At 61.8% G+C, this 57,671-nt stretch carries 49 protein-coding genes (1 of these 49 only partly in view); 14 read left to right on the top strand and 35 right to left on the bottom strand.

Annotated elements, in window-relative coordinates:
• The 3 genes in view from ACQKP2_RS04515 to ACQKP2_RS04505 are tightly spaced (at most 10 nt apart) and all read right to left on the bottom strand, a layout consistent with a single transcriptional unit that may run on beyond the window.
• On the bottom strand, window positions 1-974 hold the 5' portion of the coding sequence (locus ACQKP2_RS04515; RefSeq protein WP_427574693.1) for an AMP-binding protein. The gene continues 631 nt to the left of window position 1, outside the view; only the first 974 of its 1,605 coding nucleotides appear in the window; the start codon lies at window positions 972-974; its stop codon lies beyond the left edge, outside the window.
• A complete protein-coding gene (locus ACQKP2_RS04510) occupies window positions 971-2,215 on the bottom strand; it encodes a thiolase family protein (protein WP_427574691.1) in 1,245 nt (414 codons plus the stop codon). The genes ACQKP2_RS04515 and ACQKP2_RS04510 overlap by 4 nt, the downstream gene beginning before the upstream one ends.
• A gap of 10 nt (window positions 2,216-2,225) precedes the next feature.
• Window positions 2,226-3,458 carry an acyl-CoA dehydrogenase family protein gene (locus tag ACQKP2_RS04505; protein ID WP_427574690.1) on the bottom strand — a complete coding sequence of 411 codons (1,233 nt, stop codon included), beginning with the start codon at window positions 3,456-3,458 and terminating at the stop codon, window positions 2,226-2,228.
• A 181-nt stretch (window positions 3,459-3,639) separates the two neighbouring features.
• On the opposite strand from ACQKP2_RS04505, the gene ACQKP2_RS04500 reads away from it, so the two are divergent.
• Entirely contained in the window at window positions 3,640-6,267 is a 2,628-nt protein-coding gene (locus ACQKP2_RS04500) for a LuxR C-terminal-related transcriptional regulator (protein WP_427574688.1), read from the top strand.
• Between the two features lie 283 nt (window positions 6,268-6,550).
• Here the strand turns inward: ACQKP2_RS04500 and ACQKP2_RS04495 are convergent, their stop codons facing one another.
• Window positions 6,551-7,285, bottom strand: coding sequence for a FadR/GntR family transcriptional regulator (locus ACQKP2_RS04495; protein ID WP_427574686.1), 735 nt, complete (start codon window positions 7,283-7,285; stop codon window positions 6,551-6,553).
• Between the two features lie 252 nt (window positions 7,286-7,537).
• Between ACQKP2_RS04495 and ACQKP2_RS04490 the strand changes: the two genes are divergently transcribed.
• Window positions 7,538-8,644 (top strand): mandelate racemase/muconate lactonizing enzyme family protein, encoded by a 1,107-nt coding sequence (locus ACQKP2_RS04490; RefSeq protein ID WP_427574685.1) that lies wholly within the window; start codon window positions 7,538-7,540, stop codon window positions 8,642-8,644.
• Window positions 8,645-8,749: 105 nt separating this feature from the next.
• Window positions 8,750-9,691: an AEC family transporter gene (locus ACQKP2_RS04485; protein ID WP_427574683.1), complete on the top strand. Its 942-nt coding sequence runs from the start codon at window positions 8,750-8,752 to the stop codon at window positions 9,689-9,691.
• Between the two features lie 115 nt (window positions 9,692-9,806).
• Here ACQKP2_RS04485 and ydiJ read toward each other — a convergent pair whose 3' ends face one another.
• The 6 genes from ydiJ to ACQKP2_RS04455 form a co-directional block, all read right to left on the bottom strand.
• Window positions 9,807-12,839, bottom strand: a complete 3,033-nt coding sequence (gene ydiJ, locus ACQKP2_RS04480; RefSeq protein WP_427574681.1) for a D-2-hydroxyglutarate dehydrogenase YdiJ — start codon at window positions 12,837-12,839, stop codon at window positions 9,807-9,809.
• A gap of 105 nt (window positions 12,840-12,944) precedes the next feature.
• Entirely contained in the window at window positions 12,945-13,661 is a 717-nt protein-coding gene (locus ACQKP2_RS04475) for an ABC transporter ATP-binding protein (RefSeq protein ID WP_427574680.1), read from the bottom strand.
• Between the two features lie 2 nt (window positions 13,662-13,663).
• Window positions 13,664-14,437, bottom strand: coding sequence for an ABC transporter ATP-binding protein (locus tag ACQKP2_RS04470; RefSeq protein WP_427574678.1), 774 nt, complete (start codon window positions 14,435-14,437; stop codon window positions 13,664-13,666).
• On the bottom strand, window positions 14,434-15,678 hold the full coding sequence (locus tag ACQKP2_RS04465; RefSeq protein WP_427574676.1) for an ABC transporter permease subunit: 1,245 nt from the start codon (window positions 15,676-15,678) through the stop codon (window positions 14,434-14,436). Before ACQKP2_RS04465 ends, ACQKP2_RS04470 begins: the two co-directional genes overlap by 4 nt.
• 12 nt (window positions 15,679-15,690) lie before the next feature.
• Window positions 15,691-16,629: a branched-chain amino acid ABC transporter permease gene (locus tag ACQKP2_RS04460; RefSeq protein WP_427574675.1), complete on the bottom strand. Its 939-nt coding sequence runs from the start codon at window positions 16,627-16,629 to the stop codon at window positions 15,691-15,693.
• A 143-nt stretch (window positions 16,630-16,772) separates the two neighbouring features.
• Entirely contained in the window at window positions 16,773-17,921 is a 1,149-nt protein-coding gene (locus ACQKP2_RS04455) for a branched-chain amino acid ABC transporter substrate-binding protein (RefSeq protein ID WP_427574673.1), read from the bottom strand.
• A 445-nt stretch (window positions 17,922-18,366) separates the two neighbouring features.
• Here ACQKP2_RS04455 and ACQKP2_RS04450 point away from each other — a divergent pair, with 445 nt between their 5' ends.
• Window positions 18,367-19,092, top strand: coding sequence for a FadR/GntR family transcriptional regulator (locus ACQKP2_RS04450; RefSeq protein WP_427574671.1), 726 nt, complete (start codon window positions 18,367-18,369; stop codon window positions 19,090-19,092).
• Between the two features lie 24 nt (window positions 19,093-19,116).
• On the opposite strand, the gene ACQKP2_RS04445 is transcribed toward ACQKP2_RS04450, so the two are convergent.
• The 9 genes from ACQKP2_RS04445 to ACQKP2_RS04405 all read right to left on the bottom strand — a co-directional run bounded on the left by ACQKP2_RS04445 (window position 19,117) and on the right by ACQKP2_RS04405 (window position 31,072).
• A complete protein-coding gene (locus ACQKP2_RS04445) occupies window positions 19,117-20,568 on the bottom strand; it encodes an NAD-dependent succinate-semialdehyde dehydrogenase (RefSeq protein ID WP_427574670.1) in 1,452 nt (483 codons plus the stop codon).
• A 68-nt stretch (window positions 20,569-20,636) separates the two neighbouring features.
• On the bottom strand, window positions 20,637-22,325 hold the full coding sequence (locus tag ACQKP2_RS04440; protein WP_427574668.1) for a thiamine pyrophosphate-binding protein: 1,689 nt from the start codon (window positions 22,323-22,325) through the stop codon (window positions 20,637-20,639).
• A gap of 25 nt (window positions 22,326-22,350) precedes the next feature.
• On the bottom strand, window positions 22,351-23,547 hold the full coding sequence (locus tag ACQKP2_RS04435; RefSeq protein ID WP_427574666.1) for an NAD(P)/FAD-dependent oxidoreductase: 1,197 nt from the start codon (window positions 23,545-23,547) through the stop codon (window positions 22,351-22,353).
• A 32-nt stretch (window positions 23,548-23,579) separates the two neighbouring features.
• On the bottom strand, window positions 23,580-24,392 hold the full coding sequence (locus tag ACQKP2_RS04430; RefSeq protein ID WP_427574665.1) for an NAD-dependent epimerase/dehydratase family protein: 813 nt from the start codon (window positions 24,390-24,392) through the stop codon (window positions 23,580-23,582).
• A gap of 35 nt (window positions 24,393-24,427) precedes the next feature.
• The gene (locus ACQKP2_RS04425) at window positions 24,428-25,630 is read right to left on the bottom strand and encodes a pyridoxal phosphate-dependent aminotransferase (protein ID WP_427574663.1); all 1,203 of its coding nucleotides are present in this window, start codon (window positions 25,628-25,630) and stop codon (window positions 24,428-24,430) included.
• The gene (locus tag ACQKP2_RS04420; protein ID WP_427574661.1) at window positions 25,630-27,297 is read right to left on the bottom strand and encodes a hydantoinase B/oxoprolinase family protein; all 1,668 of its coding nucleotides are present in this window, start codon (window positions 27,295-27,297) and stop codon (window positions 25,630-25,632) included. The genes ACQKP2_RS04425 and ACQKP2_RS04420 overlap by 1 nt, the downstream gene beginning before the upstream one ends.
• A 29-nt stretch (window positions 27,298-27,326) precedes the next feature.
• Window positions 27,327-29,402 carry a hydantoinase/oxoprolinase family protein gene (locus tag ACQKP2_RS04415; RefSeq protein WP_427574659.1) on the bottom strand — a complete coding sequence of 692 codons (2,076 nt, stop codon included), beginning with the start codon at window positions 29,400-29,402 and terminating at the stop codon, window positions 27,327-27,329.
• Between the two features lie 169 nt (window positions 29,403-29,571).
• Window positions 29,572-30,330: an SDR family oxidoreductase gene (locus ACQKP2_RS04410; RefSeq protein ID WP_427574658.1), complete on the bottom strand. Its 759-nt coding sequence runs from the start codon at window positions 30,328-30,330 to the stop codon at window positions 29,572-29,574.
• Complete coding sequence (locus tag ACQKP2_RS04405; RefSeq protein ID WP_427574656.1) at window positions 30,323-31,072, bottom strand: SDR family NAD(P)-dependent oxidoreductase; 750 nt, start codon at window positions 31,070-31,072, stop codon at window positions 30,323-30,325. Before ACQKP2_RS04405 ends, ACQKP2_RS04410 begins: the two co-directional genes overlap by 8 nt.
• A gap of 115 nt (window positions 31,073-31,187) precedes the next feature.
• On the opposite strand from ACQKP2_RS04405, the gene ACQKP2_RS04400 reads away from it, so the two are divergent.
• From ACQKP2_RS04400 to ACQKP2_RS04355, 10 genes are all read left to right on the top strand, one after another.
• On the top strand, window positions 31,188-31,802 hold the full coding sequence (locus ACQKP2_RS04400) for a TetR/AcrR family transcriptional regulator (protein WP_427574654.1): 615 nt from the start codon (window positions 31,188-31,190) through the stop codon (window positions 31,800-31,802).
• Window positions 31,803-31,807: 5 nt separating this feature from the next.
• Window positions 31,808-33,031, top strand: coding sequence for a DUF3422 domain-containing protein (locus tag ACQKP2_RS04395; RefSeq protein WP_427574652.1), 1,224 nt, complete (start codon window positions 31,808-31,810; stop codon window positions 33,029-33,031).
• A 299-nt stretch (window positions 33,032-33,330) separates the two neighbouring features.
• Window positions 33,331-34,107, top strand: coding sequence for an ABC transporter substrate-binding protein (locus tag ACQKP2_RS04390; protein WP_427574651.1), 777 nt, complete (start codon window positions 33,331-33,333; stop codon window positions 34,105-34,107).
• Window positions 34,108-34,198: 91 nt separating this feature from the next.
• Entirely contained in the window at window positions 34,199-34,888 is a 690-nt protein-coding gene (locus ACQKP2_RS04385; protein ID WP_427574649.1) for an ABC transporter permease, read from the top strand.
• A 14-nt stretch (window positions 34,889-34,902) separates the two neighbouring features.
• On the top strand, window positions 34,903-35,601 hold the full coding sequence (locus tag ACQKP2_RS04380) for an ABC transporter permease (RefSeq protein ID WP_427574647.1): 699 nt from the start codon (window positions 34,903-34,905) through the stop codon (window positions 35,599-35,601).
• Window positions 35,602-35,609: 8 nt separating this feature from the next.
• Window positions 35,610-36,722, top strand: coding sequence for a succinylglutamate desuccinylase/aspartoacylase family protein (locus ACQKP2_RS04375; protein ID WP_427574645.1), 1,113 nt, complete (start codon window positions 35,610-35,612; stop codon window positions 36,720-36,722).
• Window positions 36,723-36,740: 18 nt separating this feature from the next.
• Window positions 36,741-37,505 (top strand): ABC transporter ATP-binding protein, encoded by a 765-nt coding sequence (locus tag ACQKP2_RS04370; protein WP_427574643.1) that lies wholly within the window; start codon window positions 36,741-36,743, stop codon window positions 37,503-37,505.
• 115 nt (window positions 37,506-37,620) lie between these two features.
• On the top strand, window positions 37,621-38,529 hold the full coding sequence (locus ACQKP2_RS04365; RefSeq protein ID WP_427574642.1) for a MurR/RpiR family transcriptional regulator: 909 nt from the start codon (window positions 37,621-37,623) through the stop codon (window positions 38,527-38,529).
• Between the two features lie 198 nt (window positions 38,530-38,727).
• Window positions 38,728-39,663: an alpha/beta fold hydrolase gene (locus tag ACQKP2_RS04360; RefSeq protein ID WP_427574640.1), complete on the top strand. Its 936-nt coding sequence runs from the start codon at window positions 38,728-38,730 to the stop codon at window positions 39,661-39,663.
• Window positions 39,664-39,779: 116 nt separating this feature from the next.
• The gene (locus tag ACQKP2_RS04355) at window positions 39,780-39,938 is read left to right on the top strand and encodes a DUF2986 domain-containing protein (RefSeq protein ID WP_427574639.1); all 159 of its coding nucleotides are present in this window, start codon (window positions 39,780-39,782) and stop codon (window positions 39,936-39,938) included.
• A gap of 330 nt (window positions 39,939-40,268) precedes the next feature.
• Here ACQKP2_RS04355 and ACQKP2_RS04350 read toward each other — a convergent pair whose 3' ends face one another.
• From ACQKP2_RS04350 to ACQKP2_RS04275, 16 genes are all read right to left on the bottom strand, one after another.
• A complete protein-coding gene (locus ACQKP2_RS04350; RefSeq protein ID WP_427574638.1) occupies window positions 40,269-41,309 on the bottom strand; it encodes a Rieske 2Fe-2S domain-containing protein in 1,041 nt (346 codons plus the stop codon).
• Window positions 41,310-41,488: 179 nt separating this feature from the next.
• Window positions 41,489-42,865 carry a DUF1329 domain-containing protein gene (locus ACQKP2_RS04345; protein ID WP_427574636.1) on the bottom strand — a complete coding sequence of 459 codons (1,377 nt, stop codon included), beginning with the start codon at window positions 42,863-42,865 and terminating at the stop codon, window positions 41,489-41,491.
• A 104-nt stretch (window positions 42,866-42,969) separates the two neighbouring features.
• Window positions 42,970-44,172, bottom strand: coding sequence for a helix-turn-helix transcriptional regulator (locus ACQKP2_RS04340; protein ID WP_427574634.1), 1,203 nt, complete (start codon window positions 44,170-44,172; stop codon window positions 42,970-42,972).
• Window positions 44,173-44,248: 76 nt separating this feature from the next.
• A complete protein-coding gene (locus ACQKP2_RS04335; RefSeq protein WP_427574633.1) occupies window positions 44,249-45,457 on the bottom strand; it encodes an acetyl-CoA C-acyltransferase in 1,209 nt (402 codons plus the stop codon).
• A gap of 7 nt (window positions 45,458-45,464) precedes the next feature.
• The gene (locus ACQKP2_RS04330; protein WP_427574632.1) at window positions 45,465-45,935 is read right to left on the bottom strand and encodes a MaoC family dehydratase; all 471 of its coding nucleotides are present in this window, start codon (window positions 45,933-45,935) and stop codon (window positions 45,465-45,467) included.
• Between the two features lie 10 nt (window positions 45,936-45,945).
• A complete protein-coding gene (locus ACQKP2_RS04325) occupies window positions 45,946-46,731 on the bottom strand; it encodes an SDR family oxidoreductase (protein ID WP_427574631.1) in 786 nt (261 codons plus the stop codon).
• Between the two features lie 610 nt (window positions 46,732-47,341).
• Window positions 47,342-48,220, bottom strand: a complete 879-nt coding sequence (locus ACQKP2_RS04320) for an SDR family oxidoreductase (protein WP_427574629.1) — start codon at window positions 48,218-48,220, stop codon at window positions 47,342-47,344.
• A gap of 57 nt (window positions 48,221-48,277) precedes the next feature.
• Window positions 48,278-49,429: an acetyl-CoA C-acetyltransferase gene (locus ACQKP2_RS04315; protein ID WP_427574628.1), complete on the bottom strand. Its 1,152-nt coding sequence runs from the start codon at window positions 49,427-49,429 to the stop codon at window positions 48,278-48,280.
• Between the two features lie 3 nt (window positions 49,430-49,432).
• The gene (locus ACQKP2_RS04310) at window positions 49,433-50,491 is read right to left on the bottom strand and encodes an acyl-CoA dehydrogenase family protein (protein WP_427574627.1); all 1,059 of its coding nucleotides are present in this window, start codon (window positions 50,489-50,491) and stop codon (window positions 49,433-49,435) included.
• Window positions 50,492-50,501: 10 nt separating this feature from the next.
• Window positions 50,502-51,665 carry an acyl-CoA dehydrogenase family protein gene (locus ACQKP2_RS04305; protein WP_427574625.1) on the bottom strand — a complete coding sequence of 388 codons (1,164 nt, stop codon included), beginning with the start codon at window positions 51,663-51,665 and terminating at the stop codon, window positions 50,502-50,504.
• Window positions 51,666-51,674: 9 nt separating this feature from the next.
• The gene (locus ACQKP2_RS04300) at window positions 51,675-52,427 is read right to left on the bottom strand and encodes an enoyl-CoA hydratase family protein (RefSeq protein ID WP_427574624.1); all 753 of its coding nucleotides are present in this window, start codon (window positions 52,425-52,427) and stop codon (window positions 51,675-51,677) included.
• A complete protein-coding gene (locus ACQKP2_RS04295) occupies window positions 52,424-53,536 on the bottom strand; it encodes an NAD(P)H-dependent flavin oxidoreductase (RefSeq protein ID WP_427574622.1) in 1,113 nt (370 codons plus the stop codon). The genes ACQKP2_RS04300 and ACQKP2_RS04295 overlap by 4 nt, the downstream gene beginning before the upstream one ends.
• Window positions 53,533-54,441, bottom strand: coding sequence for an enoyl-CoA hydratase (locus tag ACQKP2_RS04290; protein WP_427574620.1), 909 nt, complete (start codon window positions 54,439-54,441; stop codon window positions 53,533-53,535). Before ACQKP2_RS04290 ends, ACQKP2_RS04295 begins: the two co-directional genes overlap by 4 nt.
• Before the next feature lie 16 nt (window positions 54,442-54,457).
• On the bottom strand, window positions 54,458-55,255 hold the full coding sequence (locus ACQKP2_RS04285) for a CoA-transferase subunit beta (RefSeq protein WP_427574619.1): 798 nt from the start codon (window positions 55,253-55,255) through the stop codon (window positions 54,458-54,460).
• Between the two features lie 12 nt (window positions 55,256-55,267).
• Window positions 55,268-56,143, bottom strand: a complete 876-nt coding sequence (locus ACQKP2_RS04280) for a CoA transferase subunit A (protein WP_427574617.1) — start codon at window positions 56,141-56,143, stop codon at window positions 55,268-55,270.
• A 12-nt stretch (window positions 56,144-56,155) separates the two neighbouring features.
• Window positions 56,156-57,046 (bottom strand): VOC family protein, encoded by an 891-nt coding sequence (locus tag ACQKP2_RS04275; protein WP_427574615.1) that lies wholly within the window; start codon window positions 57,044-57,046, stop codon window positions 56,156-56,158.
• Window positions 57,047-57,671 lie beyond the last annotated feature (625 nt).

Below are 57,671 nucleotides of genomic sequence, written 5' to 3'. Positions count from 1 at the left end.
GCCGCACCGTAAAACTCCAGCATCTGCACACCGAAGCGCTGCTCGAAGTCACTCCAGATTGCCTTGGGCATGCCGGCGGAAATCACGAAACGAACCGGGTTGTCGGCATCATCCGCACGCTTTGGCTCGGCATACAGCGCGGTGGTCATGCCCCCGAGCAAGGTGAAGCTGGTGCAGCCGAAACGCCGGGTAATGTCCCAGAGCCTGGACTTGGTGAAACGACGGGACAGGACACAGGACAACCCCAGTGCCAACGACGCGCCGAGCGTGACCAACTGGGCGTTGGCGTGTGTCAGCGACAGCCCCGAATACGGCTTGTCATCGGTGCGATAGCCGAAGACACGATCGGTGATCAGCGCGGTTTCGCAATAGCGCTTGTGCGTCATGACGATCCCTTTCGGGTCGCCTGTGGTGCCGGAGGTGAAGATCAACTGCATGGGCGAGTCAGCGCCCAGCTCCGCCAACGGGTGCTCCTCGTCCCCGATCGGCAGTGCATCGGCATACCGGGTCACGCCCGGTGCATCCAGCACGCCCGGATCGCATTCATCGGTCGGCAATCCGACGATCCACCGCGTGTGCTGCAACTGATCGCGCACCGCCAACAGGTTGCCCAGCGCATAGTCGGCGGCAATCACGCCCTTGCACTGTGCGTTGTCGAGGAAGAACGCCAGTTTGTCGCCCTTGGCGCGTGGGTCGATCGGCACGAACACGGTACCGGTGATCGCCGCTGCCACCATCGCATCGACAAATTGCACGTGGTTGGCCATCAGCAGCGCGAAGCAATCGCCCGGCTGTAAACCGAGTCGGGTCAGGCCCCAGGCCAGGCGATGGCCGTTGCACCACAGTTCGCGGTACGTGCGGGTCTCGACCGGGCTCTTGTTGCCGTTTTCAACGGTAAGCACCTCGACGTCCGGTTTGCTCAAGGCGCGGTTGCCGATCAGGCCGGCAAAGTTCAAATCGCTATGGACACTCATTTCAAGTCTTCCCGTACCAGCAAACTCACCACTGTCGCAGCCGCGTCCAGACCGATCGCACCGCCGCCGTTATGGGCCAGGCCGATGCGCGCGCCCTGTACTTGCCGGTCACCGGCACGCCCTTGCAATTGCTCGGTCAGTTCGACGATTTGCGCGCAACCGCTGGCGCCGACCGGATGGCCTTTGCGCAACAGGCCGCCGGACGTGTTGACCGGGATCCGGCCACCCAGGCGGGTCGCGCCGCTTTCCAGCAGGTGGATGCCTTCGCCCGGCAGGCAGAGGCCGAGGTACTCGTAGGCCATCAGCTCCGAGGGCGCCGAAGCATCGTGAAGCTCGACGCAGGACAGATCGCTCGGGCCGATGCCCGATGCTTCGTAAACCTGCCGCGCCGCCAGGGCACCGACACTGTCACCCGGTTGATCGAAGTCCCAGCCGGACACCAGGGCGGAGGCTGCGACCCGCACCGGATTTTTCAGGCCCAGCTCACGCGCCTTGCGCTCGCTGACCACAATGACGGCTGCCGCGCCATCACCAATCGGCGAACACATGGGCAATGTCAGCGGATCGACGATTGCGCGGGCCGCCAGCACCTGCTCGACACTCAGCACCTCGCGAAACTGCGCACGTGCATTGAGGCTGCCATGGAAGGAATTCTTGGCGGCGATCATGGCGAAGTGCTCGGCGGTGGAGCCGTACTGCTTCATGTGTTTCTTGGCCATCATCGCGTAGATGTCCATGAACACCGATCGCGTGCTGCCCGCGCCTTCGGCGACGAACGGCTCGCCTGCCGCTTCAGCCAGTTTCTTGATGACATTCACCGCGCCATCGGGGTCTTCCACATCCACGGCGCTGGAGAACGCCCCCAGACTGCGGGCCTTGTCTTCGTGGAAGAGCTTTTCATAGCCGCACACCAGGGCGATGTCGTAGTAACCGGCGCTGACCATGGCGCAGGCTTGTTGAAACGCGGTGGAGGACGACGCGCAGGCGTTTTCCACGTTGATCACCGGGATCTTGCCGATGCCCATGCCACGCAGGACCACCTCGCCACGAATCATTTCCTGACCGGTGACCACGCCCGCCGCGGCGTTGCCCATCCACGCCGCCTGCAGCTGCGCCTTGTCCAGGCCGGCATCATTGAGCGCGAGCTGGATCGCCTGCCCCGCCAGGCTCTTGAGTGTCTTGTCCAGGTGCTTGCCGAACGGCACCATGCCGACCCCGGCGATATATGCATTCATCTTCATGCCAGGTTCCTCATAGCCTCGAAACCAGGGTGCCGCCCTTGATGGCGAGCATCTCGTTGCAACCGTCCTCGATCATCGAGGCACGGGCATCGCGCAACAGCTTTTCGACCGGATACTCGCGAGTCACGCCGTTGCCCCCGAACATCTGGATGGCTTGCGAAGCCACGTCGAAAGCGGTCTGGGTCGCGGTGATTTTCGCGGCGATAGAACCTTGCAGGGCCGGTTGCGGCGCGACATGGTTGAAGTAGATGGCGCGACGAGCCAGGGCACGGGAGGCCTCGACCCGGGTAAACATGTGGAACAGGCGATGGCGCACGTTCTGGTGCTGAATGATCGGCACGCCGCCCTGCTTGCGCTGATGCGCATAATCATGGGCATGCTCGTAGGCGGCCCGGGCCGTGCCCGTCCAGATCACCCCCATCAGGCCATTGGCCTCGGTCAGAATGCCCTGCTCGGCCTTGATGTAGTCTTCGGGGCCGGCGACCAGGTGATCCAGCGGCAGGCTGACATTGTCGAAATACAGCTCGCCTTGCGGCAGCGCGCGCTGGCCCATCTTGTCCAGCGGAGTGCCACGGCTGACCCCTTCGCTGTCCAGCGGCACCAGCACCACGCAACGCTTGTCGGTACCCGAACCGTCGTCGTAACCGCAGAACAGGATGCAGGTCTGGGCAATCGGGCCGTTGGAGACCCAGGCAGACTTCTGCCCGTTGATGACGATCCGCTCGCCCTGGATTCGGGCGTAGCAATTGAGCCGGCCATGGCTCACGCCGGGGTGGCGGGTATGGCCGCTGCTGTCGAGCATGTCCGAGCCATGATCGGGCTCGGTAATGCCCCAGCAACCGATGGGCTGGGCGGCATAACGTTCGATCAGGTCGTGACGGCCCATCAGATTGAGCACGATGCTGGGGATCATGGACGCCCCGAGCATCACGGCCAGGCCGCCATCGCCGTAGCCCAGTTCCTCGAACACCAGGCACATCAGGCGCGCCTGATCGGTGGGTGGCAAGGCCAGCATGTCGGCCAGCGTAATGCCCAGCTTGGAGAACTCCTCGAACACCTGCCACAGGGGCGAATCGGCGGCGATCACCTCGCCTGGCGTCATGTGATCCAATCGTTGGCCGATGGGGCGCATCACCTTGTTGGCGAAGCGCCGGGCGCTGAGCTGCATCGATGTTTCCAGCTCGTTGAGATCCGCATCAAGGCCTGTAGGCTCGAGCTCGGTGCGAAAGGCATACCCGGTCATTCTTGTTTTCTCCGGTCAGTGGCGGTGTGCAGTCACACCCGATGGTGTGGCTGTCGCGTTTGAGACGAGTTAGATACTATTCGCCGAACTTTGAGGGATTGACCCCCTCGATGGGGGATGACCGATGAATCCAGCAGCACCTATAAAAACAACAACCTCGCCCCTGCTGGCGACCAAGCTGATGCCGCCTCGCCGAGGCCGTGGCACCCTGCCCCGACCGCGCCTGGAGCACATGATCGAGCAGATCGCCGAGGCCAGCCTGACCGTGCTCAAGGCTCCACCGGGATTCGGCAAAAGCACACTGGCCAGCGCCTGGGCACAAGCGGCGCTGACGCGCGGCGCGCAGGTTGCCTGGTTGACGCTCGACGAAGCGGATGACAGCCCCGAACGCATGCTGTTGCACGTGGCCGCCGCCATTGCACGAAGCCAGGCGGGAGCCACCGAGCAGTCGCCGCTCAAGGATTTCGCGCTGCTGCCCGCCGAGCACCTGAGCACGCTGCTGCTCAATGACCTCGGACGCCGGGAACAGGACTGCTTCCTGTTTGTCGACGACTACCACTGCGCGCCCCCCGAAGCCTTCGCCGCCGCTTTCGACCAACTGATCCGCTACGCGCCGGATAACCTGCATCTGGTGTTCTGCGGCCGCAACGATCTGCCGCCGAGTCTCTATGCCCATCTTTACAGCGACGCTTGCCTGGAAGTGGATGCCAGTCAGTTGCGCTTTGACCTGGACGAAACCCGCGATCTGTTGCTGCGCTCCGGCCTGACTGACATCGATGCGGGCGAACTGCTTGACCTGCACCAGTCCACTCAGGGCTGGATCGCGGCCTTGCGCGCCAGTCTCCTGTCGATCCGCCAACGTCCCGGCGGCAGCGCCCGATTGCCCAAGAGCATTTCGGGCTTGCTCGATGAACTGCTCAAGCACTTGCCCGCGGCATTGGTCGAACAACTCGGCCGACTGGCCTGCGTCGACAAGTTCAACGCCGAACTGACGGCCCGCCTCACCGGCCACCCCGACGCCCGTGCCTTGATCGACGAACTGGACCGCTTGCAGTTGTTTCTCAACGGCCTGGACGACACGGGCGACTGGTTCAGCTTTCACCCGTTGTTCCGCGAGCACCTGAATCGGCGCCTGCAACCGCGGCAACTGAGCGATACCCTGGGTGTGGCCGCGCGCTGGTTCGCCGACCAGAATCTATGGGCAGACGCCGTACGCAGTGCACTGGCTGCCGGCGACAACGAGAGTGCCCAGCAATGGATTGCCCACTGTGCGATGGACCTGGTTGAACAAGGGGACTTCATGGTGCTGCTGGACTGGCAACGCCAGTTGCGCGATCACCTGCTGCAGAGCCCGCCGCAATTGAAACTGGCAATGGCCTGGGCTTCGGGCCTGGCGATGACACACAGCAACTCGTTTCACCTGCTCAGTGAAGTCGAGGCGGAACTCGCCACGTTAGGCCGTCTGCAAGAGAGCGATGCACTGTATTGGGAATGCCAGGCGCTGCACGCGATGCTCAAGGCCCTGAGCGATGACGGCGAGGCCGGCGGACAGCTTGCCCTTCGCTGCTTGCCGCACCTGGGCAATCGCCCGTGGATCTGCAACACCTTGCTCAACGTGGTGTGTTTCAGCCATCTGTGCGCCAGTCGCTGGGAAGCGTTTTACAGCCTCCCGCCGGTGATTTGCGAACCGCTGGAACGTAGCCGCTATCTGTTCAACAAGATCTATCGCCTGAGCCTGGTGGGATTTGGCGAGACCCTTCAGGGGCGTTTTTCACAAGCGGCGGTCATTCTGGAAGAGGCCCTGCGCCTGACCGCCCCGGCCAGCGGCCAGGGGCATTCGGTGCTGCGTGCCCTGCCCGCCAGTTTCCTCGCCGCCGTTCGTTATATGCAGGGACGTATGGACGAAGCGGCACAACTGAGCTTGGAGAATCTGGAGACCGCCAAGCTCGGCGGTTTCCTCGATTGCATCGCCAGCGCCTACGTGACGGCCAGCCGCCTGAGCAGCAGCCATGCCAGCCATCAGGGTGCCCGCTACTTTCTGGAAGACGGCGAACGCCTGGCGCAACATCGCCAATGGCCACGCCTGCAGGCCTTTCTGCTGCTGGAGCGCACGCGGTACAGCCTGATCGATCACAAACAGCATGAAGCGCTGGCCTGCGCCCAGCAGCTGGAACAATTGCTGGCCGATCATTCGTTGCTGGCGCAAGACGATTTCACCGATTACCACTACCTGTCCACACTGGCGGCACTGTGGTGTGAAACGGCCGAGTATTGCAGACCGGTGGATTTGACCCAGGCGCAAAGGCTCTGCCAGTGGGCAGCCGCGCACAACCAACGGCTCAAGCAGACCCGCCTGGCCGCCAGCCTGGCCCTGGTTTACTGGAAACGTCAGCAAAAAGAGAGCGCCGTGACGTATCTGCTCGAGGCCTGCCAACTGGTCGAGCACAGCGGCGCCTACCGCCTGCTGATGGACCTGCCTGCCGCCGACGGCTTGCAGCAACTCATCCAGCACGCCCTGCAAGACAAGCGCTTGAGCCAGGCCCGGCTTGCGCAGTTGCAACGCCTGCTGCCCGACACCGGCGATACAACGCAACAACCCGGCCAGGCCCGCACGGCCATCGCGTTGACGAGCAAGGAGCGCCATGTGCTGGAAATGGTCTCCCAGGGTAAATCCAACAAGGAAATGGCCAAGCTGCTGGGTATTACCCCTGAAACCATCAAGAGCCATATGAAGAACATCTTCAGCAAACTGCAGGTGGACAGCCGTGCGCAAGCTGCCGTGATCGCCAAGGCCAGTGGTTTGATTTAGGCAAGACATTCGGGACAACGACGCACCGCCGTCAGGCATCCAGTAACGGTCGGTTTTTATTCCGGGTAACTGGCATGGTTGAACTGGCTATCGTGAATCACGAGCCCATGTGGGAGCTGGCTCGCCAGCGAAAGCGGCCTTGAGTCAAGCAGTGCCTTTGAAAACGCCATCGCCGGCAAGCCGGCTCCCACAGGTTTTGTGTCGTCCACAAAATGAAGGTGGGTCACGATAAAGCATTTATCGTGAGGGCCAGCGGGTGCCCTTGTAGTACAACGAAACAACATCAGAAGAACTTGATCTCATAGCCGAATCGCGATGCCGCGCTGACGATATGCTGCCCCATGATCTGGCGCGCCGCCGAAGCATCGCGATCGATGAACGCCTGCACCAGCTCCTCATGTTCCCCGCGCGCCGCATGGGGAATGTTGCTGTACAGCGGACCTCGCCGTGCAAAGGTCATGGTGATCAATGCCCGCATCGGCTCCAGCACCGTGCGAATCATCGTCTCCAGATAGTCGTTGCCTGACGCTGCGGCGACAGCCCGATGAAAGTCCAGGTCGGCGTTGACAGTGTCCAGGGTCGGTTCGCCTTCGTAGTGCATTCGCAAGACGGCTTCCTGAATCGTTTTCAGCTTGCGGGGCGTCATGTTCGAGGCGGTCAGTGCGGCGGCCTGGCTTTCCAGCACGGCCCGCACCTCGAACATGTTGCGAATCGTATTGTCACCGTCCAGCAACGGCGCCGACTCGCGCTGGGGTAACGGTTCCGACGATTGCGTCACCTGCGAGACGAATACGCCCACGCCCTGTCGCGACTGGATCAACCCCTGCGCCCGCAGCGTCGCGATGCCCTCGCGCACGACATTCCGGCTGACACCGAAGTTTTGCGACAGAAACTGTTCGGTCGGCAAGCGATCTCCGGGGCGCAGTCGTCCGGAGGCAATCTCGTCGCTCAACGAACGGGCAATGTGCTCTGCAAGATGCGGTCGCCGTGCCACGGGTTGCACATTCATTTCACTCATGCTGATCACTCCTCCCACTTGTCTACTTAATCTACAGCAGAAGACTTGTTCACGTCAGTAACAACTGAAATTCCTCAATCACATCAATAATAAAAACGTTATTTATCAACTAGTTGAACAGATTATTGATCAAGCTACCAACGAACCCCAAGTTGTTCAGTTGAAGGACAACAGGACGTCATGTACGGTCATTTTCAACCTGACGCGGAAAATCCCCGCGCCACCGTTGCAACCTGCTTGAGGCGCCTCTTTATGAAAATTGCCAACATTGAAACCATCCCGCTTCGAATTCCATTCACGACAGGTGGACGGTCGGCCGGCGGGGTCTGGGGCCCCAAAGACCTGCAGATGGTCGATTCCCTCGTGGTTAAAGTCACCACCGATGACGGCATCGTCGGCTGGGGTGAAACCTTCGGCTTCACCGCGATTCCGGCGGTCAAAGTCGTGATCGACACCATCCTGGCGCCGGAACTGATCGGCAAGGACGTCTCGTGGCGCGAGAAACTGCAGGGCGATCTGCAGAAGAAATTCCACGTCTTCGGTCGTAGCGGCGCCTTCATTTATGGCCTGTCGGCGATTGATATCGCGCTGTGGGATATCGCCGGCAAAGCGGCCGGCAAACCGATCTACCAACTGCTGGGCGGCGGCGAAGCCACGTCGCTTGCGGCCTATGCCAGCCTGATCCGCTATGCCGACCCGGAACTCATGCGCATCAATGTGCAGCGCGCGGTCAACAGCGGCTTCAAGCATCTCAAGCTGCATGAAGTGGACATCGAGGTCATCCGCGCCGCGTGCGAAGCCGCAGGGCCCGGCGTGGAAATCACTCTCGACGTCAACGCCCCGTGGACGGTGCGCGAAGCGCTCGACATGACCGAGAAACTTCGCCCGTTGAACCTGCGCTGGATCGAAGAACCGGTGTGGCCACCAGAAGATTATTCAGGCCTGGCAAGGGTGCGCAGGCAAGGCGGCATTCCGGTCGCGGCCGGCGAGAACGCATCGACGCTCATGGACTTCCAGCACCTGCTTGAAGCCGGCGCGGTCGACTTCGTGCAGCCCAGCCCGGCCAAAATGGGCGGCATCACCGAACTGCAAAAGGTCTACGCGCTGGCCAACGCCCACGGCGTCACCGTGATGGTCCACGCCTTCTACGACGGCCCTGGCCTCTTGGCCGCGGTGCACGGCAGTGCGGCCCTGGGCGGCGCGAAGTCGCTGGTCGAATGGCGCTATTTCGATCTCGAAGCACAACTCTACGGCGACGCCATCATTCCGCGTAATGGCCGCATCGACGTACCCCAAGGGCCGGGGCTCGGCATCGAGCCGGATCAGGACGTCATCCTGGACTACCGCATCAAAATCTGACCGCACACCTATCAACGCAGATCGAAACCGACACGGCAGTCGTCGTGTCGACCTCGATCGACCATGGCGAAATTCCTGACAAGAACAAGTACGAGGATTGAGAACATGTTGGACAGAATCGTAGGACCCATTTTGCCCGTTGCCTTCGTGATCGCGCTGGGCTTCATTGCCGGCAAGCGCGGACGACTCACCCAATCGGACAGCCTGTTGATCAGCCGGTTGGTACTTGGCTGGATCTTCCCGGCGCTGCTGTTTGTCGGTATGGCGGGCACGCCCCGCGAGCAACTGCTGGACTTCAAATTCGTCCTGGCCACGTTCATCGGCATCATGGGTATGTACACGATTGCGCTGGTGATCGGCTGGTGGCGCCATCGCGATCTGAAGGTTGCGACGCTCAAGGGATTCGTCAACGGCTATCCCGACGCCGCCTTCATGGGCATCCCCATTCTGGCCACGATGTACGGACCGGGCAGCATCTATTCGGTGCTGGTACTGAACCTCGTGGCGAGCCTGGTGATGATCCCGCTGACCACCATGCTGCTCACCATCGCGGACGGAAAAGGCAATGGCGCCCAGGCGTTCGTGTCCAGCCTGACGGGGGCCGTGCGGCGCCCGCTGATGTGGGCACCGGCCCTGGGCATTGTCATCTCCCTGCTTCAGGTCAAGTTGCCGCCCATTGCTGCGGAGTCACTCACTCTCCTGGGCAAGGCCACGCCTGGCGTATCGCTGATGTGCCTGGGCCTGATCATGTCGTCGGAGAAGCTGAAAATGTCCGGCGAAGTGTGGACCAACCTTGGGCTCAAGCTGTTCATTCACCCTGCGTTGATGTTCGCCGCCACCGTTGTGCTGGGCGTCTATGGGCTTAACGCACAACAGATGATCCTGCTTTGCGCACTGCCGTCGGCGACGATCCCGGCGATGTTCGCCAACCAGACCGGCGCCTACCAGAGTGAAGCGGCGACATCCATCCTGGTCAGTACCGTGTTGTCGATCGTGACGTTTTCCGCTGCGATTTACCTGATCGATGGAGGGCTTGCTGCCGCCTGAGCATGTCCCGTCAATGGAGGCAAGGCGTGGAACGAGGCATTCGTGCCGAAGCACCACGCCCGGGACTGCGCCGATACCCGATCAGCCTGGCCGGCTCGCTCAAGAGGACGCCCTCTCAATTCCGGCGATACAACGCCAACAGGACTTCCAGTGGATGCCGTAGCTCTCGGCCGTCGAGGCGCTTGACCTGGCTGCGGCATGAATAGCCGGTAGCCAGTGGCTCTCCAGGTAAATCCTCAGCCACCATTTTCTGCCATGACTGATTGAATATGGTGCGGGACGTTGCCTGGTTTCGAGTCTCATGGCCGTAGGTTCCGGACATGCCGCAGCATCCTGTTGCTTCAATCGCCAACTCCAGGTTTGCGCGCTCAAAGACTTCAACCCATTGCCTACTGCTGGCGGGTGCGTTGGTTTTTTCGGTGCAATGCGCCAGTAGTCGATAGCTTCTGCGTTCGGCGCCTTGCGGCATTGGCGGGGCACAATCGAGCAACCATTCCTGAAGCAAATCAACGGCTGGCACCTTCGACTGGCCGGGCACCTTTTGATACTCCTGGCGATACACGAGGGTCATGGCCGGGTCCAGGCCCACCAGGCGCACGCCCGACTCACTCAGTGCCTGTAACTGACGCGTATTACGCAAGGCAGCCTTGTTGAACGCGGCAAGAAAACCTTGCACATGGAGTGGCTTGCCGTTCGGGCTGAACGGTGCAATGAAAACCCGATACCCCATTCGCGAGGCCAGTTCGATAAACGAAGCCAGTAAAGGCGTCTCGAAATACCGCGTGAATGCATCCTGAACGACGACAACACTGCGACTGATTTCAACGGGACTCAGCGCTGCCAATCGCTGTGGCGTAGCAGGCTCGACACGCCAACGCTTCAGAACAGCGTGCAAATCGAAGCGACTGAGCAGCGGACTGTCGACCATGCCTACTTTTTCCGCCAGCACACGCTTGAGCAATGGCGCGCCCATCAATGTGTTGTAAAGGCCGGGAATCCTGGCGAACCAGGGAATGCTGAACTCCAGCGAACCGATCAGGTAGTCACGCAATGGTCGCAGGTAGCGCCCGTGATAAAGCTCCAGGAAACGCGAGCGAAACTCGGGGACATTGACCTTGATCGGGCACTGGCCTGCGCAGGATTTGCAGGCGAGGCAACCCGCCATGGCGTCATAGACTTCGTGGGAAAAGTCGCTGGCTCCCAAGCGCCGGGCCCGACTGTTGCGCCAACGCTGTGGCAGGGTCTTGAGAAAGTGGCGGTTTTGCAATGACGCGGAAAGCACATCGACACCTGCGTTTCCTTGCAGGCGCAGCCATTCCCGTATCAGCGACGCTCGCCCTTTCGGCGAGTGCTGGCGCTGCCGCGTGGCCTTCCACGACGGGCACATGGCATCGTCCGGATCAAAGTTGTAGCAAGCGCCATTGCCGTTGCAATGCACCGCAGAGTCGTAGCTGCGCCAGACCCGCTCGTCAATCTGTCGATCAAGGTCGCCACGCATGATGGCCTCGTCGATTTTGATCAATGACTCGGCACTGCCCAGCGGCGTGGCAATTTTCCCGGGGTTCAATTGATTGTGCGGATCGAAGGCAGACTTCACCGCCTGCAAGGCGGGATAAAGCTCACCAAAAAATGCCGGGGCATACTCGGAGCGAATGCCTTTGCCGTGCTCTCCCCAAAGCAGGCCGCCATAGCGCTGCGTGAGTCTGGCCACGCCATCGGAAATCGGACGAACCAGGGCTGCCTGCCGCGGATCCTTCATGTCCAGCGCCGGACGCACATGCAGCACTCCGGCGTCGACGTGCCCGAACATCCCGTACTGCAAACCATGGCCGTCGAGCAGCGCGCGAAACTCGGCAATGTAGTCCGCGAGATGTTCCGGTGGAACGGCGGTGTCCTCGACAAAGGGCTGGGGTCGAATCTCGCCCTGCACGTTCCCCAGCAAACCGACCGAACGCTTGCGCATCCCATAGACTCGCTTTACCGCCACCTCCCCCTCGGCCAGTGTATGCCCCAGACGCTCCACGGTTTTGTCCCTGCGCAAATGCTCGACGAACGCCGCTACCCGACCTTCGACTTGCGCCAGGTCATCCCCGCTGAACTCCACCAGGTTGATACCCAGTGTCGGTCGCTCGGGATCTTGCGGAAAATACTCGGCAACGCTGTGCCAAACGATATCCTTCATGGCCAACAGCAACACTTTGGAGTCGACGGTCTCGATCGACAGCGGCTTGTGCTCGAGCAAGGAACGCGCATCGCGCAATGCATCCATGAAACTGGCATAGCGCACATTCACCAGCACCGAATACTCCGGGATGGGCAGCACATTCAGCTCGGCCTGAACCACAAAGCCCAACGAGCCTTCAGCGCCACACATCACGCTGTTGAGGTTGAAACGCCCGTCATCACCGCGAATATGCGCCAGGTCATAGCCTGTCAGGCAGCGGTTGAGCCTGGGAAAGCGTGCCTCGATGAGATCGGCCTTGTCCGAGTGAATACCCCGGACCACCCGGTGCACCTCACCGACCCGATCGTCACGGGCACATTCACGCTCCAGTTCATCCTGCGCCAAAGGTCGGGAGTGAAGGTGTTCGCCACCCAGCAGAATACTGTGCAGCTCAAGCACATGGTCCCGGGTCTTGCCGTAGGTGCAACTGCCTTGGCCGCTGGCGTCGGTGTTGATCATTCCGCCAATGGTTGCCCGGTTGGATGTGGACAGCTCCGGGGCGAAGAACAGCCCGTGAGGCTTGAGCGCCGCATTGAGCTGGTCCTTGACGACACCCGCCTGGACCCGGACACGCCTGTTCGACGGGTCGATTTCCAGGATCCTGTTCATATGCCGGGAAAGGTCGACCACTATCCCGTCGGTCAGTGACTGACCGTTGGTGCCCGTCCCTCCTCCCCTGGCCGTCAGTTTTATCCCGCGATAGACCGGTGCGGCCATCAGCCGTGCCACGCAGGCAACATCCTGTTCATCCAGTGGAAAAACAACGGCTTGCGGCAAACGCTGATAAATCGAATTGTCCGTCGCCAACACGGTGCGACTGGCGTAATCGGTGCCGACCTCGCCACGGAATCCAGCGGCTTTCAAGGCAACAAGAAATTGACTGTAGTCAGGGGCGGTCAGGCCCGGTGGGAGCTGGGCAATCATGGAGGGGGCTCACGAAGACTGGGCGACAAAGCCACCCTCATCGGCACAAAGGGCCAATCATGCCGACAAGGGTGAGATCCGGTGGCGTTTCGACAGGTGTGCGCGTTACTCGCCGAGATAGGCTTTTTGCACTTGTTCGTTGTGCAACAAGTCATCGGCCTGTCCTTCCAGCGCAATGCGACCACCATCAATGACGTACGCACGCTGGCAAGTCTGGAGCGCGAGTTTCGCGTTCTGCTCCACCAGCAACAACGTGACCCCTCCCTTGACCACTTCACGGATGGTCTCGAATATTTTTTGCACAATGATCGGCGCAAGCCCCATGGACGGCTCGTCCAGCAACAGCAGTTTGGGTTTGCCCATCAGCGCCCTGGAGATTGCCAGCATTTGCTGTTCGCCCCCGGACATGGTGCCGGCAAGCTGGAACGCGCGCTCCTTGAGGCGCGGAAAAATACCGAACATGCGCTCGATATCGGCTTCGATGGCTGTCTTGCCGTCGGTCCGTGAAAAAGCCCCCATTTCCAGATTTTCATGGACCGTCAGCTTGGGAAAAATACCCCGCCCCTCAGGGACCAGCGCCAGGCCTTCGCGTATCAGGTCGAAGCTTTTGATCCTTGCGTGGGCCTTGCCATCAAAGGTGATTTGCCCTGCGGTCGGCGTCAGCAGTCCGGCGAGGGTCTTGAGGGTCGTGGTCTTGCCGGCACCGTTGGCACCGATCAAGGCGACCATCTCACCCTCACCCACATGAAAATCCAGCCCCTTGATGGCCTGGATGGCCCCGTAGGACACCTTGAGATCGTTTACCTGAAGGATATTTTTCATGCTCAAGCCACCGTCTCAGTGCCCAGATAAGCCTCGATCACCCGAGGGTCTTTTTGAACCTGCGCAGGCAGGCCGTCCGCGATTTTCTTGCCGAATTCCAGCACCGTAACGTGGTCGCACAGGCCCATGACCAGCTTCACGTCATGTTCGATCAGCAAAACGGTCTTGCCATCGCCCTTCATCTTGCACATCAACTGGCGCAAGCCTTCGGTCTCCGAAGCGTTCATGCCGGCTGCCGGTTCATCGAGGGCAACCAGCAACGGCTCGGTGGCCAGGGCCCGGGCAATTTCCAGGCGGCGCTGGTCGCCGTAGGAGAGGTTTTTGGCCAGCTCACCGGCAAAACGACCTATGCCGACATAGTCAAGCCAATAGCGTGCCGCTTCATGGATCTCGCGCTCCTCCCGGACGCAGCGACGGGTGCGCAAGATGGCACCGAACACGCCGCTTTTGGTCCGTACGTGTCGGCCGATCATGACGTTTTCCAGCGCCGTCATGTTGGGAAACAGGCGTATGTTCTGGAAGGTCCGCGAGATGCCGGCCTCGACCACTTTGTGCGGTTTGCTGATCCGCAGCGGCTTGCCGTTGAAGTCGACTTTGCCTTCCTCGGCGCGGTACAGGCCGGTCAGCACGTTGAACAGCGTCGTCTTGCCGGCGCCGTTAGGCCCCAGCAGACCACGGATTTCGCCACGCTTGATACTCAGGTCGATGCCATGCAGCGCCTGCAGCCCACCAAAGAATTTGCTGACTTTGCGCAGCTCAAGCAGTACGTCGCTCATACCTTATTCACCTCTTTGAGCCTGAACTCGGCTGTCGCGGGTTCCAGATGTTCAACACCGCTTTCGAGCACAGGGCCGGGTGCCACGGGCTCGCTTTCTTCATCATGCAACTCGGCTCGACGGCGACTCGAAGGCCACAGGCCCTCGGGCCGGAAGCGCATGACCAGGATCAGGGCCAGGCCAAAAACCAGCATTCGCAGCGTCGAGGCATCAAGGATGTTGCGCAGCACCTCACGACTGATGAAGGTCACGTTGTCCATCACGAAGGGCTGCACCCAGTTCACCAGGTCGCGGAACACCTCGGGCATGATCGACAGAATCAACGCCCCCAGCACTACACCGCGAATGGAACCCATGCCGCCGAGCACCACCATGGCCAGGACCATGATCGACTCCATCAGGGTGAAGGATTCAGGACTGACGAAGCCCTGGTAAGCGGAAAACAAGGCACCTGACACGCCACCGAACGTCGCGCCCATGGCAAAGGCCAGCAGCTTGAGGTTGCGCTTGTTCAGGCCCATGGCTTCGGCGGCGACCTCGTCTTCGCGCAGCGCCATCCAGGCACGTCCGATGCGCGACACTTCCAGGCGCTTGGACAGGATGATCGCCAGGATGACCACCGCCAGAAAGAACAGGTAGTAGTTAATGACCGGTGAAACCTGCAGCCCGAACAGACTCCATTTCGTTTGCAGCGAAAGGAAGGCATGGGGGGCCTGCCCGCCCGCATGACTCCAGGCGCCGGCGTCGATATGCAGCGGCGCGATACCGGCGATGCCCTGCGGACCGTTAGTGATGTTCACCGGTTGATCCAGGTTGTTCATGAAGATCCGGATGATTTCACCGAAACCCAGCGTGACGATGGCCAGGTAATCACCGCGCAACTTGAGTACCGGCGCGCCGATCAATACACCGCATATCGCGGCGATGATCGCGGCCAGTGGAACGATGATCCACAGCGGCCAGTTCAAGACCCCTTCTGCCAGCCCGACCATGTTCAGGTGCGGGGACGAGAGCAGCGCATACAAGTAGGCGCCGATGGCATAGAAGCCGATGTAGCCCATGTCCAGCAGGCCGGCGTAGCCGATGACGATATTCAACCCGAGCGCCAGCAGCACGTAGAGCATGGCGAACCCGAGGATGCGCACCCAGGTCGGCCCGAGGATCGGGATGGCGTCGACCAGAAACGGTAGCGCGATGAAGGCAAGCAGGAGCAACGCGTATTGAGCGTAATGGTTCTTCATGGCAAAGCCTCCTTATGCGCGATCGGCCTGGCGCTCGCCCATCAGGCCGTTAGGCCGGAACAGCAAGACCATGATGAGCACCATGAAGGCGAAAATGTCCTGGTAGTTCGCGCCGAGGAATCCCCCGGTCAACTGGCCGGTGTAGCCCGCAGCCAGGGACTCGATCAAACCCAGCAATATGCCGCCGGCCATCGCGCCGAAGAGATTGCCGATGCCGCCCAGCACTGCCGCCGAAAAGGCCTTGAGCCCCAACAGCAAGCCCATGTAGGCGTCAGCCTGACCGTAGTTGACCGCACGCATGACTCCGGCCACCGCACCCAGCGATGCACCGATGACAAAGGTGGCGGAGATCACCCGGTTGATGTTGATGCCCATCAGTCCGGCGACTTCCTGGTTCTGCGCCGTGGCTCGCATGGCCTTGCCCAGGCGGGTCTTGTCCACCAGCACCCAGAGGGCAAACATGATGACGACCGAGATGATCATGATGCTCATCTGGACGTTGGTAATGGTTGCGCCGAACACTTCGATGGGCCGGGTTTCGACGACTTCCGGAAAGGTCTTGTAGCCGCGCCCCCAGATCATCATCGCCAGGTTCTGCAGGAAAATCGAAATACCGATTGCCAGGATCAACGGCGTCAGGCGCGGGGCCTTGCGCAACGGTCGGTAGGCGAACTTCTCCATACCTTGTGCCATCAGCATGCAGACGACCGACGCAATCATGATTGCGAACATGAGCGTCAAAACACCGGGTGCAAATCCGAACCCTGCCAGCATGGTCAGCACCGAAATCGTCACCATCGCACCGACCATGACGACTTCGCCGTGGGCAAAGTTGATCAGGCCGATGATGCCGTAAACCATCGTGTAGCCCAGCGCCACGAGGGCGTAGATACTGCCGAGCACCAGACCGTTGAGGACCTGCTGCAACAAGATATTAAGAGTGGCGTCCACTGGTGAATCCTCAAAGCTGCGTTGTATTCATCGGCGATCCCCTGCGGGGTACGCGATGGAATTCATGGCAGATCAGAAAAAAGTCTTCTTGTTGTTGTCGCGGGCCGTGGCGGCCCGCTTGTCGTTCTGGGTGTACCGACTGCTTATTCGCGCTCGACGGCCAGGGTTTTCCATTTGCCATCTTCAAACTGGAAAATCGTCGCTGCCGCATTTTTCAGGTTGCCGGAATCGTCGAAGGCAATCGTCCCGGTGACACCGTCGTAACTGGAGCTTTTGAGGACCGGCAGGTAAACGGCCGGATCATCCGATTGCGCCTTGACCATTGCATTGATCGCAGCCCAGGTCGCGTCGTAGGCGGCCGGCGATGACTGGACGACGCCCATGCCGAATTTATCCTTGAGCTTTTGCTCGAACGCGGCGCCCTTCGGCATGTCCTGTAGCGGCGTGCCGTAGTTCCAGGCGTAGGCGCCTTCAGCGGCACTGCCGGCCATTTTCTTGAACTCGTCGTTGGGCAGATTGCCGATGTTCATGAACTTGGCCTTGATGCCCAGGTTTTTCATCTGCTTGGCCATGGGCGCCGCCTGGTAGTCCAGGGCGGCGAAGAACACCGCGTCCACTTGCTGTGCTTTCGCCGTGGTCAGAATGGCGTTGAAATCGGTGGCCTTGTCGTTGGTGTATTCACGCACCACGACATTGCCGCCAGCGGCCTTGACCGCTTTGTTCACCTCATCCGCCAGCCCCTGACCATAAGCGGTGCGGTCATCGAAGATGGCAATGCGTTGGGCACCGAGTTTGTTGACCAGGTAGTTGCCGGCGTAACGACCGAGGGTGGCGTCATCGTTGACCACGCGGAACACCGACTTGATGCCTTGCCTGGTCAGCGCAGGATTGGTGGCCGAAGGCGAAATCTGCGGAATGCCGGCGTCGCCGTAGATTTTCGAGGCAGGAATACTGGTGCCGGAGTTGTAGTGACCGATGACCACGGCGACCTTGGCATCCACCAGGCGCTGAGCCACCGCCGTACCGGTGCGCGGATCGGCCACGTCATCCTCGGAGACCAGTTTGAACTCGGCCACCTTGTCGCCGATTTTCAGTTTTTGCTGGTTGGCCTCCTCGATGGCGATGCTCACACCATGTTCAACATCCAGACCCTGATGGCCCGAAGGCCCGGTCAATGGACCGGCGAAGCCGATTCGAACCTGTTCGGTGTCCGCCGCAGCGGCGATCCCGACATTCAGCGCTGAAGCCATGGCCGCAGCGAGTGCGGTGAGGATCAGGTTGTGTTTACGCATATACCCCTCCCAGAAATCATCGGACAAACGAATTGAGCACGTTGGCGTGCAAGTCTTCTTTTCCAAACCCGGCGCCCTGTCACGGCTACCCGGCCTTTTCGGGACAATCTCACTGCAATTCACAATCACCAGCGGCGACCGCACTTGTAAGATAACAGTCAGCAGGCAACTGTCAATTAGTATATGCTAGGCAAAAGTGAAAATAAGAACGCAGATCTTGAGTAGCGGGGAAAAATGCACAAACCCGATGCACATCCCCAAGCAATATGGGACGCTCGCACCATGTGAAATCAGTTGTTTGATAACATACGGGAAGCTGCCAACCGGCCGAATCATCAGCCTGTTGACGATACAAACAGTGACTTTGCATTTATTTGACGAGGTCCACTCAGCTGTTCAACCCTTCATCTTCCGTGATGAGCATTGAGTTTCAGGAGCTACAGAAATGGACGCGACGACTGGTACGCGTAGAGGCAATCTTGCGGAGACGGTTATCCGCGAACTGTCCAATCGAATTGATGTGGGCACGTATGGGCCTGGTGAAAAACTGCCTTCCGAGCAGGCGCTGTGCAAGGAATTCAACGTCAGCCGGCCGGTCATCCGCGAAGCGGTCGCCTCGTTGCGCCTGGGCGGACGCCTGATCGCACGCCAGGGCGTGGGCGTGTTTGTCGTCGAGCAGGATGTGAAGCGCATCGGCTACGCACTCAGCACGGCGGTGGATGACGTTCGCGCAGCGGCGCAAGTGCTGGAGCTGCGCCTGGGCATTGAAACCGAATCCGTCGCCCGGGCCGCCGAACGCCGCAGCCCGACCAGCATGGCCGATATCACCCAGGCCTTCGATCGCTTCAACGCACTGGACGGCACAGACCTCGAGGAAGAGGCCAAGGCCGATTTCGAGTTCCACCTGGCCATCGCCCGCGCCACCAACAACCCGCACTTCACACAGTTGCTGGAGGCGTTGGGGCCGGACATCATTTTCGACCTGCACCTCAAGCATGGGCAGTCCACCGGAAAAAGCAGGCAGGCACACATCAAGAAAATCGGCCGCGAACACGGCGCGATTCTGTCGGCGATCACCATGGGTGACATCAACGGCGCCCGTACGGCACTGCGCAAACACCTTGAGGAAAGCCTTTCGCGCTATCAACGCCTGGTACAGAGCGGAGAGTGATCTCCGCCCTGTTGTTCCACTGCCTCAAGCAAGCCCCAGGCACAGGTATTTGATCTCGACGTAATCTTCGATGCCGTAGCGTGAGCCCTCCCGCCCCAGGCCCGAAGATTTGACGCCGCCAAACGGCGCGACCTCGGTTGCCAGCACCCCGACGTTGACCCCCACCATGCCGTATTCGAGTGCCTCCGACACGCGCCACACCCGCCCCAGATCACGGGCATAGACGTAGCAGGCCAGGCCGAATTCCGTGGCGTTGGCCATGTCGATGACTTCTTTTTCGTCGCGAAAGCGGAACAACGGCGCCACCGGACCGAAGATCTCCTCCTGTGCCACACGCATATCGGCGGTGACGTCGGCCAGCAAGGTTGGCTCGTAGAACGCCCCGCCCAAGGCATGACGCTTGCCTCCCGCCATGACACGCGCCCCGGCTTCCCGCGCTTCGACCACCAGGGCATCGACTCCGGCCAGTGCCTTGGCATCGATCATCGGACCGACTTCGATGCCCGCTTGCGTGCCCTCTCCCACCACCAGCCCCTTGATGCGGGCGGCAAACTTCTCGACGAAACGCTCGTAGATGCCATCCTGGACAAAGAAGCGGTTGGCGCACACGCAGGTCTGCCCCGCGTTACGGAACTTGGCAATCAGCGCGCCCTCGACTGCTGCGTCCAGATCGGCATCGTCAAACACAATGAAAGGTGCATTGCCGCCCAACTCCATGGTGACCTTCTTCACCGTGGCCGCGCACTGCTCCAGCAGCTTGATGCCAATCGGCGTCGAACCAGTGAACGAAAGCTTGCGCACGATCGGGCTGGACGTCAGCTCACCGCCAATCGCACCGGAGTCACCGGTAACCACGCTCAACACACCACGGGGTATGCCCGCCCGTTCCGCCAGCACACACAGTGCCAGCGCACTGAAAGGGGTTTGCGAAGCCGGCTTGAGCACCAACGTGCAACCCGCCGCCAACGCGGGCGCGGCCTTGCGGGTGATCATCGCGGCCGGGAAGTTCCAAGGCGTAATTGCGGCACAGACACCGATGGGCTCCTTGGTCACGATCAATCGTCGATCGGCATGGGGCGATGGAATCACATCACCATAGAGGCGCTTGCCCTCCTCCGCGTACCACTCCACATAAGCCGCGGCGAAGGCAATTTCGCCCCGTGCTTCGGCCAGTGGCTTGCCTTGTTCGGCGGTCATGATCTGCGCCAGGTCTTGCTGATGCGCCATGATTTCGCGAAACCAGGCCTGCAGGCGCGAGGCTCGTTCCTTGGCAGTCAGCGCCCGCCAGGCGGGCAGAGCGGCCTGCGCCGCATTGATTGCACGCCGGGTTTCACTGGCGCCCATGCGTGGCACTCGCCCAATGACTTCACCGGTAGCCGGGTTGGTCACGTCCAGGGTTTGCGCGCTATCAGCGGCTACCCAGTCACCATCGATGTAGCAAAGTTCACGCAGCAGTTCAGGGTCGGCAAGTCTCATGAGAGGTGCTCGTATAAATTGAGGGCGAAAAAAAGGCGGGACGATCAATCCGTCCCGCCCGAGGTCAATCAGCGCGAAGCGAGGGCTTTTTCGCGTATCTGGCTCAAGGTCATTCGTGGCGTCAGCGCTTCCGGGTCGACCTGGATCTCGATCAACGCCGGTTTCTGTGAAGCGACACAGCGCTCGAAGGCCTCGGCGAACTGCTCGGTCGCCACGACGGTCTCGGCGTGGAAGCCATAGGAGCGAGCCAGCATGGCGAAGTCCGGGTTATGCAACTCGGTGCCCGACACCCGCCCCGGATAGCTGCGCTCCTGATGCATGCGAATCGTGCCGTACATGCCATTGTTGACCACGATCACCACCAGACGGGCATCGTAGTTGGCAGCCGTCGCCAGTTCCTGGCCATTCATGAGGAAGCAGCCGTCACCGGCGAACGCCACGACCATGCGCTCGGGCGCGGTGATCTTGGCGGCGACCGCCGCAGGTACGCCGTAGCCCATCGAACCGTTGGTAGGCCCCAGCAGGGTGCGGAAGGCACGGTGCTGATAACCACGATGGACCCAGCCGGTGTAGTTGCCGGCACCACAGGTGATAACGCTGTCGTGGGGCAGGCGATCGTTCAACCAGGCAATGACCTTGCTCATCTGCACCGGCCCCGGCGAGGCCGGGCAGTCGAAGTTGGCGCGGTAGCCCCGGTTCAACTGCGCGGTCCAGTCCGCCAGCCCTTGCGGATTGACCGCCGGCAACGCCGCCACCTGCGACGCAAAGGTTTTCATCCCGGCATTGATCGCCAGGGTGGGTTGATAGACCCGTCCCAGCTCTTCGATACCCGCATGCACGTGAACCAGCTTCTGCTTGGGCACCGGAATATTGACCAGCGAATAACCGCCGGTGGTCATCTCACCCAGACGCGCACCGATCACCAGCAACAGATCCGAGTTCTTGACCGCCTCGACCAGCTCGGGACCGGCGGCCAGACCCAGGTCGCCGGCATAGTTGGGCAAGGTGTTGTCGAACAGGTCCTGGCAGCGGAAGGAAGCGGCCACCGGCAGGTTCTGCTTTTCGATAAACGAACGGATGTCGCTCACCGCCCCGGCACTCCAGCCGCCGCCGCCCAGCACCACCAGCGGGCGCTGCGCCTCACCGATCAGGCTTTGCAGTTGCGCCAGCGAAGCCGGCGATGCAGCCGGCTCGATGACCTGGGCCGGACCGGCATCGGCTACGTCCACCCGATCGGTCAGCATATCTTCGGGCAACGCCACGACGACCGGCCCCGGCCGACCGTTGGTGGCGCGATGGAAGGCCTGGCTGAGCAGTTCCGGCAGGCGCGCGGCATCGTCCACTTCCACCACCCACTTGGCCATCTGGCCAAACATGCGGCGATAGTCGATTTCCTGGAAGGCTTCACGCTCGACCTGATCCCGGGCCACTTGACCGATGAACAGGATCATCGGCGTCGAATCCTGGAACGCGGTGTGTACGCCAACCGAAGCGTTGGTCGCGCCCGGGCCCCGGGTCACGAAGCAGATGCCCGGCTTGCCGGTCAGCTTGCCGTAGGCCTCGGCCATGTAGGCCGCGCCACCTTCCTGCCGGCAGACGATCAGTTCGATGTCATCCTTGGCATCGTGCAGCGCATCGAGCACCGCCAGATAACTTTCGCCCGGCACGCAGAAAGCACGCTCGACGCCGTTGATGCGCAAGGCATCGACCAGCACCTGACCGCCAGTGCGAACCGTTTTGGAATTGTTGTCAGTCATCATTGTTCTCCATCAGGCCGCGCGGTCAGATGACCGAGTCTTCCAAAAAGGGACGGTTTTCCACTACGCGCTCATAAGACAGCGCACCCAGGTCCAGCGACCGGTAGCCGCCATAAGTGATCAGCTCCGACAGACCGCGCCCAATGGCGGGTGCCTGCTGCAGGCCATGGCCGCTGAAGCCGTTACAGAACAGGAAATTGCCTACTTCGCTATGCGGGCCAACGATGGCGTTGTGGTCGAGCACGCAGAAGTCGTAGTGGCCGGCCCAGAAGTTGACGACCTTGATACCCTCGAACGCCGGTACGCGCTCGGCGAGGATCGGCCACACTTCCTCATCGAACTCTTCATGCAAGACCTCGAAGTCCTCGAAATCCACTTCCGGGTCGTTTTTCGGGTAGGTGCCGCCCAGGTAGAACTTGCCCTCAGGGCGGAAAAACACCCCTGTCGGGTCGATGGTCAAGGGCACAACGCCCTCCAGCGGCGTTCGACAGTCGAACACGAACAGCGAACGGCGGCGTGGCTCGACCGGAATATCCAGGCCGGCCATGCGGGCGACTTTGGTTCCCCGGGTGCCGGCGCAGTTGACCAGCAAGCCGCAACCAATGCGCTCGCCACTGGCCAGTTGCACACCGGTAATGCGATCGCCTTCGCGCTGAATGCCGACCACTTCGTTTTCGATGTACTCGATCCCCATCGAACGCGCCTTGCGACGGAAACCCTGAAGCATGCCCAGGCTGTCGAACCAGCCCTCGCCGCTCTGCCCATAGCTCGCGCCGGCCAACGAATCGATATTGACCCAGGGGAACTTGCGGGCCAGTTGCTCAGGGTCGAGCAGGTGCACGTCGGCGCCATGGGACACCTGAGTGTCATGCAGGCGGCGCAGCACTTCGAAGCCCTTGTCGTCACCCAGGAACAGGTAGCCGTTCTCGTGGAACGCCAGGTCCGGACGGTCACCGTCCACTTCCATCAAGTCGGGAAAGTTACGGACGAAATCGGCTCCGAATTTGGAGATCTCGATATTGATGGGGTTGGAGAACTGCTGGCGAATCGAACTGCTGGATAGTGCAGTGGCCGACTTGTTGTAGGTCCAGTCACGCTCGATGACCAGCACCGACCCGGTGAAGTCCGGGTTATTGGCGAGGAAGTAAGCCGTGGCACTGCCGTTCACCGCGCCACCCACAATCACTACGTCGTAATGCTGTTTTGTTGCTGTCGAAGCCATGGCTAAGACCTCTCGAATTCGATGGGGAGACGTTACTTCGGATCTTCGAAATGACCGGCGCCGGCGAAGTTGCCACCGTGGTAGCGGGCGGCAGGCTCGTTGGGATCCAGGGGCGGGAATTTCGCTTCGATTTTTTCGCGGTAATCATCGGCGCTGTCCTGCGGCACGTAGCCGATGGACGACGCCGTGCGGTTGTCCCACAGCGATTCACGGTTGGCCGACATGCCGTAGACGATCATGTGTGCAACGCGTGGCGCGGTCAGCGAGCGCTCCACCAGCTGCGCAAAGTCGGCGAACGACAACCAGGTCGCCAGCATGCGCCGATCCAGCGGTTCTTCGAACGAGGAGCCGATGCGCAGGTTCACCGATTCGACGCCAAACTTGTCCCAGTAATAGCGCCCCAGGTCCTCGGCAAAGCACTTGCTGACGCCGTACAGGCTGTCGGGACGATGCGCCACGGTGGAGTCGATGGTTTCGGTTCGATCGTAGAAGCCAATGGCATGGTTGGAACTGGTGTAAATCACCCGCTTCACACCATGCTGACGCGCGGCTTCGTAGATGTTGTAGGTACCGACAATGTTGCCGTTGAGGATGGCGGCAAAGGTATTTTCCAGGGGGACGCCACCGGCATGGATGATCGCATCGACGCCCTCGGCCAGCGGCAGCACATCGGCCATATTGCCAAGGTCGCAGCGCACCAGGTGCTCGTGCGCCGCCGCGGTGCCCATGTCGGCGATATCGGTCAGGCGCAACTCATCGGCGAAGTCTCGCAGGTGCTCGCGCAAGACTCTGCCCAGGCGACCGGCAGCTCCGGTAATCAACAATCGTTTGAATGGCTTGCTCATCGGATCACTCTCGAATTGGTCGACAACGGCAACGCTCAAACCAACAGGGCCAGCGCATCGCGCATCTGCACGATGGCCTGTTCCAGCTGTTGCCGGGAGGTTGCGAACGACAGGCGAATGTAGGGTTCAAGGCCAAATGCGGACCCCGGCACCGTGGCCACCTTGCCGACCCGCAGCAGATAGTTGGCGAGGTCGGTATCGGTTTCGATCACCTGGCCATCGGGTGTGCGCCGGCCGATGAACGCCGAGCATTTCGGGAAGGCATAGAACGCCCCTTCCGGCATCTGCAATTCCAGCCCGTCGATAGCCGCCAGGCCTTCGACGACCATGGCGCCACGCGCCTGGTATTCGCGGTTGGCGTCACGCACGAAGTCCTGCGGACCGCTCAAGGCGGCAGCGGCCGCCAGTTGCGAGATGGCCGAGGGACAGGTGGTGGTCTGCGACTGGGTCTTGTTCATCGCCACGATCAGGTCCTTGGGGCCTGCGGCATAACCCAGGCGATAGCCCGTCATGGCGTAGGCCTTGGACACGCCATTGATCAGCAGCGTGCGCTCGCGCAGCTCGGGGCACGCGGTCACGAACGGCACGAATGGCTTGTCACCAAGAATGATGTGCTCGTAGATCTCATCGGAGATCACCAGAATCCGCGGGTGCTTTTGCAGTACCGCACCCAGGGCGGCGAACTCTTCCCGGGTATAGATCGCACCACAGGGATTATTCGGCGAGTTGAGCATCAGCCACCGTGTCTTCGGCGTGATCGCCGCCTCAAGCCGCGCAGCATCAAGCTTGAAGCCATACTCGGAACCGCAGGGAATCACCTTCGGCACACCACCGTTGAGCAGCACCATGTCGGTGTAGGACACCCAATACGGCGCCGGCGTGATGACCTCGTCGCCTGGCTCCAGTGTCGCCAGAAAGGCATTGAACAACAGCTGCTTGGCGCCATTGGCCACGCAGATTTCGTCCAGGCCGTAGTTCAAATCGTTTTCACGGGCGAACTTGTCGACGATGGCCTGGCGCAGCGCTTCGTAACCGTTGGGCGCGGTGTAGTGGTTGTTGCCGTCGAGCATGGCCTGGTAAGCCGCTTCTATGACGTGGGCCGGGGTGTTGAAATCCGGCTCGCCCAGGCTGAGGTTGATGACCGGCTCGCCCTGGGCGAGCATTTTCTTGGCCAGAACCGAAACCGCCATGCTTGGCGAGCTCTTGACCGTTTTGACCCGCGAACTTTGAAATTCCATCACTTGGTCCCCTGCCCGGCTTCGTAGCCATAATCGTCACGCGCCTGTTCGGCACTGATGTAGCCAAACCGCAGGTCACGCTCGACCTCTTCACGGGGACGCTGACGCGGGTCACCGTAACCGCCGCCGCCCGGCAGGCTGAGAATCAGGCGACGCTCGGCCGGTACGAACTGTTGTCCCTTGCCGCGCAGCAGCGTGCCGTCGTCCAGACCGACATAGCCCCTGGCGCCGTCCTTGCCACCCTCCAGCCCCCGGGCCGGGTGGAGAATGCGATCGAACATCGCACTGAAGCGGAACGAATAGCCTTCGGCGGCGGATACTTCGATCTCCTGCCCCAGGCCGCCGCGCAATTGACCAGCACCACCGGAGCCGCTACGCAGCTCCTTGCGCCAGACAATGACCGGACCGGCATGCTCGGTCGCCTCGACCGGCATGGTGTGCACACCGCTCGGGAAGGCCGTGGCACTCAAGCCATCCTTGGCGGCCCGTGCGCCCATGCCGCCGCTGTTGAACATCAGCATTTCGGCATTGCGCCCCTCGGGGTTGCTTTGCAGAGGGCGGACGCTCAGGTGCAGGTTCCACAATGCACTGGCGCCTTCGGCCGGGACCTGGCCGTGCAGGCATTTGTGCAGCGCACCCAGCACCAGGTCAGGCACAAAGTGGCCAAGGACGTGACGTACCGAGACGGGCGCCGGGTGCTTGGCATTGAGTATGCAACCTTCGGGCGCCACCACGTCGAACGGGGCCAGCGACGCGGAGTTGTTCGGAATCTCCGGCGCAACGATGCACTTGAGGCCGTAGCAGGCGTAAGCCTTGGCATAAGCCAAGGGGACGTTGATACCGAACTGGCTCATGCCGGACGTGCCCTTGAAGTCGGTGAGGATCCCGTCCGGCCCGACAGTCAGCGTCACCGCCAGGGTCACCGGAACGTCATAGCCGTCCAGGGTCATGCTGTTCTGGTAGGTGCCGTGCGGCAGAGACTTGAAGCTCTCCAGCGTCGCACGACGGCTGTGCTCCAGAATGAAACCGCCGATGTGCTCCAGGTCCTCCAGGTGAAACTCTTCGAGCATGCTCAACAGGCGGTTGTGACCGGTTTCGTTGCAGGCCGACAACGCGTAGAAATCCCCCACCACCCGGTCATTCTCACGTACGTTGTTGCGCAGGATGTTGATCAGGTCGCGGTTGACCTTGCCGCGCTCGAACAGCTTCATGATCGGGATGAACAGACCTTCCTCGTAGACTTCACGGGCGTCCGGACCGAAACCGCGACCACCGATGTCCACCACATGGGCCGTACTGGCGAAATAGCCGATCAGCTTGCCCTTGTAGAACGAGGGCGAAACGATGGTGATGTCGTGCAGGTGACCGGTGCCCTTCCAGGGGTCGTTGGTGACGTAGACATCGCCTTCGAAGATGTTGTCCTGGCCGATGTCGTTGATGAAGTGCACCACCGCCTCGGCCATGGTGTTGACGTGTCCCGGTGTCCCGGTGACCGCCTGGGCCAGCATGTTGCCGGCGCGGTCGAAGACCCCGGCGGACAAGTCGCCGGCTTCGCGCACACTGGTGGAGAACGCCGTGCGGATCAGGGTCAGGGCTTGTTCTTCAACCACCGAAATCAGGCGATTCCACATCACCTGCATTTGAATATCGATCAAGGTATCGCTCATGGGAAAATCGCCTTCTATGCAAGTGAGGCTTAGCGCCGAACAACCAGCAGGCAGCCGTCGGGCTGAACAGTGGCGGTAAAGGTGGACGACACGAAGGTCGAGGTTTCGCGCTCGGCGATGATCGCCGGGCCATCGATGCGGGCGCCCGCTTGCAACTCTTCGCGCTGGTAGATGCCGGCGTCGACAAAGCCACCACTGACCACATCGAAGACGTCGCGGCGCGACACTTCATGGGCACGATGCGAAGCGCTGATCTGCTGCACGGGTTGCACCGGCAAGAGCGGCGAACTGGCCTTGACCGACCAGCTGACGATCTCGACATCGGGACCTTCGATCGGACGGCCGAAGAACCGGGTATAAGCCGCTTCGAACAGCGCCTTGAACTGCGTGGTGTCGCTGTTGCTGAAAGGCTTGAATGGCAGAGAAACAGGAATTTCCCACCCCTGGCCGACGTAACGCATGAACGCCGTGCACTCAAGCTCGGGCTCGCCCTCGGGCATGCCCTGGCGCAGGAAACCGATGGACTCGGCCTTCATGTCGTCGATCAAGCCATTGACCTGGGTTGCATCGAATTCGGACAGGCGCACGAAAGCGCTGCGTACAGCCTCGTAACCGAATGGCGCACGCAGGAAGCCGATGGCCGATCCCACCCCGGCACCTGCTGGTACCAGGAAACGCGACACGCCCATTTTTTCGCACAGGCGCGCAGCATGCAGCGGGCCACCACCACCGAAAGTGATCATGGTGTATTCGGCAATGTCCTTGCCGCTTTCCACCGCATGTACGCGGCCGGCATTGGCCATGTTTTCATCGACCACTTCGCAGATGCCATAGGCAGCGGTGGCGGCTTCCATGTTCAGCGGTGCGCCGATAACCCGCACGGTAGAGGAAGCGGCGTTGTCGAGGGACAGGCGCATGGCGCCACCGGCGAAGTTGTCAGGATCGAGGCGACCGAGCAGCAGGTTGGCATCGGTAATGGTCGGTTGCAGACCGCCGCGACCGTAGCACGCCGGGCCGGGCTCGGAGCCGGCACTGTGCGGGCCCACGCGAATCTGACGCATGCTGTCGATGCTGGCGATGGAACCACCACCGGCACCGATTTCGACCATTTCCACTACCGGGATCGAAATCGGCATGCCACTGCCCTTTTTGAAGCGGTAGGTGCGCGCCACTTCAAAGGTCTTGGCGGTCTTGGGCACCTGGTTTTCGATCAGGCAGATTTTCGCCGTGGTGCCGCCCATGTCGAAGGACACCACCGAATCCAGTGAGTACTTGCGTGCAATGTCGGCGGCAAAAATCGCCCCACCCGCCGGACCGGACTCGACCAGACGCACAGGGAACTCGGCGGCGCTCTGCACCGAGATGATGCCGCCACCGGAGTGAATCATGAAGACCGGGCAATCGGCGCCGGACTGCTTGAGCGTGACCACCAGACGATCGAGATAAGACTTGATCAGCGGCTTGACGTAAGCGTTGGCGCAGACGGTATTGAAGCGTTCGAACTCGCGCATCTGCGGCGACACTTCGCTGGAAATCGACACCGACACATTCGGCAGGCGGCGTTGCAGGGCGTCGCGCAGCAGGCGTTCGTGGGCACCGTTGACGTAACTGTGAATCAGGCCGACAGCGATGCTTTCGTAGTTCCCCTCGGCCACCCGCTCCACCAGCGCATCGATATCCGCCTGCGTGGGCGCGATCAATACGTCACCGTGTACATCCAGGCGCTCACGCAAGGTGTAACGGTGCTCGCGCTCGATCAGCGGCGGCGGCAAGGTGATATTGATGTCGTATTGTTCGAAGCGGTTTTCCGTGCGCATTTCCAGCGTGTCACGAAAACCTTCGGTGGTGATGAAGGCCGTCCTGGCACCACGACGCTCGATCAACGCGTTGGTGGCCAGCGTGGTGCCGTGGATCAGTTGATCAATGTCGGACAGCTTCAGGCCGGCGGCCTCGATGACACTTTTCACACCGGTGAGAATGGCGCGCTCGGGCAGCTCATAGTCGGTAAGAATTTTGGTTGAATGCAATACCCCGCCTACGTCCAGCGCGATATCGGTAAAGGTCCCACCTATGTCCACGCCGACCCGGCATGAAGTCGCAGTCATCGTCGTATCCCCTGAAATTCCCGGTTTCATGACAAGAGGCAATCAAGCCAACTTGTAATGTAAGTTATATGTTGTCTTACAGGCAGTCAAGCACTGCCACACCACATTCCGCTTCTTCAGACACTCGAAAACGTGTCGACCGGGATCGAGGAAATCCCGGCCCTTGCACTCAACCCTTGGTCTTGACCATTCGCGCCCCGCCCACCGCTTGAGCGGTCGGGAAAACCTCCAGACGCGACACATCCACTTGCTGCGGCAGGCTCAATGCGGCGACCAGCAGCGTCGCGATATCCTGCGGCATGATCGACTCATACCCTTCGTACAACTCGGCGCCAGCGGCCTGCATGCCCATGGCGTTTTTGTACAGCTTTGTCTGCACCCGCCCCGGAGCGATCTCCGTCACGCGCACCCCGCTGCCGAGCAGGTCGCAGCGCAAGGCGTCACAAAACAGACTGATCCCGGCCTTGGATGCACCATACACCGCCGCCCCCGGATGCGGCGCCCGGCCGGCACTGGAACCGATAAAGAACAGATGACCGTGACCACGCTCGATCATGCCTGGCAACGCCTTGCGCGCCAGGTGCAAAGGCGCCTTCAGATTGATGTCGAACATGTTGTCGATTTCAGCCGGGTCCATTTCCTGGAAAGCCGCCCGCGTAGACAAGACCCCGGCATTGTTGACCAGCACATCCACCGGATAACGCGCGAGAATTTCACTGAACGCTTCAGTCTGACGCACGTCGGCTTCCACCACCGTCACGCCCGGTTCCGCACGCAATTCGGCCAGCGCCTGTGGGCTACGCCCCACCGCGATCACCTGCAAACCGGCATCGCGCAACGCCAGGACCACAGCCTTGCCGATGCCGCTGGTGGCACCGGTCACCAGAGCCCGACGATAAATCGCCGGTACCGACACTGAATCAGGCATAGATGTATCCCCCGCTTACAATCACGTTTTCACCGGTGGCGTAACTGTTACGGCTGCTGCCCATCATGACGATCCACTCGGCGATTTCGGCAGGCTCTGCCGCGCGCCCCAGCGGGTTGGCCGCAGCCAGTTCGCCAAGGAAACCCAACTGCTTGGCACGCTCGGTGGCAAACCCTGCAGGTGCCACGGAGTTGACCAGAATCTGATCCTTGGCGCAGGCCTGGGCAAAGGATTTGGTCAGGCTGACCACAGCGGCCTTGGTCGCGGCGTAGTGGGCATTCTGCGGGTGAGCCTTGAAGGCATCGACCGAGGTGACATTGACAATACGTCCCGTCACGGCCGGCGCGGCCACGTAGGCCTGCATATGTTTAACCGCGGCCACCATCATGTGATAAGTGCCTTTGATGTTGACGGCATTCTCCAGATCCCACTCCTCGTCGGTGATCTCGAAAATGTCTTTGCGCGGATAAATCGCAGCACTGTTGACCAGGCAATCCACGCGTCCCAGCGCATCAACGATTTGCTGGAAAGCGCCATGGGCAGAAGCCTGACGGGAGATGTCAGCCGCCGCCGTGGCAACCTCGCAACCGTCGGCACGCAACATCTCCGCTGCCGCCGCCATCAACTGCTCGTTTCTGTCGATGATGCCGATTTTGCCCGCCCCACGCTTGCGCATCAGTTTGGCCGTTTCCAGCCCCAGACCCGAAGCGCCACCGACGATTACGACCGTTTGCCCATCCATAAAACACCTCCGCGATTAGTCTTTACGTAAGATGCCTGTTGTCTTACATTTGGTCAAACCGAATTTGTCCGACAATCGTCGACAAGCCTCCAGATCAAGCACACAGGACAGCACAATGCCTGCGGCCACCATCTCCTCGAAATGCGTACCCAACAGCCGAGATCGTCTTCTTGATGTGGCCGTGGAGCTGTTTGCGACGCGCGGCTATCAGGCCATCGGACTGCGCGACCTGGCAGGCCGGCTGGGGCTGCATGCCGGTTCGTTGTACAACCATATCGAGAACAAGCAGTGCCTGTTGTTCGAGCTGATCGAAGGTGCAGTGTCCGACCTGCTGGCCGACACCAAGCGGCGAATGCGCGGAGCCAGGACTCATCGCGACCGCCTCCGGCGCTTTGTCCACGCTTTCGTGGCGTTCAACCTGACCGAAAAGCATCGGCTGCTGCTGGTGACGCGGGAATTCGTCAACCTGACCGATGAGCAACAACGGGAAATCAATCAACTCAAGAACAGCTATGCCGCCCTGCTGAAAACCATCATCTGCGCCGTATGTGGCGAAACCGGCTGCATCAGCGACCGCACAGGCCTGATCACCGAGGCCGTTATCGGCATGCTCTACGGACATTCCCTTTGGCAGAGCAACGAGATCCCCGAGCAAACACTCACGGACGTCCTGACCCATTTCGTCCTCGGCATCATCACCGGCGGCAACAACCCGGCGATCGAGGCATAGCCACCATGCATCCGCTACGACACACGCTTCACAACGAGCTGCACGCCCGCCCTTCCCTGTATTTCAGCGAGCCGGCCCATGTTTTCCACCTGGCTGTCATGGGCAGCGAGGCCGAGCGCCAGGCACTGCTCGACAGCCTCTGCAGCGAGCCGGTGAGCAAGGAAATGCCCCAGGGCATCACCCGGTTCGATGGGCATTGGCTGAAATGGGAACGACACGCCGAGTTTTTTACCCTCACCTACGTCGTCACTGCGACCACGGATAATCCGCACTGGCTTTCCTTGCCCGATGCGCTGGCGGCAAAGATCAATCCCTGTTCAAGGCTAATGATCAACAGCGTGCAAATCGTGGTTCGCAAGGGTGAGGGCTGGACGGGAAGCCATTCGGAGTACGGATTCAAAGACCCGTGCGGGTCCTCCATCGGCGGTGGCGATGCAGCGGTCTGGAGTGATTTTCGCTTGAGCGAACACGGGGAAAACCGCTTGCTCTTCGTGAACAATCACCTCAATGCCTACCGCCAGGGGCGCATGATCCGCCGCCTGCTCGAAATTGAAACCTATCGCATGATGGCCTCGCTCTCGCTGCCGGCGGCAAAGCAGTTGAGTTCACAACTCGACGTTTTCGACAAGACGCTGGCCGATCTGTCGGAACGCAATGCGGCACCCGACACCCACAACGCCAAGGCGCTGCTCGCTGAAATTGCGCAACTGTCTGCACGGGTTGTCAGCCTCGCAGCCAGGCACCGCCACCGCTTCAGCGCCACACAAGCGTACGCGCAACTGGTTTTCGAACGACTGGCAGAGCTGCGCGAGAGTCGTGTTGGCGAATGCCAGCGCCTGGGCGTATTCATCGAGCGACGCTTCAAACCGACGGTGAGATATTGCGCGGTGACCGAACAACGGCTCGACGTTCTGGCCAAAAGCGTCGCCAATCTGGGGGAGCTGTTGCAGGCTCGCGTCCAGGTGGAGATGGAGGAGCAGAACGCTGAAATCCTCAAGAGCCTGAATGCCCGTGCCGATGCGCAGATCAAAATTCAACGAGCGGTCGAAGGCCTTTCCATGATTGCCATCACTTACTACATGCTGAGCCTGTTGAAGCTGTTGTATTCGGGCATCCACCTGTTGGGAGTGGGCCTGTCGCCCAGATCCGCCCTGATCGCCATGACGCCCGTTACCGTGCTGATACTCCTGCAAATACTGCTGCGGATCAGAGCCGTCAGGCAGCACTGAACGATGCCCGGAGCCGAGCCTCTGCCTGATTGGGGCCGGCGCAAACACCCGCGCAAACCTCATTGAAACCTCCTTGAACGCACGAATTCTCGGGGTGCTGTCGCAGCCGGCACACAGGCCGGCCCGCTTGGCACCCTGAAATTGTGTCGCCCTGTTTTGATATGTTTTTTTTCATAATGTTGATTTGTGATTTTTATTGTGTCATTTATATCCTCGCAAAACATCAGGACAGCCCTACCGGCCAGATCGGACGGCAGCCCCGGATTTCATCCAAACGCCCCATCCAAGGAGTCAACAATATGAACAAGAGAGAACTTCTAGGCGCTCTGGCCCTGTGCGCCGCAAGCATGCTGGCGCACGCCGACGACGACAGCCTGCGTATCGGTATCGAAGCCGCCTATCCGCCCTTCTCCTTCAAGACGCCGGAGGGCAATGTCAGTGGCTTCGACTACGACATCGGCAACGCGCTGTGCGAGGAGATGAAGGTCAAATGCGAGTGGGTCATCCAGGAATTCGACGGCATGATTCCCTCGCTGAAAGTGCGCAAGATCGATGCGGTGCTGTCGTCGATGTCGATCACTGAGGACCGGATGAAGTCGGTCGACTTCAGCAAAAAGTACTACCACACACCGGGCAAGTTCGCGATGAAGGCCGGCAACGTGATCAACGACCCGCGGGTTGATCTCAAAGGCAAGAAACTTGGCGTGCAGCGCTCCTCCACCTACGATCGCTTCGCCACCGAGCAGCTTGAGAAGGCCGGGGTCGAAGTGGTGCGCTACGGCTCGCAAAACGAAGCCTTCCTCGATCTGGCGTCCGGTCGCCTGGACGCCACGCTCGCCGACATCGTCAACACCGATGAGAGCTTTATCAAAACCCCGGCAGGCCAGGGATTCGCTCTGGTCGGGCCGGACATCAACGACCCGAAATACTTCGGCAGAGGCGCCGGGATCGCGGTGCGCAAGGGCGACAGTGCGAACGTTGCTCGCCTGAGTGCTGCAATTGACGCCATTCGCGCCAATGGCAAGTACCAGCAGGTGATGGCCAAGTACTTCGCGTTCGATATCTACGGCGAGTAAGCCTGCATCCAACACCCCGGCGGCCCCCTTTGCGGGCGCCGTTGCGGACTTGTCCCGAGCGCCGCCCGGCGCTCGCTTGAGGAACTTCATCATGCTTCACGGCTACGGACCGAGCATTCTCGATGGCGCCTGGCTGACCATCAACCTGGCCCTGACCTCCATGACCCTGGCGATTGCCCTGGGCCTGATCGGTGCTGCCTTTCGCCTGTCGCCGCTCAAATGGCTGGCGACGCTGGGCGAAGGCTATACCACCCTGATCCGCGGCATCCCTGACCTTGTATTGATCCTGTTGATTTTCTACGGCGGTCAGGATCTGGTGAACCGCATTGCCCTTGCGCTCGGTTACACCCGCTACATCGACATCAACCCCTTCATCGCCGGCGTCTGCACCATGGGTTTCATCTTTGGTGCCTATCTGTCGGAAACCTTCCGCGGTGCCTTCATGGCAATCCCCAAAGGCCAGGCCGAGGCCGGTGCGGCGTATGGCATGAGTGGCTGGCAGGTGTTCTGGCGGATTCTGGTGCCGCAGATGATTCGTTTCGCCATTCCCGGCTTCACCAACAACTGGTTGGTGCTGACCAAATCCACCGCGCTGATCTCGGTCATCGGCTTGCAGGACATGATGTTCAAAGCCAAGAACGCCGCGGATGCCACCCATGAGCCGTTCACGTTTTTCCTCACCGTGGCGGCGCTTTATCTATCGCTGACCAGCCTGTCATTGCTGGTGCTGCGTTACCTGGAAAAACACTACTCGGTCGGCATCAAAGCCGCCGAACTGTGATTGGGAGCAACCCCATGATTCTCGACTACAACCTGATTTGGGAAAACCTGCCGCTGTATCTCAATGGCGCTGCGTTAACCCTCAAGGTCCTGCTGATCTCCCTGGCACTGGGGCTGATGCTGGCGATCCCCCTGGCGCTGATGCGTGTTTCCCGGTCACCGCTGATCAACTTCCCGGCGTGGCTCTACACCTACGTGATTCGCGGCACGCCGATGCTGGTGCAATTGTTCCTGATCTATTACGGGTTGGCTCAGTTCGAAACGGTACGCCAGAGCGCACTCTGGCCTTACCTGTCCAGCGCAACCTTTTGTGCCTGCCTGGCTTTCGCGATCAATACCAGCGCCTACAGCGCCGAACTGTTGGCCGGCAGTTTGAAAGCCACCTCCCACGGCGAAATCGAAGCCGCCAAAGCCATGGGCATGTCGCGCCTTGTGCTGTACCGCCGCATCCTCCTGCCATCGGCCTTGCGCCGGGCGCTGCCGCAGTACAGCAACGAAGTCCTGATGATGCTGCAGACCACCAGCCTGGCATCCATCGTCACGCTGGTGGATATCACCGGCGCGGCGCGAACCGTCAGTTCGCGCTTCTATCTGCCGTTCGAGGCGTTCATCACGGCCGGCCTCTTCTACCTGGTCCTGACCTTCATTCTGGTTCGCCTGTTCAAACTGGCCGAGCGCCGCTGGCTGGCCTATCTGGCACCGCGCAAGCACTAAGGAGCGTTATGAAGCACATTCAATACCTTTTGCCGTGGAGTGCCTCGGGCACGGAGCGAAAGTTGTCGCTGTTTCGTTTTGGCAACGGACCGCGCAAGGCCTACATCCAGGCCTCTCTGCATGCCGACGAGTTGCCGGGGATGCGCGTCGCGGTCGAACTCAAGCGCCGCCTGCGGGAACTGGAGGAGCAAGGTCGCCTGACCGGGGTGATCGAACTGGTACCGATGGCCAATCCGATCGGCATCGCACAGATGTTCCAGGCCACCCATCAAGGTCGTTTCGAGTTTTCCAGCGGCAAAAACTTCAATCGCGATTTCCCGGAACTCGCCGACGCCGTGGGGATGATGCTGGAAGGTCGCCTAGGCGACGATGCCAACGCCAACGTTGCGATGATCCGCCGCGCCATGAGCGATGTGCTCACCAACATGCCGGCAGCGACTTCGGAACTCGATGGCCTGCGGCGCCTGTTGATGCAGCATGCCTGTGACGCCGATGTGGTGCTGGACCTGCACTGCGACTTCGAGTCGATCATGCTGCTTTACACCATGCCGCAACACTGGTCACGCCTGCATTCACTGGCCGCCCGCCTGGGCGCGGGCGTGGCCCTGCTGGCCGAGGCGGCGGGCGGCAACGCTTTCGATGAAGCCTGCGCCATCCCCTGGCTGCAGCTGGCCGAGCGCTTTCCTGAAGCCAACATCCCGCTGGCGTGCATAGCGACCACCATAGAACTGCGCGGCATGGCCGACACCGAACGCGAGCCCTGTATCGAGAGTGCACAAGCCATTCTCGGCTATCTCGCCGAACAGGGACTGATCAGCGGTGACTGGCCTGCCGCGCCCCCGAGCCGTTGCGAAGCCGTGCCGTTCGCCGGTGCGCAGTACGCCTATGCGCCGCATCCGGGGGTGGTGAGTTACCTGCAACCCGTGGGTGCGCGGGTCAAGGTTGGCGATCCGCTGTTCGAAGTGATCGATCCCTTGACCGATCAACACAGCGTGGTGTGCGCCAGCACCGACGGCATCCTGTATGCCCGCGAACGCCTGCGCTTTGCCCAACCCGGTTTGTGGCTGGCCAAAGTGGCAGGCAGCACCGCTATTCGCCAGGGCCGCCTGCTCAGCGACTGATTCCAGAGAGTTGAAACCATGTACAAACTTGAAATCCAGGACCTGCACAAAAGCTACGGCGCCCACGAAGTGCTCAAGGGCGTGTCCCTGCAAGCGAAGGCCGGTGACGTGATCAGCATCATCGGCTCCAGCGGTTCCGGCAAAAGCACCTTTCTGCGTTGCATCAACCTGCTGGAGCAGCCCAACGCAGGCAACATCGTGCTCAACGGCGAACAGCTCAAACTGGTGGCGAGTCAATCCGGCGGTCTCAAGGCTGCCGAACCGCGGCAGTTGCAACGCATGCGCTCACGACTCTCGATGGTGTTTCAGCACTTCAACCTCTGGTCGCACATGAACGCCCTCGAGAACGTCATGGAAGCGCCCGTGCATGTGTTGGGCATCGACAAGAAAGAGGCCCGGGAAAAGGCCGAGCACTACCTGAACAAAGTCGGTGTAGCGCATCGCATGGACGCCTGGCCGGCGCATATGTCCGGTGGTGAGCAACAGCGTGTGGCGATTGCCCGTGCCCTGGCGATGGAACCTGAAGTGATGCTGTTCGATGAACCGACGTCGGCACTCGATCCGGAGCTGGTCGGCGACGTGCTCAAAGTCATGCAGGACCTGGCCACCGAAGGGCGCACCATGGTGGTCGTGACCCATGAAATGGGTTTTGCCCGCGAGGTCTCCAACCAACTGGTGTTCCTGCACAAGGGGCTGGTTGAAGAGCGCGGCAACCCGCGCGAAGTGCTGGTCAATCCGCAGTCCGAGCGTCTTCGGCAGTTTTTGGCCGGCAGCCTGAAATAACAACCCACCTCTCACTCCGACCCTTGGGCCAGCACTGCACACCGAGGGTCGGCTTCGGATACACTCCTGCGCCTGGGCAGCCTTCTCTTAACCGTCAGGAAATGTCGAACCGGATATGCCATCCCCTACGAAAGACACCACGGTCTACGCCGCCCCGGTGATGCGCAAGCTGGCAGAAATCGCGCCGGACCTGCAGCCATCCCTGCGCAAGGTGGCGGATTACATCCTGCGTCACCCGCTCAGGGCCGCGACGCTGACCATCGAAGAAATGGCCCATGAAACCTCCACCTCGCCAGCAGCGGTCAACCGCCTGGCCAAGGCGATGAACCTGGGTGGGTACTCCGGCATGAAGTCCGAACTGGTCGCGACCCTGCAGCAGATGGTGTCGCCGGTCGACAAACTGCGCAACGAACTCGCGCATCGTCCTGACGGTGCATTCGGCCTGCAGGAGCAAATCCAGAGCGCCAGCAGTAACCTCGCCGCGGCGGCGACCAACAATCATGCAGACACCTTTGAAGCAGTCGTCACCTGCCTGACCCGTGCCCGCAAAATTTACATCCTGGGGTTTGGCAACAGCGTCTACTTCGCCGGCCTCGCCGCTTCGACCCTGATGCCCTTCTGCGCAGACGCCACCGCGATCAGCATGGAGGGCGGCAACGAAAACGCCGCCTATCGCCTGGCGGCAATCACCGATCAGGACGTCCTGCTGGCAATCGCCCTGCCCCGCTATTCCCTCGATACGCTGCAACTCGCCCGCTTTGCCAGGGAGCGCGGCGCCACCGTATTGGCAATCACCGACTCACCCGCATCACCGCTCACCGGCATTGCCGAACACGTGCTGTTTGCCCCCGCCGACCATCCGGTCATGACCAGCTCCAACATCGCCGTGCTCGCATTGATCGAAGGGTTGGTGGCGGGTGTGATGGCGCGCAACAAGGAAACCGTCAAACTGGCGACCGAGTTGACCGAAAGTGTGATGGCCTACCTGCATATCCCTTCCAACGGCAAATCGCCGAAAAAATGATGGTTGCAGGGCCAATCGTCCTTGCAGTGCACCTAGGCTGACCGGCTCCCCTGTTTTTCCTCTCCATGGTCCGTTTTCCCGGCAAGGAACCCGGCCTCTCCTGTCGGATACGTCTACGCTCTCCCCCACGTCATTTCGCCTGAACGAACGCGGCAAAACGCGCCTTTCTCGACCATACGCACCACTGGAGACTCCGGCATGATCCGTCCACTGCTGACCGCCCTCACCCTGCTCGCATTGAGTGTTCAGGCCCAGGCCGATGTAACACCCTTCCCAGCGGCTTTCCGTACTCAGGACATCAAGGTCGAAAACGCAACCCTGCATGTGCGCATCGGCGGTAAAGGACCGGCCGTGGTGCTTTTGCACGGTTTTGGCGATACCGGCGATATGTGGGCGCCGCTGGCGGCGGACCTGGCACGCGATCACACGGTGGTCGTGCCGGATCTGCGCGGGATGGGCCTGTCGTCGATTCCCGACGGCGGCTACGACAAGAAAACCCAGGCCGCCGACATCCGCCAGGTGCTGAGTGCGCTGAAGATCGAACATTCCGTGGTCATCGGTCACGACATCGGCACCATGGTCGCTTTCGCCTATGCCGCTCAATACCCGGAGCATACCGAACGTCTGGTGGTGATGGATGCGCCGGTGCCGGGCATTACGCCCTGGGACGACATTGTCCGCTCGCCAATGCTGTGGCATTTCGACTTCGGCGGCCCTGACATGGAGCGCCTGGTTGCCGGTCGCGAGCGCATCTACCTGGACCGGTTCTGGAACGAGTTCGCGGGCAATCCTGCCAAGGTCGATGAAGGTACGCGCCAGCATTACGCCAGACTCTACGCCCGTCCCGGCGCCATGCACGCGGCATTCGCACAATTTCGCAGTATTCGTCAGGATGCAATCGACAACGCGCCAACCCTGCACAAGCACCTGACCATGCCGGTGCTGGCGGTGGGAGGCGAGAAGTCTTTCGCCGACAATGAAGCGATCGTGATGCGCAATGCGGCGGACAACGTGACGCAGGTTGTGATACCGGCGGCTGGGCATTGGTTGATGGAAGAAGCACCGACACCGACCATCAAGGCTGTTCGGGACTTTATCTCGATGACGGGGATGCAAAGCGTGGGTGCGAACTGATTGAGCACGTGCCCGGAGGGAAATATTCACCGGGCCGATGTTATCTTTGTCAGGGCGCGCAACACTTGAATCGCCCACAGGACGAGCGCGCCCGCCTTTCAAACCGAGTAGAAACCATGAACCGTCAAAAAAAACTGCAGCAGCTATTCAAGGCCAAAGCCAAAAAGGCCAGCGCCAAACTGGCACCGAAAAAACCCAAATACATCAGCAAGGCCGAGCGGTTGAAACTGGCGGCCGAAGCTGTTTCGGATGCCACCGTTTCTACCGAGAGCTGACGCGTCACTGAACCGACCCAGCGCAATTTCTAGCGCAAATTCAACCAGTTCGGGACACTCGAACTCATCGTAATACAGCTCGCGTAACGCTTGCAGGCCCTGACGCTGTCAGGCTCCGGGGGTACCGAAAGCTGTACGGTCAAGACCAGCAAAAACAGGATCAACAACGGGAAGACATAGGCGACAAGCTTTTTTGTTTTCATTGTGGATGCGCTCGTAATCTTTGAATCGGACCTGCGTCCTTGCCTTGACTGCCAGGTCGGCAATACCCTCGCCAGCGGTGCCTTCGAGTGACAATCGCTTGTCTCTGGAAGGCACGCGGCCGCTCTGTCAGCGCTCGTCGACGGTGATGAACTCGCGACGCTCGGCCATGAACGCCGGTACGTCGTCCTCGTCGGTGAAGAACTGCTCGTACCACTCGCGCAACTGGTAGACCGGGCCGTCGGTTTCGGCCAACACCGGTTTGTCGATTCGGATCTTGTGCTTCCAGATCACCACGTCCTGGTAGAACGAGTCGCGGTTGCCCTGGACATAGGCCTTGGCCACTTCCTGGTTCTGCTCCTCGGTCCAGCCCGGCACACGCTTGACCATGCAACCGAAACGCAGGTCGAAGCTATTCGGGGTCACCGGTACGTGACTGTTGAGCAAAATGGCGTGGATGCGTACGTCACCGAACATCGAACTGATGTGGGTGAAGTGGGTCGCCGGCCCGTAGTAGGCCGAGGGTGCGATCAGGTCGCCGCCCAGGCGCTCGGAGTCGCCATGGAAAATCTGGTGACCGATGTGCCCTTCGAAGACGTTGGCGAAGTATTTGGTCGGCGTACCGTGCACCGGCCCGAAGTGCTGGGCATCGACCAGGTTGTCGACCAACTCGCGCGGGTTGGTTTCGATCAGCATGGTGTCGATGTTCCAGTCATGAATCCAGTCCGGATCGTCCATCTCGGGCAAGTGCGGAATGACCACGCCCTCTTTCGGTGGACGGCCTTCGGGGTTGTTCCAGACGAACAGCAGGTTGTTTTCCACGCAGGTCAGCCAGCTGCGGGTCTTGGCCTTGGGTGGAATGCGCTTGCAGTAAGGAATCTCCGCGCATTTGCCGCTGGTGTCGTACTTCCAGTGGTGGAACGGGCACACCAGCCGGTCGTTCTCGATGGTGCCCTGGGACAGGTCGGCGCCCATGTGCGGGCAATAGGCATCCAGGACGCTGATGTTGCCCTGGCTGTCGGCGAAGGCCACCAGGCGTGTGCCGAAGATTTCCAGGGTGTGGGGTTTGCCATCGCGGTAATCCTGGGCGTTGCCCAGGCAGTGCCAGCCGCGCGCGTAACGGTGGGTGCGCTGGGCGTTCTCAATGCTGATTTCAGCGAGTTTGGTCATTGTTATTGTTCCTCGGTTACAGACTTCGGGGCAGGCAATGCCCTCAGGAAAAACAGGGTGATCCCATGTCGGCCATCATTGAGCAGCCGCGCAAGGGCAGTCATCGTTCAGTTGGACTAGGTCAATCGCGACCCACTCTCAAATGGCGCCCGTTTCGCCACGGGCGCCCTGCTACACGGCTACTGGCCGAAGCGGCGCGCGGCTTCCGGCCCGAAGTCGCGGGGGCTGAAGCCGGGTTTGTTCAACAGGTAGCCGTTGCGCTGCTCGTTGATCAGGTTGAACGCCAGGTAGCTGCCGGCATTGAGGTCGTAGTACAGGCCCACGCCTGCCTGAGGTCGCTGGCTTTCGTAGGCGTAGAAGTAGTTGACCATCGAGGTGCGCCACAACTCGCCATGGTTGTCGTAGTTGTCGGCGAGCATCGGGAACCAGGTGTCTTCATCGATGTACAACTTGCGTTTGCCGTACAGATGGCGGAAACCGGGCTTGAGGGTCCCTTCCAGCTCCCACACCCGATGGCGCTCGAAACGCAGGGCGTCGGGGTTGATGTGGCCGGGGGTCAGCAGGTCGGCATACTTGAGGTTGGCCGCATGCAAGCGGTAGGTGTCATAGGGGATGAACATCTCGCGCTTGCCGACGATCTTCCAGTCATAGCGCTGCCCCGAACCGTTGAACAGGCGCACCTCATCCACGGTGATCGAACCACCGCTGCCGGGGAACGACATGTCGAAGCCATATCCCGGTGACTGGCGCACGCGGCGGGTGCCCGGATCGTAGCGCCAGGCCTGGCGCGGTTCGGTCTTGTCGTTCCAGAACTCGGTGCCGGTATTGATCTCGCCCTTGTCGCGCTGCGGCAGCAGGGTTTCATTGAGGTAGAACGATGAGTTGCCGGTGGTATCACCGACCTTGCCGGGCTCGAGCGCCGGCGCCAGGTTGCGTGAATGCACGCGTCCCCAGTTGATGTTGCCGCCCTTGAGCACATAGGCGTTGTCGGAGACGTATTCCTCGGTCCACGCCCGCAGGGTAAAGGTCGAGGCGTTCTTCAGCAGTTCCAGGCCACTGCGTGGCACGGGAAATGGCGTGCCGCCGGTCTTGCCGACCACCCCTTCACCGTCATCCACCAGGCGCGCCACGCTGGCGTTCTCGCGGGTAGCCTGGCACACCGCATCGTTGAAGCGAAAATCTCGGTGCGAGGGATAGATCGGCATTTTGTAGGTGGCCGGGTACAGTTTGAACAGGGCCTTTTGCCCGTCGGACAAGGCATCGCTGTATTGCGCGACGTTCTGTGCGGTGATCACGAACAGCGGTTTTTCGTCCGGGTACGGATCCACCGGGTGATTACCGGTGCCCTTGAAATCAACGTGGGGCGGTACACCCAGCCACTTGCCGCTGAAGGCCGGGATGCTGCCGTCGGCATTGCCGGCCTTTTCCGCGCCCAGGCACGTCAGGTCATTGCCCAGCCTTGCGATGTCCTCGGGTGCCGCGTTGACCGTACCGATGACACAGCATCCCAACAACAACGCCAGGGCCCGGCCAGGGGACTGATTTGCGCCGATCATTTTTATTCTCCTTGTGAGGTTCGACCACGGTTGCCCAGTATCGACAGCCAGAGAAACCGGCAGCATCGTCCGCACGGACTAACGCATTTTTACCCAGGCCCGCGTCACCGCCTGGACGCTTGCGGCTGCGGCGTACCCAGGGCCACCACACTGTTGAGCATGATCCGCACCAGCTCGGTCTGGCGCCGCACGCCGGTCTTGGAAAAGATCGAACGCAGGTGCGCACGCGCGGTGTTGCGGCGGATATTGAGGGTTTCCGAGGCTTCCTCCAGCGACAGGCCGTTGGCCAATTCCAGGGCCAGCGCGGTTTCCGCCGGGGTCAGGCTGTACAGTTGCGAGGTCAACACGGTGCTCACCAGCGACTTGCTCACGGCATCGCGCACATACACCACCACCGTGGGCTTGCCGTTGCCTTCGAGCAGTTCCTGGGACGGAATCAGCTCCACCACCACCCCCAGGCTGACTTGTCCTGAAGGTCGGGAGATCGAGGTCGCTTCGGCCATCTGCACACCCTTGCCGACGCCCTGCCGGGCGCGCTGGAAGGCGTTGCGCACCAGGCGCGTCAACTCCCGATTGTCACTGGGGTACGTCGCCTCCAGTCGACCGCCCACCACCTTGAGGCCGTCCTGGCTGTCGAGAATGTCCCGGGCCACGGGATTGAGTTGCACGACACTGCCGTTCTCGTCGAGCACGATGGTCGCCACCGCCAGGCGGCTGATCGTCTGCGAATACAGGCTGCCCAGCGACTCGCTGCGGTCGAGCAGCGAATGCATGTGCAAGGCCCGGCGCAGGTGCGGCAACAACATCGCGCACAGCGCCCGCTCGCTGTCGCCGAAACGTGGATGACCCTGCGGTCGATTGATGCGAAAGCGTACGGTGCCGCCATCGGGCATGCGGATATCGGCGCCGAGCATGTGGTAGCAATCGTGGGGCTGGCAAAACAACAGGTAAAACGCCGAGCGACTCCATTCGGCATCGCTGATCAGTTCATCGACGGTAAACACCGTGTCGGTGGGCAGGCCGTCGAACAGGGTGGACTTGGCGTAGTAGGCGTAGTGGTTGATTCCGCCCTCCCCCAGTTCGACATCGCCCGCAACCACCATCGGCGACAGCAGCGGTTCGTCCTGGACCCTTAGAATCAAGGTCACGAAATTGGCCTTGAACACCGATCGAAGCTCACGCAGCGAATCGTTCAGGCAGCGTGTGTCCATTGCCGAATCGTAGATGTTGCCGATGATCCGCTCGTACTCGGCCAACTCCAGCCCCATGTGCGTCAGGACCTGTGCGTTGGGCATACCACTTTGCATAACCATTCCCCAGCAACGGGCCCGACCTGCGGGCCCTCATCAATCCCATCGACAGAGCGGCGGCGACTCTCCCGCCTCACGGCAGCTCGAACAGACCGGCAGCGCCCATGCCGCCACCGATGCACATGGCAATCACCACGTAGCGCGCACCGCGGCGCCGCCCTTCGATCAGGGCGTGGCCCACCATCCGCGCACCGGACATGCCAAACGGATGACCGATGGCAATCGCGCCGCCATTGACGTTCAAGCGCTCGGCCGGGATCTGCAGTGCATCGCGGCAATGCAGCACCTGGCTGGCAAACGCCTCGTTGATCTCCCACAGGCCGATATCCGCCACGCTCAGGCCAAAGCGCTTGAGCAACCGGGGAATGGCGACCACGGGACCAATGCCCATTTCTTCGGGCGCGCAGCCTGCGACGGCAATGCCCCGGTAAATGCCCAGCGGGGTCAGTCCGCGGCGCTTGGCTTCGGCACGGCTCATCAGCAAGCAGGCCGAGGCGCCGTCAGAGAACTGTGAGGCGTTGCCGGCGGTGACGAACTCGCCCTGCTCGATCCACTTGCCGTCCTTCCACACCGGTTTCAACGCCGCCAGGTCTTCCAGACGTGTATTAGGCCGGTTGCACTCGTCACGCACGACTTGCACGCGTTCATGACCATCGGGCTGGCCGTCGGCGGCGAACAGCAGCTTGTTCACGCTCAGGCCGACGATTTCCTCATCGAACAGACCGTCACGTTGCGCGGCGGCGGTGCGCAACTGGCTTTGCAGTGAATACTCGTCCTGGGCGGCACGACTGACGCCATAGCGGCGAGCCACGATCTCGGCGGTTTCGATCATCGGAATGTAGGCCGCGGGCATCACCTGCAACACGGCTTCGGATTGGGCGCGATAGGTGTTCTTGTGCCGGGTCTGGGTCAGCGACAAGGACTCCACGCCGCCACCGATGGCGATGTTCATCTCGCCGCTCATGATGCCTTTGGCGGCCACGCCGATACTCATCAGGCCCGACGCACACATCCGGTCCAGGGCCATGCCCGGCACGCTGTCCGGCAAGCCGCCGGTGTAGGCGCAGAGCCGGCCGATGTTGTAGGCCTGGGTGCCCTGTTGCACCGCCGCGCCCATGATCACATCCTCCACATCACCCGGCTCGATGCCGGCGCGCTCGACGACTGCGCGCACGACATGGCCGCCCAGCACAGGTGCCTCGGTATCGTTGAACGATCCGCGAAACGATTTGGCCAGCGCGGTACGGGCGGTGGCGACGATGACGACTTCATTCAGGTCCATGGGTAACTCACTCGCAGGCAGGGTTGAAGGTGTAGCGGCTGATGGTGTCGATCACGCACCCGGGGCGTGCCTGGCCCTCGACTTCCACGGTGATGCGCACCACCAGTTGCACGGCGTCGCCGAGCCATTCGGCGCGGACGATCCGGCCACTGCCGCGCACCCGCGAGCCGACCTTGACCGGCGCCGGGAAGCGCACCCGATCGCTGCCGTAGTTGACGCCCATCGCCATGTTTTCGATGGTCAGCAACTGCGGCATGAACAGATTGGCCAGCGACTGGGTCAGGTAACCGTGGGCAATGCAGGCGCCGAAGGGACCGTTGGCGGCGCGTTGCGGATCGACATGAATCCACTGGTGGTCACCCGTCGCTTCGGCAAACAGGTCGATGCGTTCCTGGCTGATGGTCAGCCATTCGGTATGGCCCAGGTCCAGGCCCTCGGCCGCCAGCAACGCCGCGGCCGTGTTGAAAACATGACTCATGGATTGATCCTCAAGCTTGCTGCGAACTGACGGACAGCACTTCACCGACCATGTAGGAGGCGTAGTCGCTGGCCAGGAACATCATCACGTTGGCCACTTCCCAGACCTCGGCGGCACGGCCGAATGCTTCGCGACCGGCAAGGCTGGCGAGCAGCTCTTCGCTGGAGGCTTTCTTGAGAAAATCGTGCAGGGCGATCGATGGCGATACCGCATTGATGCGCACGCCGAACTCGGCGGCTTCCAGGGCGCTGCAGCGGGTCAGCGCCATCACCCCGGCCTTCGCGGCGGCGTAATGGGCCTGTTCCTTTTGCGCGCGCCAGCCGAGCACCGAGGCGTTATTGACGATGGCGCCGGCGCCCCGGTGCTGCATGTGCGGCAACATCGCCCGGGTCATGCGGAAGGTGCCGGTCAGGGTGACATCCAGCACCCGCGACCATTCCTCGTCGCTCATCTCCACCAGGCGCTTCTGGCCACCCAGACCTGCGTTGTTGATCAACACATCGACGCCACCCAGGACCTCTTCGGCCGCCGCCACCAGCGCCTGAACCTCGTCTTCGACTGTGACGTTGCACAACTGGCCATAAATCGCCTGCAACCCCGTCTCGGCCTTGAGGCGCTCCACCGCCTCCTCCAGGCGACGCGGATGCACGTCGCTGATCATCAGCGCCCGGCAACCTTCCTCGGCACTGCGCCGGGCCGCCGAATAACCGATACCGGCGCCTGCGGCAGCGGTAATCAACACTGACTTGCCGGCCAGCAATTGATGACCGGGCACATAAGGGGGGGCTTGTCTCACAGCGTCTACCTCCGAAGAAATCAATACGCTGTAGTTGTACGGGGGGCGCTGCGCGGGCACATCGTCAAAATGGGGTATGGCGTGCGGTACACCGCATCGCCGGGTTCCCCGTACCGTAGGAGCCAGGCTCGCCGGCGAAGAACGATAACGCGGTGCGACAGATACACCGCGGTGCCCCGTTCGCCGTAGGAGCCAGGCTTGCCGGCGAACAACGATAACGCGGTGCGACAGGTACACCGCGGCGCCCCGTTCGCCGTAGGAGCCAGGCTTGCCGGCGAAGAACGATAACGCGGTGTGACAGATACACCGCGGCGCCCCGTTCGCCGTAGGAGCCAGGCTTGCCGGCGAAAAACGATAACGCGGTGCGACAGGTACACCGCGGCGGCTGGTTCGCGGGCAAGCCTCGCTCCTACAGGCGAAGAACGATAACGCGGTGCGACAGGTACACCGCGGCGCCCCGTTCGCGGGCAAGCCTCGCTCCTACAGGCGAAGAACGATAACGCGGTGCGACAGGTACACCGCGGCGCCCCGTTCGCGGGCTAGCCTCGCTCCTACAGGCGAACAACGATGACGCGGTGCAGCAGGTACACCGCTCGCGCCCAGGGTGTGTTCAACTGCCCCACACCCGTTGTGCCTTCGGCGCCTGGGCGAGGATGGCGTCCACGGCCGCGCCGATTTCTTCGACCTGCCACAACGCCCCCTTGTCGCGGGTGACGCCGGTGCGCCAGCCGTCACCCAGCGAGATCCTTCCGCCCTGGCTCTCAAACACCTGACCGCTGACGTGGGCCGACGCCGCGCTCCCCAGCCACACCACCAGCGGCGCGACGTTTTCCGCCGCCCAGGCATCGAAGCTGCCGTCCTCGGGCTTTTTCACCACGTCCGGCATGGCGCTCTCGGTCATGGAAGTCCGGGCAGCCGGCGCCAGGGCGTTGGCGGTGACGCCGTAGCGGGCCAGTTCCGCCGCCTGCACCAAGGTCAGCGACGCGATACCGCCTTTGGCCGCCGAATAATTCGACTGCCCGACCGACCCTTGCAGGCCGGCGCCGGAGCTGGTGTTGATGATCCGGGCATCGACCGGGGTGCCGGCCTTGGCCAGGTCGCGCCAGCGGCGGCCGAGGATATTGGCCAGGCAGTAGTGACCCTTGAGATGCACGCGCATGACCATGTCCCAGTCTTCTTCACTGAGGCTGATGAACATGCGGTCGCGCAAGACCCCGGCGTTGTTGATCAGCACATGCACTTCACCGAACGCCGCCAATGCCGCGTCGACGATGCGCTGCGCCGTGGCCAGGGTGGTGATGTCGTCACTGTTGGCGATGGCCCGGCCACCCTGGGCGCGAATTTCACCGGCCACATCCTCGGCGGCTTCGGCGCGAATATCGTTGACCACCACATTGGCCCCTTGCGCGGCAAACGCCAGGGCGTAGGCCCGACCGAGCCCGCCGCCGGCCCCGGTGATGATCACGGTACGGTCTTTACACATCGTCATGTCTGACTCCTTGAAAATCGGGCTGGCCGCACGCACCAAGCGGCGGCCAGGAAAAACTCACAGGCGTTCGATAATGGTCACGTTGGCCTGGCCGCCGCCTTCACACATGGTTTGCAGGCCATAGCGACCGCCGCTGCATTCCAGCTCGTTCAGGAGCGTGGTCATCAGTCGTGCACCGGTGGCCCCCAACGGGTGGCCCAGGGCAATCGCGCCGCCGTTGACGTTGGTGCGTGCCGGGTCGTAATCGAGCTCCTTGGCCCAGGCCATGACCACCGAGGCAAAAGCCTCGTTGATCTCGACACAGTCGATGTCGGCCATGCCCAGGCCACTTTTGGCCAGCGCCCGGCGGGTGGCGGCAATCGGCGCGGTGAGGTGCCAGATCGGATCGTCACCCAGCACAGTCAGGTGATGAATCCGCGCCCGTGGCGTCAGGTCGTAGCGTTTGAGCGCCGCTTCGGACACCACCAACAACGCCGCCGAGGCGTCGCAGGTCTGGCTGGATACCGCCGCAGTGATCGACGGGAACTGCGGGTCCACCGGCTGCAATTCGGCCATCTTGGCCAGGCTGCTCTGGCGCGGAGTCTCATCCACCGCCAGCCCCTGGCAGGTGACGATTTCCCGGGCGAATCGCCCACTGGCGATGGCCGCAAGCGCCCGTTCGTGGCTCTGCAGGGCAAAGGCTTCCATTTGCTCGCGACTGATCTGCCAGTGATCGGCGATCCGCTGGGCGGCGTAGAACTGGTTCACCGGCTGCTGGCCAAAACGCGCGCGCCAGCCAAGGCTGCCCGAGAACGGATCGGCAAACCCCAGCGGCTGACCGGCCAGCATCGCCGAGGAAATCGGGATTTGGGTCATGGTCTGCACCCCGCCCACCGCGACCACATCCTGGGTGCCGCTCATCACGGCCTGCGCCGCGAAGTGCAGCGCCTGTTGTGACGAACCGCACTGGCGGTCGACCGTGGTGCCGGGCACCGAAAGCGGCAAACCGGCGGCCAGCCAACTGGTGCGGGCGATGTCGCCGGCCTGCGATCCGATGGTGTCGACGCAGCCGAAAATCACATCGTCGTAGTCTTCGGCGGGAATCACGTTGCGTTCCACCAGCGCCTTGAGCACGTGGGCGCCCAGGTCAATGGCATGGACTTCGCTCAAGGCGCCCTTGCGCTTGCCGGTAGGGGTACGCAGTGCATCAACAATGTAGGCCTGTGCCATGACTCACTCCTCGAAAGTATGCCCCGGCCCCAGGCCGGTGGCGTCGGCGAACAGGTAGTCGCTGACACGGGTTTTGTGGAAGCCGCGATCCCCCCAGGACGCATCCAGGGCCCAGGCGCGCTTCATGAACATCTGCAGATCCACTTCCCAGGTGTACCCCATCGCACCGTGCACCTGGATGCCCTTGCGGGCCGCGACCCAGCTGGCTTCGTTCGCCGCCAGCCGCGCTTGCGAAACCCACACGCTGGCGTTGACGTCACCGCGAGCCAAAGCGTGGGCGGCGCGATACAGCACCGGCTTGGCCTGTTCGATGTAACGGGCGACATCGGCCAGGTGATGCTTGACCGCCTGGAAGCTGCCGATCGGTTTGCCGAACTGTTTGCGCTGGGCCACGTAGTCCACCGACAAATCGAGCATGCGTTGCGCCAGACCCAGCAGTTGCCCGGCCACCGACAGCGCCCCACGGTCCAGCAGGCGCGCCTGCAAGGCCCGACCCTGCTCGCCGCTGGCGATGCAGGTTGCCGGCGACGGGGTCCAACTGACCTGGCCCAGGCGCCGCGAAGCATCGATACTCGGCGCGTTCGCCACGTCCACCTCGGCACGCGGCAGCACATGGATGTCATCGCCGTCGGTGAGGATCAGCACCTCGGCCAGCTGCGCATCGCTGACCAGCGCGTTGACCGGGTGACCGATGGCCAGGCGCAGGCTGCCGTCGGCGATCCGTGGCAACAGATCGGCGCGGGCCGGGTGCCCGTCGGGCAACGCAGCGAGCAACCCGCTGGCGACATAAGCGGTATCGGCCAGCGAATCGGGAATGGCGTAGTAGCCCAGTTCCTGGGTCATCAGCGCCCAGGTGACATCGTCCATGCCCAGGCCGCCTTCGGCCTCGGGTACCGACAAGGCGGTCAGGCCCTGGCCGGCAATCTTGTTGCGCAACTCCCGTGAGCGACCCGGATCGGTTTCCCAGATCTCCCTGAGCATTTCCGGGGCGGCCTCGGTCATCAGGAAACGACTGATGGCTTCGCGGAACGCCACCTGGTCATCGTTGAAAGTGAAGTCCATGGGCGGTTCCTTATTTGGGCAAGCCAAGCATCCGCTCGGCAATGATGTTGCGCTGGATTTCGTTGGTGCCGGCATAGATCGGCCCGGACTGGGCGAACAGGAAGCCCTCCAGCCAACCCGCCGCATCGCCGGCCTGCGCGCCCTTGGTCAGCAGTTCGCCGCGCGTGCCAAGAATGCGCATGGCAGTCTCGTGCATCTTCAGGTCCAGCTCCGACCAGATGATCTTGTTGATGCTCGACTCGGCGCCGATCTGCTCGCCCCGATTCAGCCGGCCCACGGTGTGATAAGCCGACAGCGCATAGGCTTCGGCGCCCATCCAGGTATCCAGCACGGCATCGCGCAGGCCGGGATCACGGTCGGCGCTGGCGCGGTTGGCCTTGTACAGTTCAACCAGCTTGCGTGCCGTGGCCTGGAAGCGCGCCGGCGAGCGCAGCAACAGTCCGCGCTCGAAACCGGCGGTGGCCATCGCCACGTGCCAGCCCTGCCCTTCCTCGCCAATACGATTGGCCACCGGTACCCGCACATCATCGAAAAACACTTCGGCGAATGCGTCCTTGCCGTTGAGTGCCTTGATCGGGCGAATGCTCACCCCTGGCGTGTCCAGCGGAACCATGACAAACGACAGGCCGTGGTGACGGGTCGATCCCGGCTCGCTGCGGAACAGACCGAACAGCCAGTCGGCATAAATCGCCCGGGTCGACCAGGTCTTCTGCCCGTTGATCACGTAATGGTCGCCGTCGAGTACCGCGCGACTGGTGATCGCCGCCATGTCGGAGCCCGCGTTGGGTTCCGACCAGCCTTGCGCCCACATGTCCAGGCTGGCGGCCATGCGCGGCAGGAAGCGTTGTTTTTGCTCCGGGGTGCCGAACTCCATCAGCGTCGGCCCCAGCAACAGTTGGCCGTTCTGGTTGACGCGCATCGGTGCCCCGGCGCCGTAATACTCTTCTTCGAAGATCAGCCATTCGATCAGGTCGCTACCGCGACCACCCAGTTCGGCCGGCCACATGACCATCGACCAGCGGCTCTCGAACAGCTTGGCTTCCCAGGCGCGGTGTTGTTCAAAGCCTTCGCGGGTGTCGTAGCTGGCCAGGGGTTCGCGCGGCAAGTTGCTCGCCAACCAGGCGCGCACTTCGGCGCGGAAGGCGTTTTGCTTGGGGGTGTAAGTCAGGTCCATGGCGATCCCTCAGAACTTGGCGTCGCGTTTTTCGACGAAGGCCCGGCGCGTTTCCGCCGAGTCCGGGTTGCTGTAGGCCTGCATGGTGAAGCCTTGCTCCCAGCGGTATTTGTCTTCCAGGTTGCCGTCTTCGATGCCGTTCAAGGCTTCCTTGGCGATGCGGATCATGCCCGGGCTCTTCTGGGCGATTTTCGCCGCGATCTCCAATGCGGTTTCGCGCAGGCGGTCCTTGCTCACGATGCGCTCGATAAATCCGTACTGCAGGGCTTCGGGCGCGCCGATGCGATCACCGGTGAAGAACAGGTAACGGACTTTTTGCACCGGGAACAGGCGTTGCAGGTGCGCACCGCCGCCCATGGCGCCACGGTCGACTTCCGGCAAGGCGAAGGTCGCGCATTCGGAGGCCACGACAATGTCCGCCGCCCCGGTGATGCCAATGCCGCCGCCGAGGACAAAACCATGGACCGCGACAATCACCGGCACCGGGTTGCGGTGCACGGCCTTGAAGGTGGCGTAGTTGCCGGCATTGACCTCGACTATCCGCTGCGGATGCTGATCCAGTTCCTTGATGTCCACGCCGGCGCAAAAGCCCCGGCCTTCGGCACGGATCACGATGACCCGCACCTCGGGGTTGGCCCCGAGGGCTTCGATCTGCCGCGCCAGCGCATGCCACTCCTGGCTGTCGAGGGCGTTGACCGGCGGCTTGGCGATCACCAGTTCAGCGATCCCCTGATTGAGTTGCGTCGTAAAGGCCTGGTTCACAGGGGTTCTCCAATGCTGACGGAATGGTTCGAAGGTGGGCACTGGCTACGGGCCAGGAGCGCGTCCAGGCAGATTCGGGCTTCGTTGGCGATGCCCTCGATGACGTCACGGCAACTGAGCAACTCATCGATGGCCGCCGCGACCTGGCCGCTGGGCAGGATGCCCTCGTCCGGGGCGCCATCGACCATCGAGCGCTGCAACAGCACCGGTTGGTTGGCGGCCATCACCACTTGCGACAGCTGCGACGGGTCTTCACGCAGGGCACGGATAAACACCGAGGCCATGTGCCCCAGGCTCATGCCCGTCTGCTGCTTCCACTGCCAGGCGCTGCCCAGGGCAATGCGCAGGCGACCGAAGGGGCCGGCCTGTTCCAGGTGATTGATGAAACGGTTTTCGATCATGCGATGACGCATGCCATCGACTGCGGTGGTCACGCGCACCTGTTGCGGGTCGTTGACCTTCAGGTAGCGCTCCAGCGTCGCGGCCGGGGTCGGCGATTCGCGCGTCATCAGAAACCGCGTGCCCATGGCGATACCGGCGCCGCCGGCGGCCAGCACCGCTGCCAGGCCGCGGCCGGTGGCGAACCCACCGGCCGCGATCACCGGCACCTCGACTGCCGCCAATACCTGGGGCAGCAGGATCGAACTGGGCACACCGCCGGTATGGCCACCGCCCTCGCCGCCCTGGATGGTGATCAGATCGGCACCCAGTTCGACTGCCTTGAGCGCATGCTTGAGCGCGCCCACGGTGGGAATGCACAGCACGTTGGCCGCCTTGAAGCGGGCGATGGTCTGCCTGTCCGGGCCGCGTCCGTAGCTGACGGCGCGCAAGCGGTACTGGATCGCCAGGTCAACGCACTGTGCCGCGTTGTCCTGGAACATATGGAAATTGAGGCCGAAGTTGCTGCCACCGGTGGCGTCGATCACCTTGCGGATTTCGCCTTCCAGCTCATCGGCCGCGATGGTCGCCCCGGCCAGGAAACCGAAGCCTCCGGCCTGGGTGGTGGCGATCACCAGATTGGCATCGGCGACCCAGCCCATGGCGGTTTGCACAATCGGGTAGCGGCAACCGAGCGCCTCGGTCAGTGGCGTCTGCAACCAGCGGTTCATTGGTTTTTTTCCTCGGCCTGCTTGTTGGCCCGCGCCATGCCCTTGGCGTCGAAGCCGCCCAGTTTGTCGCCGGACAACAGCTCGTTGTGGGCATGGGCAAAATGGTGCCAGGCGAACACCGCATCCATCGCCGTGCGCTTGCCTTGCAGGTCCTCGACATGGTTGATCGCCTGCTTGGTCAGGGCCAGGCCCATGCGCGGCTGACGGGCGACACCGGCGGCCAGGGCATAGGTGGCCTGCTCCAGTTCCTCGCGGGGCACCAGGCGGTTGACCATGCCCACCTGATAAGCACGGGTGGCGCTCATGCGGTCGCCGGTGAAGAGAAATTCCTTGGCGATACGCGGGTTCATTTCATAGGGATGGGCGAAATACTCCACCCCCGGAATGCCCATGCGCACCACCGGGTCCTGAAAGAAGGCATCGTCGCTGGCGACGATCAGGTCGCACACCCAGGCCAGCATCAGCCCGCCAGCCACGCAGGCGCCATGGACCATGGCAATGGTCGGCTTGGGCAGTTCGCGCCAGCGTCGGCACATGCCCAGATACACCTCTTGCTCACGGGCGTAGAGCTGCTCGCCACCGGGCTTGTTGGTGTGGTCCCACCACAAATGCGCGCGCTCGAACGGCTTGTCGATGTCGCGCCCCGGCGTGCCGATGTCGTGGCCCGCCGAGAAATGCTTGCCGTTGCCGCGCAGGACGATGACCTTGACGCTGTCGTCGTCCACCGCCTGGCGAAACGCAGCGTCCAGGGCGTAGGTCATCTGCGAATTTTGCGCGTTGTTGAAAGTCGGCCGGTTCAGCGTCAGCGTGGCGATACCCTCGGCCACGCTGTACAGCACCGGGGTGTCCGTCTCGTAGACGGCGTTGTCCTGGCGGACGATGAACTCACTGTCGCTGCTGTGCATGCTCGCTGTCCTTGCCTCAGGCCGTACGGATGCCGGGCGGGTTGCCCTTGATCGCCGTGGCGCGGTAATCGTGGGGATCGAGCCGGCGGATCAGGGCCAACTGCTCACCCGTGGGGTGTACGGTTTCGTGCAGTTGCGCGGACTTGAGCAACGGGAAACCGGTGTTGTCCTGGACCTGCTCGAAACTCACGCCAGGGTGCAGCGAACGCACCTGCACGGCCCGCTGCGGTCCGTTGAAATCGAGCACGCACAAGTCGCTGACCACGCAATGAATGTCCATCAGGTCGCGGCGGGCACCTTCAGGCCAGCGATCGGCCTTGAAACCGACGCCGGAGACCATGTCCACCTCGCCGCTGACGAACACCCGGGTGTTGTGGCTGGGCACGAAGAACGAGTTGAGGTGGTTGATGCTGTTGCCCGGCAAGCCGCGCACACCGAGGATCGCGGTCCTGGGCTTTTGATAGTCGCCGACGCAGGACAGGTTGGTCTGGCCCCAGCGGTCGATCTGGGTCGGCCCGATCATCGCGTGGCGACGCCCGCCCCACACGCATTCGAACACCCGCTCGAACGACAGGTAGCCCGAGTAACGCGGCACGTAGTCGCCACGCGGCCCCAACGGGATCGGCTCTTCGACCAGGAACGCCTCGCTGTCGGTCATCAGCAGTTCCGGACTGTGGGTCAGTTTGGCCAGGCTGGCGCCCAGGCGCGGGATGACGCCCAGGCCCGAGGCGATCACTTCGCCATTGCCGCGCCAGGCTTCGGAGGCTGCGACGATCATCAGTTCAGCCAGGGTGAAATCACAGGTTGCAGACATGGTCGCTAGTCCTCAGAACACGGGAAGGGGCAATGCGCCCATGGAGTCGGCACCGCCGTTCTGTGCCTGATAGACCTGCTCGCCATCGGCGATGTAGGTCTGCACATAGTCCTGCCAGCCGTTTTCCGCCTGGCTGCTGGCGACATAGCCCTTGAGGTGCTTGATGTCCCAGCCGTAGTCAGGCGCGCAGGCTGTCGGGTGGGCACCGAGGGGGGCATGCACCACGCCGCTCACCAGGTAGCGCTCGAAGGTGTTGAAGCGGGCCTGATCGGCGTTCAGCTCCAGGCGCTCCTCCAGGCGTTCGCACGAGACAATGCAACGGTTGGCGGCGCGGGCAAACAGGTGATCGAAGTAAGGGTCCGGCCCGGTCACCAGGCAGTTGCCCAGGCGATCGGCGACGTTGACATGCACGAACGCCACGTCGAGGTTGAGCGCCGGCATCGCCAGCAGCACCTCGCCATCGGCATAGGGCGACTGGATGGTCTTGAGTTCCGGGTTCAAGCGCGTCACATCGGTGGCCAGGCCACAGCGGGTCGGCAGGAACGGCAGGCGCATGCCGGCGGCGCGCAGGCCCCACTGGAACATGCCTTCGTCCAGCTCCATCAATTCCAGCTGGCCGGCCTCGCGGGCCTTGCGGTAGTAGGGTTCGAGCGGAATGGCATCCAGGGTGGCGAAGCCGAACACCAGCTTCCTGACCTTGCCGGCGGCACACAGCATGCCCACTTCAGGGCCGCCATAGGCGACCACGGTCAGGTCCTTGACCGGTGAACGCAGGATCTCGCGCACAATGGCCATCGGCTTGCGCCGCGGGCCCCAGCCACCGAAACCGATGGTCATGCCATCGCGCAATTGGGCGACCGCATCGGCCGCTGTCAGTTGTTTGTTCATATTGATCATTCCTTACTGTTGGCCGACCGAAAAGTCGTGCCCCCAAATGCTCACGCGGGTGAACTCGAACGCCGAATGTTCGGCCCAGTCGACTTGCAACCCGCCAAAGCCGTACTCCAGGTCGAAACCCGACGGCGTCTTCATGTAGAAACTGGTCATGCGGTCGTTCAGGTGCTGGCCGAGGGTGGCCGACAGGGTCACCTCGTGGGCGAGCAGACGGTCGTGGGCACGGCCGACTTCGGTCATCGAATCGACCTCGACCATCACGTGCACACAGCCCGACGGCACCGGGTATTCAGCCAATGCCAGGCTGTGGTGACGGGCATTGCGGCAATGCAGGAAGTGAATGCGGATCGGCGGTGCCGACGGGTCGGGTCGGAAGTTGAAAATGTCCGACAGCTGGAAACCCAGCACCTCCTTGGCGAACGCCAGGGTGGCGTCGAAATCCGGTGCCGGCAGCACGGTGTGGCCCAGGCCCATGTCGCCGGTGACGAAACGCGGTACGCCCTGCGGCGAGACAAACGGCAGGCAATCGGAACGATGGCCCCAGCTCAGCTCATGGCAATTGCCCGACGGATCGGTGACCTTGACCAACGCCTGCACCCCGCGCTGGTCGATCTCGGCGGCAGTGCCCGCTTGCCATTCGATGCCGGCCGCATTGAGGTGCTCCAGCGCGGTCTGGAAGGCCTGCTCGCCGGCCAACTCCCAGCCCGAAGCCAGGTAGCGCGCTTCGCTGCCTTCGACGATCAGCATGCGAAACGGACGCTCGTCCATCTTCACGTACAGGCCACCGCCCGGTGCGGGATGTACCTGCATGCCCAGCACGTCCTCGGCGTAACGCTGCCAATGGCTGAGGTTTTCGATCTGCGAGACGAAATAGCTCAAACCGCGAATGTCGATCATGCCCAGGTCCTCGTTGGCTGAATGGCTTTCGTGGCGGGCATTGTGCAAAGCGCCGTACGGTGCTTCATCGTCCGTTGAGACTAAGCACCACCGGCCTTGCACCCTCTTGCAGCGGGTGCTCCGTTCGCCGTAGGAGCCAGGCTTGCCGGCGAAGAACGAAGACGCGGAGCAACAGATAAACCACGTCGTCTGGTTCGCGGGCAAGCCTCGCTCCTACAGGCGAAGAACGATAACGCGGTGCAACAGGTACACCGCGGCGCTCCGTTCGCCGTAGGAGCCAGGCTCGCCGACGAAGAACGAAGACGCGGTGCAACAGATAAACCACGTCGTCTGGTTCGCGGGCGAGCCTCGCTCCTACAGGCGAAGAACGATAACGCGGTGCGACAGGTACACCGCGGCGCCTGGTTCACCGTAGGAGCCAGGCTCGCCGGCGAAGAACGAAGACGCGGAGCAACAGATAAACCGCGTCGTCTGGTTCGCGGGCGAGCCTCGCTCCTACAGGCGAAGAACGATAACGCGATGCGACAGATACACCGCGGCGCCTGGTTCACCGTAGGAGCCAGGCTCGCCGGCGAAGAACGAAGACGCGGAGCAACAGATAAACCGCGTCGTCTGGTTCGCGGGC

The sequence above is a fragment of the Pseudomonas sp. NPDC089569 genome, from assembly GCF_050280625.1.
Classification (GTDB): domain Bacteria; phylum Pseudomonadota; class Gammaproteobacteria; order Pseudomonadales; family Pseudomonadaceae; genus Aquipseudomonas.
Note: the sequence above shows the minus strand (reverse complement) of the source record. Positions and strands in the feature narration are given on the sequence as shown.

Bases quoted from the DNA above. Each gene is read 5' to 3' on its own strand.
- ACQKP2_RS04510 (WP_427574691.1), bottom strand. From the start codon at position 2,215: ATGAAGATGAATGCATATATCGCCGGGGTCGGCATGGTGCCGTTCGGC.
- ACQKP2_RS04505 (WP_427574690.1), bottom strand. From the start codon at position 3,458: ATGACCGGGTATGCCTTTCGCACCGAGCTCGAGCCTACAGGCCTTGAT.
- ACQKP2_RS04500 (WP_427574688.1), top strand. From the start codon at position 3,640: ATGCCGCCTCGCCGAGGCCGTGGCACCCTGCCCCGACCGCGCCTGGAG.
- ACQKP2_RS04495 (WP_427574686.1), bottom strand. From the start codon at position 7,285: ATGAGTGAAATGAATGTGCAACCCGTGGCACGGCGACCGCATCTTGCA.
- ACQKP2_RS04490 (WP_427574685.1), top strand. From the start codon at position 7,538: ATGAAAATTGCCAACATTGAAACCATCCCGCTTCGAATTCCATTCACG.
- ACQKP2_RS04485 (WP_427574683.1), top strand. From the start codon at position 8,750: ATGTTGGACAGAATCGTAGGACCCATTTTGCCCGTTGCCTTCGTGATC.
- ydiJ (WP_427574681.1), bottom strand. From the start codon at position 12,839: ATGATTGCCCAGCTCCCACCGGGCCTGACCGCCCCTGACTACAGTCAA.
- ACQKP2_RS04475 (WP_427574680.1), bottom strand. From the start codon at position 13,661: ATGAAAAATATCCTTCAGGTAAACGATCTCAAGGTGTCCTACGGGGCC.
- ACQKP2_RS04470 (WP_427574678.1), bottom strand. From the start codon at position 14,437: ATGAGCGACGTACTGCTTGAGCTGCGCAAAGTCAGCAAATTCTTTGGT.
- ACQKP2_RS04465 (WP_427574676.1), bottom strand. From the start codon at position 15,678: ATGAAGAACCATTACGCTCAATACGCGTTGCTCCTGCTTGCCTTCATC.
- ACQKP2_RS04455 (WP_427574673.1), bottom strand. From the start codon at position 17,921: ATGCGTAAACACAACCTGATCCTCACCGCACTCGCTGCGGCCATGGCT.
- ACQKP2_RS04450 (WP_427574671.1), top strand. From the start codon at position 18,367: ATGGACGCGACGACTGGTACGCGTAGAGGCAATCTTGCGGAGACGGTT.
- ACQKP2_RS04445 (WP_427574670.1), bottom strand. From the start codon at position 20,568: ATGAGACTTGCCGACCCTGAACTGCTGCGTGAACTTTGCTACATCGAT.
- ACQKP2_RS04440 (WP_427574668.1), bottom strand. From the start codon at position 22,325: ATGACTGACAACAATTCCAAAACGGTTCGCACTGGCGGTCAGGTGCTG.
- ACQKP2_RS04435 (WP_427574666.1), bottom strand. From the start codon at position 23,547: ATGGCTTCGACAGCAACAAAACAGCATTACGACGTAGTGATTGTGGGT.
- ACQKP2_RS04430 (WP_427574665.1), bottom strand. From the start codon at position 24,392: ATGAGCAAGCCATTCAAACGATTGTTGATTACCGGAGCTGCCGGTCGC.
- ACQKP2_RS04425 (WP_427574663.1), bottom strand. From the start codon at position 25,630: ATGGAATTTCAAAGTTCGCGGGTCAAAACGGTCAAGAGCTCGCCAAGC.
- ACQKP2_RS04420 (WP_427574661.1), bottom strand. From the start codon at position 27,297: ATGAGCGATACCTTGATCGATATTCAAATGCAGGTGATGTGGAATCGC.
- ACQKP2_RS04415 (WP_427574659.1), bottom strand. From the start codon at position 29,402: ATGACTGCGACTTCATGCCGGGTCGGCGTGGACATAGGTGGGACCTTT.
- ACQKP2_RS04410 (WP_427574658.1), bottom strand. From the start codon at position 30,330: ATGCCTGATTCAGTGTCGGTACCGGCGATTTATCGTCGGGCTCTGGTG.
- ACQKP2_RS04405 (WP_427574656.1), bottom strand. From the start codon at position 31,072: ATGGATGGGCAAACGGTCGTAATCGTCGGTGGCGCTTCGGGTCTGGGG.
- ACQKP2_RS04400 (WP_427574654.1), top strand. From the start codon at position 31,188: ATGCCTGCGGCCACCATCTCCTCGAAATGCGTACCCAACAGCCGAGAT.
- ACQKP2_RS04395 (WP_427574652.1), top strand. From the start codon at position 31,808: ATGCATCCGCTACGACACACGCTTCACAACGAGCTGCACGCCCGCCCT.
- ACQKP2_RS04390 (WP_427574651.1), top strand. From the start codon at position 33,331: ATGAACAAGAGAGAACTTCTAGGCGCTCTGGCCCTGTGCGCCGCAAGC.
- ACQKP2_RS04385 (WP_427574649.1), top strand. From the start codon at position 34,199: ATGCTTCACGGCTACGGACCGAGCATTCTCGATGGCGCCTGGCTGACC.
- ACQKP2_RS04380 (WP_427574647.1), top strand. From the start codon at position 34,903: ATGATTCTCGACTACAACCTGATTTGGGAAAACCTGCCGCTGTATCTC.
- ACQKP2_RS04375 (WP_427574645.1), top strand. From the start codon at position 35,610: ATGAAGCACATTCAATACCTTTTGCCGTGGAGTGCCTCGGGCACGGAG.
- ACQKP2_RS04370 (WP_427574643.1), top strand. From the start codon at position 36,741: ATGTACAAACTTGAAATCCAGGACCTGCACAAAAGCTACGGCGCCCAC.
- ACQKP2_RS04365 (WP_427574642.1), top strand. From the start codon at position 37,621: ATGCCATCCCCTACGAAAGACACCACGGTCTACGCCGCCCCGGTGATG.
- ACQKP2_RS04360 (WP_427574640.1), top strand. From the start codon at position 38,728: ATGATCCGTCCACTGCTGACCGCCCTCACCCTGCTCGCATTGAGTGTT.
- ACQKP2_RS04355 (WP_427574639.1), top strand. From the start codon at position 39,780: ATGAACCGTCAAAAAAAACTGCAGCAGCTATTCAAGGCCAAAGCCAAA.
- ACQKP2_RS04350 (WP_427574638.1), bottom strand. From the start codon at position 41,309: ATGACCAAACTCGCTGAAATCAGCATTGAGAACGCCCAGCGCACCCAC.
- ACQKP2_RS04345 (WP_427574636.1), bottom strand. From the start codon at position 42,865: ATGATCGGCGCAAATCAGTCCCCTGGCCGGGCCCTGGCGTTGTTGTTG.
- ACQKP2_RS04340 (WP_427574634.1), bottom strand. From the start codon at position 44,172: ATGCAAAGTGGTATGCCCAACGCACAGGTCCTGACGCACATGGGGCTG.
- ACQKP2_RS04335 (WP_427574633.1), bottom strand. From the start codon at position 45,457: ATGGACCTGAATGAAGTCGTCATCGTCGCCACCGCCCGTACCGCGCTG.
- ACQKP2_RS04330 (WP_427574632.1), bottom strand. From the start codon at position 45,935: ATGAGTCATGTTTTCAACACGGCCGCGGCGTTGCTGGCGGCCGAGGGC.
- ACQKP2_RS04320 (WP_427574629.1), bottom strand. From the start codon at position 48,220: ATGACGATGTGTAAAGACCGTACCGTGATCATCACCGGGGCCGGCGGC.
- ACQKP2_RS04315 (WP_427574628.1), bottom strand. From the start codon at position 49,429: ATGGCACAGGCCTACATTGTTGATGCACTGCGTACCCCTACCGGCAAG.
- ACQKP2_RS04310 (WP_427574627.1), bottom strand. From the start codon at position 50,491: ATGGACTTCACTTTCAACGATGACCAGGTGGCGTTCCGCGAAGCCATC.
- ACQKP2_RS04305 (WP_427574625.1), bottom strand. From the start codon at position 51,665: ATGGACCTGACTTACACCCCCAAGCAAAACGCCTTCCGCGCCGAAGTG.
- ACQKP2_RS04295 (WP_427574622.1), bottom strand. From the start codon at position 53,536: ATGAACCGCTGGTTGCAGACGCCACTGACCGAGGCGCTCGGTTGCCGC.
- ACQKP2_RS04290 (WP_427574620.1), bottom strand. From the start codon at position 54,441: ATGCACAGCAGCGACAGTGAGTTCATCGTCCGCCAGGACAACGCCGTC.
- ACQKP2_RS04285 (WP_427574619.1), bottom strand. From the start codon at position 55,255: ATGTCTGCAACCTGTGATTTCACCCTGGCTGAACTGATGATCGTCGCA.
- ACQKP2_RS04280 (WP_427574617.1), bottom strand. From the start codon at position 56,143: ATGAACAAACAACTGACAGCGGCCGATGCGGTCGCCCAATTGCGCGAT.
- ACQKP2_RS04275 (WP_427574615.1), bottom strand. From the start codon at position 57,046: ATGATCGACATTCGCGGTTTGAGCTATTTCGTCTCGCAGATCGAAAAC.